52 protein-coding genes and 2 pseudogenes (2 of these 54 only partly in view) are annotated in these 56221 nt (G+C 62.1%); 16 read left to right on the top strand and 38 right to left on the bottom strand.

All coding sequences use genetic code 11. From position 1 onward, the window contains the following. A protein-coding gene (locus BLP99_RS06945) for a LysR family transcriptional regulator (protein ID WP_072392788.1) crosses the window boundary here: on the top strand, positions 1 to 655 show its 3' portion. The gene continues 224 nt to the left of window position 1, outside the view; only the last 655 of its 879 coding nucleotides appear in the window; the start codon falls outside the window, past its left edge; it ends in the stop codon at positions 653 to 655. Positions 656 to 707: 52 nt separating this feature from the next. On the opposite strand, the gene BLP99_RS06940 is transcribed toward BLP99_RS06945, so the two are convergent. Together BLP99_RS06940 and BLP99_RS06935 are read right to left on the bottom strand one after the other, a co-directional pair. Continuing rightward, positions 708 to 1184 (bottom strand): hemerythrin domain-containing protein, encoded by a 477-nt coding sequence (locus tag BLP99_RS06940; RefSeq protein ID WP_072430643.1) that lies wholly within the window; start codon positions 1182 to 1184, stop codon positions 708 to 710. A 236-nt stretch (positions 1185 to 1420) separates the two neighbouring features. Further along, the gene (locus BLP99_RS06935) at positions 1421 to 2530 is read right to left on the bottom strand and encodes an NAD(P)/FAD-dependent oxidoreductase (RefSeq protein ID WP_092180017.1); all 1110 of its coding nucleotides are present in this window, start codon (positions 2528 to 2530) and stop codon (positions 1421 to 1423) included. A gap of 233 nt (positions 2531 to 2763) precedes the next feature. Between BLP99_RS06935 and otnI the strand changes: the two genes are divergently transcribed. Then, entirely contained in the window at positions 2764 to 3546 is a 783-nt protein-coding gene (gene otnI / locus BLP99_RS06930) for a 2-oxo-tetronate isomerase (protein WP_072392798.1), read from the top strand. A 250-nt stretch (positions 3547 to 3796) separates the two neighbouring features. On the opposite strand, the gene nuoN is transcribed toward otnI, so the two are convergent. From nuoN to BLP99_RS06865, 13 genes are all read right to left on the bottom strand, one after another. Continuing rightward, on the bottom strand, positions 3797 to 5260 hold the full coding sequence (nuoN, locus tag BLP99_RS06925; RefSeq protein WP_072392801.1) for an NADH-quinone oxidoreductase subunit NuoN: 1464 nt from the start codon (positions 5258 to 5260) through the stop codon (positions 3797 to 3799). A gap of 7 nt (positions 5261 to 5267) precedes the next feature. Continuing rightward, on the bottom strand, positions 5268 to 6800 hold the full coding sequence (gene nuoM, locus BLP99_RS06920; RefSeq protein WP_072392804.1) for an NADH-quinone oxidoreductase subunit M: 1533 nt from the start codon (positions 6798 to 6800) through the stop codon (positions 5268 to 5270). A 39-nt stretch (positions 6801 to 6839) separates the two neighbouring features. Further along, the gene (gene nuoL / locus BLP99_RS06915) at positions 6840 to 8693 is read right to left on the bottom strand and encodes an NADH-quinone oxidoreductase subunit L (RefSeq protein WP_072392807.1); all 1854 of its coding nucleotides are present in this window, start codon (positions 8691 to 8693) and stop codon (positions 6840 to 6842) included. After that, on the bottom strand, positions 8690 to 8998 hold the full coding sequence (nuoK, locus tag BLP99_RS06910; RefSeq protein WP_072392810.1) for an NADH-quinone oxidoreductase subunit NuoK: 309 nt from the start codon (positions 8996 to 8998) through the stop codon (positions 8690 to 8692). Before nuoK ends, nuoL begins: the two co-directional genes overlap by 4 nt. A 4-nt stretch (positions 8999 to 9002) precedes the next feature. Beyond that, the gene (nuoJ, locus tag BLP99_RS06905; protein WP_072392813.1) at positions 9003 to 9503 is read right to left on the bottom strand and encodes an NADH-quinone oxidoreductase subunit J; all 501 of its coding nucleotides are present in this window, start codon (positions 9501 to 9503) and stop codon (positions 9003 to 9005) included. A gap of 9 nt (positions 9504 to 9512) precedes the next feature. Beyond that, complete coding sequence (nuoI, locus tag BLP99_RS06900) at positions 9513 to 10061, bottom strand: NADH-quinone oxidoreductase subunit NuoI (RefSeq protein WP_072392816.1); 549 nt, start codon at positions 10059 to 10061, stop codon at positions 9513 to 9515. A gap of 11 nt (positions 10062 to 10072) precedes the next feature. Then, positions 10073 to 11080: an NADH-quinone oxidoreductase subunit NuoH gene (gene nuoH, locus BLP99_RS06895; protein ID WP_072392820.1), complete on the bottom strand. Its 1008-nt coding sequence runs from the start codon at positions 11078 to 11080 to the stop codon at positions 10073 to 10075. Continuing rightward, on the bottom strand, positions 11077 to 13791 hold the full coding sequence (gene nuoG, locus BLP99_RS06890; protein WP_072430640.1) for an NADH-quinone oxidoreductase subunit NuoG: 2715 nt from the start codon (positions 13789 to 13791) through the stop codon (positions 11077 to 11079). The genes nuoH and nuoG overlap by 4 nt, the downstream gene beginning before the upstream one ends. 138 nt (positions 13792 to 13929) lie before the next feature. Continuing rightward, positions 13930 to 15288 (bottom strand): NADH-quinone oxidoreductase subunit NuoF, encoded by a 1359-nt coding sequence (gene nuoF, locus BLP99_RS06885; protein ID WP_072392826.1) that lies wholly within the window; start codon positions 15286 to 15288, stop codon positions 13930 to 13932. Next, complete coding sequence (gene nuoE, locus BLP99_RS06880; protein WP_072392829.1) at positions 15285 to 15782, bottom strand: NADH-quinone oxidoreductase subunit NuoE; 498 nt, start codon at positions 15780 to 15782, stop codon at positions 15285 to 15287. Before nuoE ends, nuoF begins: the two co-directional genes overlap by 4 nt. A gap of 2 nt (positions 15783 to 15784) precedes the next feature. Then, positions 15785 to 17569 (bottom strand): NADH-quinone oxidoreductase subunit C/D, encoded by a 1785-nt coding sequence (gene nuoC / locus BLP99_RS06875; RefSeq protein ID WP_072392832.1) that lies wholly within the window; start codon positions 17567 to 17569, stop codon positions 15785 to 15787. A gap of 72 nt (positions 17570 to 17641) precedes the next feature. Beyond that, positions 17642 to 18316, bottom strand: coding sequence for a NuoB/complex I 20 kDa subunit family protein (locus BLP99_RS06870; protein WP_072392835.1), 675 nt, complete (start codon positions 18314 to 18316; stop codon positions 17642 to 17644). Positions 18317 to 18326: 10 nt separating this feature from the next. Beyond that, on the bottom strand, positions 18327 to 18740 hold the full coding sequence (locus BLP99_RS06865; protein ID WP_030141323.1) for an NADH-quinone oxidoreductase subunit A: 414 nt from the start codon (positions 18738 to 18740) through the stop codon (positions 18327 to 18329). A gap of 875 nt (positions 18741 to 19615) precedes the next feature. Here BLP99_RS06865 and BLP99_RS26785 point away from each other — a divergent pair. Beyond that, positions 19616 to 20632 (top strand): annotated as a pseudogene (locus tag BLP99_RS26785) (methyl-accepting chemotaxis protein); the annotation flags it as partial. A gap of 369 nt (positions 20633 to 21001) precedes the next feature. Beyond that, positions 21002 to 21538: pseudogene (locus BLP99_RS26965) on the top strand (methyl-accepting chemotaxis protein); the annotation flags it as partial. 106 nt (positions 21539 to 21644) lie between these two features. Here the strand turns inward: BLP99_RS26965 and aceA are convergent. From aceA to BLP99_RS06815, 9 genes are all read right to left on the bottom strand, one after another. Continuing rightward, positions 21645 to 22970, bottom strand: coding sequence for an isocitrate lyase (gene aceA, locus BLP99_RS06855; RefSeq protein WP_072392842.1), 1326 nt, complete (start codon positions 22968 to 22970; stop codon positions 21645 to 21647). A gap of 493 nt (positions 22971 to 23463) precedes the next feature. Next, the gene (locus BLP99_RS06850) at positions 23464 to 24225 is read right to left on the bottom strand and encodes a secretin N-terminal domain-containing protein (RefSeq protein ID WP_072392845.1); all 762 of its coding nucleotides are present in this window, start codon (positions 24223 to 24225) and stop codon (positions 23464 to 23466) included. A 170-nt stretch (positions 24226 to 24395) separates the two neighbouring features. Beyond that, positions 24396 to 24821, bottom strand: a complete 426-nt coding sequence (locus BLP99_RS06845; protein ID WP_072458331.1) for a GNAT family N-acetyltransferase — start codon at positions 24819 to 24821, stop codon at positions 24396 to 24398. Continuing rightward, a complete protein-coding gene (locus BLP99_RS06840) occupies positions 24814 to 25980 on the bottom strand; it encodes a ribosomal protein uL16 3-hydroxylase (protein ID WP_072392851.1) in 1167 nt (388 codons plus the stop codon). Before BLP99_RS06840 ends, BLP99_RS06845 begins: the two co-directional genes overlap by 8 nt. A gap of 83 nt (positions 25981 to 26063) precedes the next feature. Beyond that, positions 26064 to 27434 (bottom strand): adenylosuccinate lyase, encoded by a 1371-nt coding sequence (gene purB, locus BLP99_RS06835; RefSeq protein ID WP_072392854.1) that lies wholly within the window; start codon positions 27432 to 27434, stop codon positions 26064 to 26066. Between the two features lie 124 nt (positions 27435 to 27558). Continuing rightward, positions 27559 to 28182: a high frequency lysogenization protein HflD gene (hflD, locus tag BLP99_RS06830; RefSeq protein WP_072392857.1), complete on the bottom strand. Its 624-nt coding sequence runs from the start codon at positions 28180 to 28182 to the stop codon at positions 27559 to 27561. Beyond that, positions 28179 to 29303, bottom strand: coding sequence for a tRNA 2-thiouridine(34) synthase MnmA (gene mnmA / locus BLP99_RS06825; RefSeq protein ID WP_072392860.1), 1125 nt, complete (start codon positions 29301 to 29303; stop codon positions 28179 to 28181). The genes hflD and mnmA overlap by 4 nt, the downstream gene beginning before the upstream one ends. Positions 29304 to 29362: 59 nt before the next feature. Then, positions 29363 to 29809, bottom strand: a complete 447-nt coding sequence (locus BLP99_RS06820; protein ID WP_072392863.1) for an NUDIX hydrolase — start codon at positions 29807 to 29809, stop codon at positions 29363 to 29365. Positions 29810 to 30023: 214 nt separating this feature from the next. Further along, positions 30024 to 32249, bottom strand: coding sequence for an NADP-dependent isocitrate dehydrogenase (locus tag BLP99_RS06815; RefSeq protein ID WP_072392866.1), 2226 nt, complete (start codon positions 32247 to 32249; stop codon positions 30024 to 30026). Between the two features lie 468 nt (positions 32250 to 32717). Here BLP99_RS06815 and icd point away from each other — a divergent pair, with 468 nt between their 5' ends. Next, positions 32718 to 33974 (top strand): NADP-dependent isocitrate dehydrogenase, encoded by a 1257-nt coding sequence (gene icd, locus BLP99_RS06805; RefSeq protein ID WP_024779303.1) that lies wholly within the window; start codon positions 32718 to 32720, stop codon positions 33972 to 33974. 70 nt (positions 33975 to 34044) lie between these two features. Here the strand turns inward: icd and cspD are convergent, their stop codons facing one another. Further along, positions 34045 to 34311: a cold shock domain-containing protein CspD gene (gene cspD, locus BLP99_RS06800; protein ID WP_072392869.1), complete on the bottom strand. Its 267-nt coding sequence runs from the start codon at positions 34309 to 34311 to the stop codon at positions 34045 to 34047. 226 nt (positions 34312 to 34537) lie between these two features. Between cspD and clpS the strand changes: the two genes are divergently transcribed. Both clpS and clpA read left to right on the top strand, forming a co-directional pair. Further along, entirely contained in the window at positions 34538 to 34900 is a 363-nt protein-coding gene (gene clpS / locus BLP99_RS06795) for an ATP-dependent Clp protease adapter ClpS (RefSeq protein WP_015094394.1), read from the top strand. A gap of 29 nt (positions 34901 to 34929) precedes the next feature. After that, positions 34930 to 37200 (top strand): ATP-dependent Clp protease ATP-binding subunit ClpA, encoded by a 2271-nt coding sequence (gene clpA / locus BLP99_RS06790; RefSeq protein ID WP_072392872.1) that lies wholly within the window; start codon positions 34930 to 34932, stop codon positions 37198 to 37200. Between the two features lie 227 nt (positions 37201 to 37427). Here clpA and infA read toward each other — a convergent pair whose 3' ends face one another. From infA to trxB, 4 genes are all read right to left on the bottom strand, one after another. After that, the gene (infA, locus tag BLP99_RS06785; RefSeq protein ID WP_002553999.1) at positions 37428 to 37646 is read right to left on the bottom strand and encodes a translation initiation factor IF-1; all 219 of its coding nucleotides are present in this window, start codon (positions 37644 to 37646) and stop codon (positions 37428 to 37430) included. A gap of 159 nt (positions 37647 to 37805) precedes the next feature. Continuing rightward, positions 37806 to 38513 carry an arginyltransferase gene (locus tag BLP99_RS06780; protein WP_072392875.1) on the bottom strand — a complete coding sequence of 236 codons (708 nt, stop codon included), beginning with the start codon at positions 38511 to 38513 and terminating at the stop codon, positions 37806 to 37808. Positions 38514 to 38580: 67 nt separating this feature from the next. Continuing rightward, complete coding sequence (gene aat / locus BLP99_RS06775; RefSeq protein ID WP_076406811.1) at positions 38581 to 39261, bottom strand: leucyl/phenylalanyl-tRNA--protein transferase; 681 nt, start codon at positions 39259 to 39261, stop codon at positions 38581 to 38583. A gap of 80 nt (positions 39262 to 39341) precedes the next feature. After that, on the bottom strand, positions 39342 to 40301 hold the full coding sequence (gene trxB, locus BLP99_RS06770; RefSeq protein WP_072392881.1) for a thioredoxin-disulfide reductase: 960 nt from the start codon (positions 40299 to 40301) through the stop codon (positions 39342 to 39344). Between the two features lie 321 nt (positions 40302 to 40622). Here trxB and BLP99_RS06765 point away from each other — a divergent pair, with 321 nt between their 5' ends. The 6 genes from BLP99_RS06765 to cysG all read left to right on the top strand — a co-directional run bounded on the left by BLP99_RS06765 (position 40623) and on the right by cysG (position 48285). Further along, the gene (locus BLP99_RS06765; protein ID WP_092180015.1) at positions 40623 to 43028 is read left to right on the top strand and encodes a DNA translocase FtsK; all 2406 of its coding nucleotides are present in this window, start codon (positions 40623 to 40625) and stop codon (positions 43026 to 43028) included. 63 nt (positions 43029 to 43091) lie between these two features. Beyond that, positions 43092 to 43715 (top strand): outer membrane lipoprotein periplasmic chaperone LolA, encoded by a 624-nt coding sequence (gene lolA / locus BLP99_RS06760; protein ID WP_072392887.1) that lies wholly within the window; start codon positions 43092 to 43094, stop codon positions 43713 to 43715. A 182-nt stretch (positions 43716 to 43897) separates the two neighbouring features. Beyond that, positions 43898 to 45223, top strand: coding sequence for a replication-associated recombination protein A (locus tag BLP99_RS06755; RefSeq protein WP_072392890.1), 1326 nt, complete (start codon positions 43898 to 43900; stop codon positions 45221 to 45223). Beyond that, entirely contained in the window at positions 45220 to 45594 is a 375-nt protein-coding gene (crcB, locus tag BLP99_RS06750) for a fluoride efflux transporter CrcB (protein ID WP_072392893.1), read from the top strand. Before BLP99_RS06755 ends, crcB begins: the two co-directional genes overlap by 4 nt. 15 nt (positions 45595 to 45609) lie before the next feature. Continuing rightward, positions 45610 to 46890, top strand: a complete 1281-nt coding sequence (gene serS / locus BLP99_RS06745) for a serine--tRNA ligase (RefSeq protein WP_072458335.1) — start codon at positions 45610 to 45612, stop codon at positions 46888 to 46890. Next, positions 46891 to 48285, top strand: coding sequence for a siroheme synthase CysG (gene cysG / locus BLP99_RS06740; RefSeq protein WP_072430638.1), 1395 nt, complete (start codon positions 46891 to 46893; stop codon positions 48283 to 48285). It begins immediately after the preceding gene. Between the two features lie 67 nt (positions 48286 to 48352). Here the strand turns inward: cysG and BLP99_RS06735 are convergent, their stop codons facing one another. The 7 genes from BLP99_RS06735 to BLP99_RS06705 form a co-directional block, all read right to left on the bottom strand. Next, positions 48353 to 49357, bottom strand: coding sequence for a glutathione S-transferase family protein (locus BLP99_RS06735; RefSeq protein WP_092180013.1), 1005 nt, complete (start codon positions 49355 to 49357; stop codon positions 48353 to 48355). A gap of 88 nt (positions 49358 to 49445) precedes the next feature. Continuing rightward, a complete protein-coding gene (locus BLP99_RS06730; protein WP_072392905.1) occupies positions 49446 to 50447 on the bottom strand; it encodes a glycosyl transferase family protein in 1002 nt (333 codons plus the stop codon). After that, entirely contained in the window at positions 50444 to 50779 is a 336-nt protein-coding gene (locus tag BLP99_RS06725; RefSeq protein WP_072392908.1) for a TusE/DsrC/DsvC family sulfur relay protein, read from the bottom strand. The genes BLP99_RS06730 and BLP99_RS06725 overlap by 4 nt, the downstream gene beginning before the upstream one ends. Next, positions 50776 to 51069, bottom strand: a complete 294-nt coding sequence (gene tusB, locus BLP99_RS06720) for a sulfurtransferase complex subunit TusB (RefSeq protein ID WP_072458337.1) — start codon at positions 51067 to 51069, stop codon at positions 50776 to 50778. The genes BLP99_RS06725 and tusB overlap by 4 nt, the downstream gene beginning before the upstream one ends. Further along, positions 51069 to 51431: a sulfurtransferase complex subunit TusC gene (tusC, locus tag BLP99_RS06715; RefSeq protein ID WP_076406814.1), complete on the bottom strand. Its 363-nt coding sequence runs from the start codon at positions 51429 to 51431 to the stop codon at positions 51069 to 51071. The genes tusB and tusC overlap by 1 nt, the downstream gene beginning before the upstream one ends. Then, a complete protein-coding gene (gene tusD / locus BLP99_RS06710) occupies positions 51431 to 51823 on the bottom strand; it encodes a sulfurtransferase complex subunit TusD (protein WP_072393073.1) in 393 nt (130 codons plus the stop codon). Before tusD ends, tusC begins: the two co-directional genes overlap by 1 nt. A 165-nt stretch (positions 51824 to 51988) precedes the next feature. Beyond that, entirely contained in the window at positions 51989 to 52318 is a 330-nt protein-coding gene (locus BLP99_RS06705; RefSeq protein ID WP_092180011.1) for a DUF6388 family protein, read from the bottom strand. A gap of 137 nt (positions 52319 to 52455) precedes the next feature. On the opposite strand from BLP99_RS06705, the gene BLP99_RS06700 reads away from it, so the two are divergent. Continuing rightward, positions 52456 to 52806 carry a hypothetical protein gene (locus BLP99_RS06700; RefSeq protein ID WP_072458339.1) on the top strand — a complete coding sequence of 117 codons (351 nt, stop codon included), beginning with the start codon at positions 52456 to 52458 and terminating at the stop codon, positions 52804 to 52806. Positions 52807 to 52961: 155 nt separating this feature from the next. Here BLP99_RS06700 and BLP99_RS06695 read toward each other — a convergent pair whose 3' ends face one another. After that, positions 52962 to 53396 (bottom strand): GNAT family N-acetyltransferase, encoded by a 435-nt coding sequence (locus BLP99_RS06695; protein WP_072392923.1) that lies wholly within the window; start codon positions 53394 to 53396, stop codon positions 52962 to 52964. 163 nt (positions 53397 to 53559) lie between these two features. On the opposite strand from BLP99_RS06695, the gene ggt reads away from it, so the two are divergent. Further along, positions 53560 to 55287, top strand: coding sequence for a gamma-glutamyltransferase (gene ggt / locus BLP99_RS06690; protein WP_076406816.1), 1728 nt, complete (start codon positions 53560 to 53562; stop codon positions 55285 to 55287). Between the two features lie 18 nt (positions 55288 to 55305). Next, positions 55306 to 55839: a cysteine hydrolase family protein gene (locus BLP99_RS06685; protein WP_072392929.1), complete on the top strand. Its 534-nt coding sequence runs from the start codon at positions 55306 to 55308 to the stop codon at positions 55837 to 55839. Positions 55840 to 55846: 7 nt separating this feature from the next. On the opposite strand, the gene BLP99_RS06680 is transcribed toward BLP99_RS06685, so the two are convergent. Then, positions 55847 to 56221, bottom strand: the final stretch of a protein-coding gene (locus BLP99_RS06680) for a CAP domain-containing protein (protein ID WP_072392932.1). The gene runs 486 nt beyond the window's last position; the window shows 375 of its 861 coding nt (coding positions 487-861); its start codon lies beyond the right edge, outside the window; the stop codon is at positions 55847 to 55849.

Raw genomic sequence — 56221 nt, 5'->3', positions numbered from 1 at the left:
AATCGAACAGGTGGAGCAGGGCATCAGCGGCCAGACCAGCGAGCCTCGCGGCACCCTGCGCCTGAGCGCGCCGCTGTCGTTCGCCGTGGCGCACCTGGGCAGCCTGCTGCCGCTGTTTCTGCAGCGTTACGGGGAAGTCAGCGTGGAGGTGGACCTGAGCGATCGTTCCGTGGACCTGTTAGGGGAGGGCTATGACCTCGCGCTGCGGATCGGAGAGCTGGAAGACTCGACCCTGATCGCGCGCCGCATCGCCACCATCGAACGGGTCTATTGCGCCAGCCCGGCGTACCTGGCCCGGCGCGGCACACCCACGCGACCCGAAGACCTGCGCGGGCATGACTGCCTGCCATATGGCCACAGCCGGCAGGTCCAGTGGCGATTCGCGGCGGGCGGCAAGCCGCAAGTGCTGGAGGTGGCTGGGCGCATGCGGGCCAATAACGGCGATCTGCTCAGGGACGCCGCTATCGCCGGCATGGGTATCACCTACCTGCCGACGTTCATTCTGGGGGATGCGCTGAAGGATGGACGATTGGTCCAGGTTCTCGAAGGCTTCGAGACCGCGCCCCTGGCGCTGTCGGCGGTGTATCCGCAACACCGGCAGAGCTCGCGCCCGGTGCAGGCGCTGGTGGACTTCCTGCGCGAATACATGCAGTGATCGAGCGAACGCGTTCAGCCGTCCAGGCGACGGCTGAAGCATTCGTGGCCGGTCAGGCAGCGAGGTTGGCGCTGCTCATTTCTTTCTTGTATTGCGCTTTCAGGGTTTCCATCTGCTCACCCAAGGCATCCAGCTTGGCTTTGCCCAGCAGTTTCTTGGCCTGAGGGAACATTTCCTTCTCTTCTTCTTCGATGTGGTGTTCAAGCAGTTCCTTGACCACTTTCACCCGTCCCGCGAATTCCGGCTTGGAAGGATCGGTGGCTTTCAGGTCCGGCAACACCAGGGAGTCGACGGTGCGGTGTTCCTCCTTGGCCTCGTAGTACATCTCCACCTCTTCCTTGCCCCCGGCCTGTTTGTAAGCGGGATACAGGATTTCTTCTTCCAGCCGGGTGTGGATGGTGATTTCCATCTCCAGCTTCGCCAACAGGTCGGTGCGCTTCTTGACGCCGCGTTCGGTGGACTCGCTCAGTTGGGCAAGAATGCCCTTGACGCGCTCATGGTCGGCTTTCAACAGATCGATGGCGTTCATATACAGCTCCTCGGCAATTCACGGTTGCGGGCCGACTTCAAGCGTCGACGCCGCGTTACAGGAGGATTGCATGGGGCGTGCCAGTCGTTGATCTCTTGAAAAGCCTTTAAAAACAGTGGGTTGAATTTGATCTGGATTTCAGCGTCGTGCAGCCTGCATGAAGCGGGGAAAAGCACCTTGCACTTTGCGCTGTCCGCCAATCGCTCCCTGCCTGATCGGATGGGTGGCCCGATTCGCTAAGGCGTTTCGAGCAGGTGCCGAACCTTGGCGGCAATGGCCAGGCAGGAAGTCAGCCCTGGCGATTCGATACCGAACAGGTTGATCAGGCCCGGTACCCCGTGCTCGGCCTCGCTGCTGATGAGGAAGTCCCGGGCAGGTTCGCCGGGAGCGGAAATTTTCGGGCGGATACCGCTATAGGCCGGTTGCAGGCTCTGGTCCGGCAGGCCTGGCCAGTAATCGCGAATCGCCAGATAAAAAACCTCGGCCCGGGCCGGATCGACCCGGTAGTCCTCGTGGTCGACCCATTCCACGTCAGGGCCGAAGCGGGCCTGGCCCGCCATGTCCAGGGTCATGTGGGTACCCAGGCCGGCGGCTTGCGGAGCCGGGTAGATCAAGTGGCGGAACGGCGCGCGCCCGGCAAGGCTGAAGTAGTTGCCCTTGCACAGGTAGTCATCGGGCACCGTCTGCGCTGGCAAGCCTTCCATGCGCCGGGCGAGGGCAGGCGCGTGCAAGCCGGTGGCATTGATCAGCAGGCGACAGGACAGGCTCATCTGTGCCGAGCCGCCCACCTCCAGGGTGAAATGCCCGGCTTCGATGCGAACCCCAAGTAGCGGTGAATGGAACGCAACGTCCGCCCCGGCCGCTTGGGCATCGCCCTGCAACGCCAGCATCAGGCCATGGGAATCCACGATGCCGGTGGAGGGCGAGTACAGCGCGGCGACACAGGCCAGCGCCGGTTCCAGGGCCAGTGCCTGCGTCCGGTCGAGCAGGCGCAAGTCGTCCACCCCATTGGCCAGCCCGCGTTCGAGCAGTGTCTGGAGGCCGGCCAATTGCGCCTGGTCTCTGGCGACGATCAATTTGCCGAGGCGTCGGGTGGCCACGCCATGGCTTTCACAATAAGCGTACAGCCGGTGTCGACCTTCGACACACAACTGCGCCTTGAGGCTGCCCGGCGGGTAGTAGATGCCGGCATGAATGACCTCGGAGTTTCGCGAGCTGATGCCCATGCCGACGGCGGCACCGGATTCGATCACCAGCACTTCATGGCCGGCGCGGGCCATCTCCCCCGCCACGGCCAGGCCGACGACCCCTGCGCCTGCCACTACGCATTGGATATCCACACGCAACCTCGATTCTCCTTCAATAGGGAAAGACCTGAGCGCGTTCAGGGTAGCCTCGCCCGGGGAAGGGGTGAAGCGTGGAGGTGACGAAAACATGGATGTGATTAAACTGGCCGGACTCAACGAGGCGTACGGGCTGCGCATTTGGGCCGCGCGTTCCCTACGTTGCCCGTACGTACCCTAGGCGATCGACTTGCCGATCGGGCCTTTTGTCTGACCTTGTCCACGGAGAATCCCCGATGCCTCGTTTTGCAGCCAACCTCAGCATGCTGTACCCGCAACATGATTTCCTGGAGCGTTTCGCGGCTGCGGCGGCCGATGGTTTTTCGGCTGTCGAGTACCTGTTCCCCTATGACCACACCCCTCAGGTGCTCAAGCAGAGGCTCGATGACAACGGCCTTGTCCAGGTGCTGTTCAACGCGCCACCCGGGGATTGGGCTGCGGGGGAGCGGGGGATCGTGTCGTTGCCGGGACGTGAGCAGGAATTTCGCGAGGGTTTCGAGCGTGCCCTGGATTATGCCGCGGTACTGGGCAACTCCAGGATTCATGTCATGGCCGGCGTGCTCCCGTCCGAAGCCGAGCGGGCGCGATATCACGCGGTGTATCTGGAGAACCTCGCCCATGCCACGGCCCAGGCCGCGAAAGCCGGGATCACTGTGCTGCTCGAACCGATCAATACCCGGGACATGCCTGGCTTTTTCCTGAATCGCCAGGACCAGGCCCAGGCCATCTGCCGGGAAGTGGGGGCCGACAACCTCAAGGTCCAGTTCGACTGCTACCACTGCCAGATTGTCGAAGGTGACCTGGCGAGCAAATTGCGGCGCGACTTCAACCGCATCGGCCATGTCCAGATTGCCGGCGTGCCGGACCGCCACGAGCCGGACCTTGGGGAAGTCAATTATCCCTTTGTGTTCGAGCTGCTGGATGAGTTGGGCTATGACGGCTGGGTCGGATGCGAATATCGGCCGCGCGGCGATACTTCAGTGGGTCTGCGGTGGCTGCGGGACTGGAAGGCACGCTGACGCTTGTGGAGCGTGCCTGCTCGCCATGGCGGACTGATGACCGATCACTGCGCCAGATCACACCTGGAGCAACCTTGGCGGTGGTAGCGGTCTGTGCCCGGTGACTGGAAGGGCAGGGCCCTGGTAGTGGTGCACTTGGCCGCGAAACCGCGGTAGGCGGACGAGGCGTAAAGCCGAACGACGCTTTTCTCGGGCATAAAAAAACCGTATCTCGCGATACGGTTTTTCTTCAAGCGAACAGCATTCGCGATCAGCCCGTCAGGCCCGCCTGCTGAACCAGGGTCAGCAATGGCTGTGGGTAGACGCCGAGGAAGAACGCCAATACGGCGATGGCCAGCAGCATCACGCCGCCTGCCTTCTGTTCCCAGTGCAACTCGGCATCGTGACGACGCAGGTTCGGTTCCATCAGGTACAGGGTGACCATGACGCGCAGGTAGTAGAACACGCCGATGGCACTGCCCAGCACCAGGGAGCCGACCAGCCACCATTGGTGAGCCTCGACGCCGGTGGCGATGATGTAGAACTTGCCAATGAAGCCGGCGGTCAGCGGGATACCGGCCAGGGACAGCATCATCACGGTGAGCACGGCGGTCAGGTACGGACGGCGCCAGAACAGGCCGCGGTATTCGTACAGGGCGTCGGCGTCGCGGCCGTTGTACGGCGAGGACATCAGGGTGATCACGCCGAACGCGCCAAGGCTGGTGATCACGTAGGTGACCAGGTACACGCCAATGGCTTCCACGGCCAGGCCCTTGCTGGCGATCAGGGCGATCAGCAGGTAGCCGAAGTGGGCGATGGACGAGTAACCCAGCAGACGCTTGAGGTTGCTCTGTGTCAGGGCCAGCAGGTTACCGAACAGGATCGAGGCGATGGCAATGATGGTCAGCACGTTGCTCATGACGCCACTGCTGGCCACCGGAGAGATCTGGAACAGACGCACCATCACGGCGAACACCGCCACCTTGGAAGCTGTGGCCAGAAACGCCGCCACCGGGGCCGGGGCGCCTTCGTAGACGTCCGGGGTCCAGAGGTGGAAGGGCACCAGCGACAGCTTGAACGCCAGGCCGATCAGCATCATGCCCAGGCCCAGTTGCGCGACCGGGCTGGGCAGGCCGGTGGCCGCCAGGGCCTGGCCGATACCGACGAAGCTCAAGGTGCCGGCTTCGGCGTAGAGCAGGGCCATGCCGAACAACAGGAACGCAGAGCCGGCCGCCGACAGCACCATGTACTTGATGCCGGCTTCCAGGGAGCGCTTGTTGAAGAAGGCATAGGCCACCAGGCCGTACACAGGCACCGACAGCAGCTCCAGGCCGATGAACAGGCTGGCCAGGTGCTGGGCGCTGACCAGGACCAGGCCACCGGCGGCGGCCATGAGGATCAGCAGGTACAGCTCTTCGCGATTGCCCGGGTAGCCCGAACCGCCATCGCCCAGGTAGGCGTGGGCGAGGGTGACACAGGCCAGGGTGGCGACCAGGATCAGCGCCATGTACAGGCAGGCGAAGCTGTCGATCTGCAACAGCGGGGTGACCGTCAGCGGGGCGACTTTCAGGGCCGGCAGGATCGACAGCAAGGCCAGGTTCAGCCCCGCCACCGACAGCAGGAAGGTCTGGGAGTGATTGCGGCGCCAGGCGATCGCCAGCATCACCACGAGGATCGTGGCGCTGGTGATCAACAGCGGCGCAAGCGCGATAAAGTGTTGAATCGTGAATTCCATAGCGCTCTTACCGGGCCGAAGCGAGTTGAGAGAAGGCGGTGCCGAGCCACTGCTGCACGCCATGCATCGTGGCGGCAGAGGTGTCGAGGAACGGTTGCGGGTAGACGCCGAGGTAAATCAGCAGCACCGCAAGGCCAAGCACCATGATCAGTTCGCGACCGTCCATGCCGCGCAGCACTTCGTCCGACCTGGACGGGCCGAAGTAGGCGCGGTGGATCATGATCAGCGAGTAGACCGAACCGAACACCAGGCCGGAGGTGGCGATGGCGATGATCCACGGCGAACTGACGAAGGTGCCGATCAGGATCAGGAACTCGCCGACGAAGTTGCCGGTACCCGGCAGGCCCAGGGAAGCGGCCGCGAAGAACAGGCTGATGGCCGGCAGGTAGGCGATGCGCGACCACAGGCCACCCATTTCACGCATATCCCGGGTGTGCAGGCGCTCGTACAACTGGCCGCTGAGGATAAACAGCGCCGCCGCGGACAGGCCGTGGGCCAGCATCTGGATCACCGCGCCCTGCAGGGCCAGCTGGCTGCCGGAATAGATACCGATCAGCACGAAGCCCATGTGCGAGACGCTGGAGAAGGCGATCAGGCGCTTGATGTCGGTCTGGGCGAAGGCCAGGAACGCACCGTAGAAGATCCCGATCAGGCCGAGGGTCATCGCGATCGGCGCGAACTCGGCCGAGGCGTTGGGGAACATCGGCAACGCGAAGCGCAGCAGACCATAGGCCGCCGTCTTGAGCAGGATACCCGCCAGGTCCACGGAACCTGCGGTCGGTGCCTGGGCGTGGGCATCCGGCAGCCAGGAGTGCAACGGTACCACCGGCAGCTTCACCGCGAAGGCGATGAAGAAGCCCAGCATCAGCACGTACTCGGTGGTGCGCGACATCTGCACTTTCAACAGGTCGGCGTAGTTGAAGGTGATCACGCCGGTGTTGTTGAAGTTGACCAGCACCAGACCGAGGATCGCCACCAGCATGATCAGGCCGGAAGCCTGGGTGAAGATGAAGAACTTGGTCGCCGCGTAGATCCGGGTTTTCTTGCCGTCCGCCGAGCTATGACCCCAGAGCGCGATGAGGAAGTACATCGGCACCAGCATCATTTCCCAGAAGAAGAAGAACATGAACAGGTCCAGCGCGAGGAACACGCCGACGACGCCGCCCAGGATCCACATCAGGTTCAGGTGGAAGAAGCCCACATGGCGCTGGATCTCTTTCCAGGAGCAGAGCACCGAGAGGATACCCAGCAGGCCGGTCAGCAGGATCATCAGCAGCGACAGGCCGTCGAGGGCCAGGTGCACGCTGATGCCGAAGCGCTCGATCCACAGGTGCTTGAATTCAAGCGCCCAGGTCGGATCGGCGCCGGGGGCCGGAGCGAATGAATAGTCGCCGGTCGCCCACAGCCAGAGGCCGAGCGCGAGTTCCAGGGACATGGTCAGCAGCGCGATCCAGCGCGGGAGGGTGGAGCTGGAACGCTCCGCCATCCAGCACAGCAGGCCGCCGATAAAAGGGATCAGGATTAGCCAGGGCAGAATCATGACGGGCTCGTTTCCTTTCGCAAGTTCGCAAGGTTCATATCAGACCGCTACCAGCACGATGGCGCCGATAACCAGCACGGCGCCAGCCGCCATGGAAGCCGCATACCAACGCAGTTGACCGGTCTCGGTACGGCTCAGGGCGGTGTGGCCGCCCTTGGCCATGCGCGGGATCAGGCCAATGGTCTGGTCGAGCGGGTCTTTGCGCAGAATGTGGCTGATCGCAAGGTATGGCTTGACGAACAGTTTGTCGTAGATCCAGTCGAAGCCCCAGGCAGCGAACCACCAGGCCGAAAGGACACGGCCGAGGCCGCTGTTGGCGATCGCGGTCACGAAGCGACGCTTGCCCAGGAACAAGAGGGCGGACAGCAGGATACCCGCCAGGGCGATGGCGCCCGAGGCGATTTCCAGGCTGTGCTTGGCTTCGCCGCCTGCATGGCCGACGCTTTGTGGCAGCACGCCGGCAAGCGGTGGGGTGATCAGGGCGCCGACGAAAGTCGACAGCACGATCAGTACCGACAGCGGCAGCCAGTGGGCGATGCCGTGGCCGGCGTGGGCTTCGGTCTTGGCTTCACCATGGAACGCGATGAAGATCAGGCGGAAGGTGTACAGCGAGGTCATGAACGCACCCACCAGGCCTGCGTAGAGCAGCCCCTGGTTGCCGCTGGCGAACGCTTCCCAGAGGATCTCGTCCTTGGAGTAGAAGCCGGCGGTCACCAGTGGCAGGGCCGCCAGGGCCGCGCCACCGACGATGAAGCTGGCGTAGGCCAGTGGCAGTTTTTTCCACAGGCCGCCCATCTTGAAGATGTTCTGCTCGTGGTGGCAGGCAACGATCACCGCACCGGAGGCCAGGAACAGCAGGGCCTTGAAGAACGCGTGGGTCATCAGGTGGAAGATCGCGCCTTCCCAGGCACCGACACCCAGGGCCAGGAACATGTAGCCGATCTGGCTCATGGTGGAGTAGGCGAGGATCCGCTTGATGTCGGTCTGCACCAGGGCGGCGAAACCGGCCAGCACCAGGGTCACGCCGCCGACGATGCCCACCAGGTGCAGGATGTCCGGCGCCAGGGCGAACAGGCCGTGGGTACGGGCGATCAGGTACACGCCCGCGGTCACCATGGTTGCCGCGTGGATCAGGGCCGAGACCGGGGTAGGGCCGGCCATCGCGTCCGCCAGCCAGGTCTGCAGCGGCAGCTGTGCGGATTTGCCGACGGCACCACCGAGCAGCATCAGGGTCGCCAGGACGATCCAGAAGTCGCCGGCCTTGAAGTGCTCGGGAGCACGGACCAGCAGTTCCTGGATGTTCAGCGTGCCCAGCTGCTGGAACAGGATGAACAGGCCGATGGCCATGAACACGTCGCCGATCCGGGTCACGATGAATGCCTTCAGCGCCGCGTTGCCGTTGTTGCGGTTGCTGTAGTAGAAACCGATCAACAGGTACGAGCACAGGCCCACGCCTTCCCAGCCGAAGTACACGAACAGCAGGTTATCGCCGAGCACCAGGAACAGCATGCTGGCGATGAACAGGTTGGTGTAGGCGAAGAAACGCGAGTAACCGGCTTCACCGCGCATGTACCAGGAAGCGAACAGGTGGATCAGGAAACCCACGCCGACCACCACGCCGAGCATGGTCACCGACAGGCCGTCCAGATACAGGGTGAAGCTTGGCGTGAAGCCTTCCACCGCCATCCACTGCCACAGCACCTGCGCGTACGCGCCACCTTGCGGCGGGGCGACGTTGAACTGCCAGATCACGTAGGCCGTGACGATGGCGGACAGGCCGATGGAACCGACGCCGATCAATGCCGAGAGGTTTTCCGAGAAGCGGCCCCGCGAGAACGACAGCAGCAGGAAGCCGATGAGGGGGAATACGAAAGTCAGGAAGAGTAGGTTCATCCGCGCATCTCGCTGGCAGCGTCGATATCGAGAGTGTGGAAGCGGCGATGCAGCTGCAACAGAATCGCCAGGCCGATACTGGCCTCGGCGGCTGCCAGGCTGATCACCAGGATGAACATGACTTGTCCATCCGGTTGCGCCCAGCGAGCGCCCGCGACGATGAAGGCCAGGGCGGAGGCATTCATCATGACCTCCAGGCTCATCAGCACGAACAGAATGTTGCGGCGGACCATCAGGCCGACCAGACCGAGACAGAACAGGATGCCGGCAACCGCCAGACCATGCTCGAGAGGGATAGCAGGCATGTGATTACTCCTTCGCCTCGTTACGGCCCAAATGGAACGCCGTGACGGCTGCGGCGAGCAGCAGCATCGAGGCGAGTTCGACCACCAGCAGGTACGGGCCGAACAGGCTGATGCCCACGGCCTTGGCGTCCACGGTGGTTTGGCCGATGGCCTGGCCGCTCTGGTGAGCGAACAGCACATACAGCAGTTCACCCAGCAGCAGGGCGGCGAGGATCACCGGCCCGGCCCAGATGCCCGGCTTGAGCCAGGAGCGCTCCTGCTGGACCGAGGCAGGGCCCAGGTTCAGCATCATCACCACGAACACGAAAAGCACCATGATGGCGCCGGCGTAGGCGATCACTTCCAGGGCACCGGCGAACGGTGCGCCGAGGCTGAAGAACGTCATGGCCACGGCGATGAGCGAAATGATCAGGTAGAGCAGGGCGTGCACGGGGTTGGTGTTGGTGACCACTCGAAGCGTGGACACCACCGCGATACCCGATGCGAAATAGAAAGCGAATTCCATCTTTCTTCCTTAAGGCAGCAAGCTCTTCACGTTGATCGGCTCGGCTTCGTTCTGCGCGGCACCTTTCGGCTTACCGGCAATGGCCATACCTGCAACACGATAGAAGTTGTAATCAGGGTTTTTACCGGGACCGGAAATCAGCAGGTCTTCTTTCTCGTACACCAGGTCCTGACGTTTGAAGTCGGCCATTTCGAAATCCGGCGTGAGCTGGATCGCGGTGGTCGGGCAGGCTTCTTCGCAAAGGCCGCAGAAGATGCAACGCGAGAAGTTGATGCGGAAGAAGTCCGGGTACCAGCGACCGTCTTCGGTCTCGGCTTTCTGCAGCGAGATGCAGCCTACCGGGCAAGCCACGGCGCACAGGTTGCAGGCCACGCAGCGTTCCTCGCCGTCGGGGTCGCGGGTCAGGACGATGCGGCCACGGTAGCGAGGTGCCAGGTAGACCGCTTCTTCGGGGTATTGCAGGGTGTCGCGCTTGCGGAAGCCATGGCCGAAGATCATGACCAGGCTCCGCAGTTGGGTACCGGTACCCTTAACGATGTCGCCAATATATTTGAACATGGGTCAAATCCTCACTGAACCGCGGCCGCAGGCGTGTTCAACAACACGATCGCAGCGGTCACCAGCAAATTGATCAGGGTCAGTGGCAGGCAGAATTTCCAGCTGAAGTCCATCACCTGGTCGTAGCGTGGGCGCGGGATCGAGGCGCGCAGCAGGACGAACAGCATGATGAAGAACGCGGTCTTCAGGGCGAACCACACGAAGGACAGTTGCGGCAGGATGCCGAACGGACCATGCCAGCCGCCGAAGAACAGCGTGACCAGCAGTGCCGAGATCAGGACGATGCCGATGTATTCACCGACGAAGAACATGCCCCATTTCATGCCGGCGTATTCGATGTGGTAACCATCGGCCAGTTCCTGTTCCGCTTCCGGCTGGTCGAAGGGGTGACGGTGAGTCACGGCCACGCCAGCGACGAAGAACGTACAGAAGCCGAAGAACTGCGGAATGATGAACCACAGGTTCTGCGCCTGGTACTCGACGATGTCGCGCATGTTGAACGAACCGGCCTGGACCACGACGCCCATCAGCGCCAGGCCCATGAACACTTCGTAGGACACGGTCTGGGCCGAAGCACGCAGGCTGCCCAGCAGGGCGAACTTGTTGTTGCTCGACCAACCGGCGAACAGCACCGCATACACCGAAAGGCCGGCCATGGCGAAGAAGAACAGCAGGCCGATGTTCAGGTCCGCCACGCCCCAGGTCGGGGTGATCGGGATGATCGCGAAGGCGATCAGCAAGGCGCTCATGGCCACCACCGGTGCCAGGGTGAAGATCACCTTGTCGGCGAACGGTGGCGTCCAGTCTTCCTTGAAGAACATTTTGACCATGTCGGCGGCGATCTGGAACATGCCGAACGGGCCGACGCGGTTCGGACCGTAGCGGTCCTGCCACCAGCCCAGCAGGCGACGTTCGACGAAGCTCAGCAGTGCCCCGCAGACCACCACGGCCAGCAGGATCACGATGGCCTTGAGGACTGTCAGGATCACTTCGATCACTTCAGGGGTGAACCAGCTCATTGCGCTGCCTCCTGCAGACCATCGACGGTCTTGCCGAACACCGCCGGTGGGATACCCGCCAGGCCGGCCGGCAGGGCCACCAGGCCGGCGCCCAGTTGCTCATTGATACGCAGCGGCAGGCGCAAGGTCTGGCCCGCGACGTTCAGGCTCAGCAGGGCGCCGTCGTTGACGCCCAGGCGATCGGCCTCCGATTTGGCCAGAGACACGTAGGCGGCCGGGATGCGTTCCTGTACCGGAGCGGCCTTGGAAGAGTTCTCTTCGCTGCCGAACAGGTGATGGAACGGTACGACCTGCCAGGTGCCCGGGGCCGGATTGAAAGCGCGCGGTACATTGGCGAACCAGCCCAGGCCATCGCCCTGGCTTTCGATCAGGCGAGTGCCCGGATCGCCGGCACGCAGGTGACCACCGACCTCGTCCTGGAACTTGTTCCAGGCCTGGGGCGAGTTCCAGCCCGGCGACCAGGCGAACGGCACTTGCGAGCGCGGTTCGGCCGAGCCCGAGTAACCTTCCATCGAGAAGGCGAACGCGGTGTCCTTGTCCTGCGGGGTGCGCGGTTCGTGGACGCTGATGTTGGCGCGCATCGCGGTGCGGCCGGAATAACGCAGCGGTTCACGGGCCAGCTTCAAGCCCTTGATGCGGAACGAGGCGGACGGTGCAGCGTCGACGATGCCGGCCAGTTGAGCGGAGCTCGATGCGACTGCAGCCGTGACGTGGTCCAGTTGGGTCCAGTCGATCGGCTGGTTCAGCAGGGTGGCGCGCAGGGCATGCAGCCAGCGCCAGCCCTCGTGGACCAGGATGCTGGCGTCCAGGTATTGCGGGTCGAAGACCTGGAAGAAACGCTGGGCGCGACCTTCCTGGCTGACCAGCGTCCCGTCGCCTTCGGCGAAGCTCGCCGCCGGCAGCACCAGGTGGGCGCGGTCGGTGGTGGCGGTTTTCTGATGGTCGGCGACGATCACCACTTTCGCGGCATTCAACGCGGCGTCCACCTTGGCCTTGTCGGTGCGGGTGAACAGGTCGTTCTCCAGCACCACGATGGCATCGGCGCTGCCGTCGATCACGGCTTGCAGCGCCGCGTCCACCGACTCGCCGCCGAGCATGGCCAGGCCGAGGCTGTTGGCTTCGGGCACCACCAGGCTGATGGAGCCGTTCTTTTCCCGCAGCTTGAGGGCCTTGGCGATGTTGGCGGCCGCTTCGATCAGGGCCTTGGAGCCCAGGGAGGTACCGGCGATGACCAGCGGACGCTTGGCCGCCAGCAGGGCGTCGGCGATGCGCTGTACCAATGCGCCTGCTTCGCTGTCCAGGCCTTCGACGGCCGGGGCGCTGGCGTCCAGGGCGTGGGCCACGGCGAAACCGATGCGCGCCAGGTCGTCCGGAGCTGCGTGGACGCATTCCTCGGCCACGTCATCGAGCTTGGTTTCGGCGAGGCTGGCGATGAACAGCGGGTTCAGCTCATGCTGGCCGATGTTCTTCACGGCAGCGTCGAGCCATGGCTGGACACGCATGGCGTCGGCCATCTCCTCGGCCTTGCCCTTGACCGACTGACGCAAGGCCAGGGCCATGCGGGCCGCGGTCTGGGTCAGGTCTTCACCGAGGACGAACACTGCGTCGTGGTCTTCGATGTCACGCATCGTCGGCACGGGCAGCGGGCTGTCCTTGAGCACTTGCAGCACCAGGCGGATGCGTTCCAGCTCGCCGGCTTCGATACCGCTGTAGAAGTGTTCGGTACCGACCAGCTCACGCAGCGCGTAGTTGCTTTCCAGGCTGGCCCGTGGCGAGCCGATGCCGACGATGTTGCGGCCGCGCAGCAGGTCGGCGGCCTTGTCCAGGGCTTCGTCCAGGCTCAGCTTGGTGCCGTCGGCCAGCAGCGGTTGGCGAGGGCGATCCTTGCGGTTGACGTAGCCGTAGCCGAAACGGCCGCGGTCGCACAGGAAGTACTGGTTCACCGAACCGTTGTAGCGGTTTTCGATGCGACGCAGTTCGCCGTAGCGTTCGCCCGGGCTGATGTTGCAACCACTGGAGCAGCCGTGGCAGATGCTTGGCGCGAACTGCATGTCCCACTTGCGGTTGTAGCGCTCGGAGTGGGTCTTGTCGGTGAACACACCGGTCGGGCAGACCTCGGTGAGGTTGCCGGAGAATTCGCTTTCCAGGGTGCCGTCTTCGACGCGACCGAAGTACACGTTATCGTGGGCGCCGAACACGCCCAGGTCGGTGCCGCCGGCGTAGTCCTTGTAGAAGCGCACGCAGCGGTAGCAGGCGATGCAACGGTTCATCTCATGGGAAATGAACGGGCCCAGCTGCTGGTTCTGGTGGGTGCGCTTCTTGAAGCGATAACGGCGCTCGTTGTGACCGGTCATCACGGTCATGTCCTGCAAGTGGCAGTGACCACCTTCCTCGCAGACCGGGCAGTCGTGCGGGTGGTTGGTCATCAGCCATTCGACGACACTGGCGCGGAACGCCTTGGATTCCTCATCGTCGATGGAGATCCAGGTGTTGTCGGTGGCAGGGGTCATGCAGGACATGACGATGCGACCGCGGGTGTCGTTCTCGTCGGTGTACTGCTTGACTGCGCACTGGCGGCAGGCCCCGACGCTACCAAGCGCGGGGTGCCAGCAGAAATAAGGGATGTCGAGGCCTAGCGACAGACATGCCTGTAACAGGTTGTCTGCCCCATCGACTTCGAGCGCTTTGCCGTCTACGTGGATAGTGGCCATGGTTCAAAGTTCTTCGTTGGCCCGGTGTCAGCGGGCGTGGCTAATGGAATCTTGTCGTTCGTCCGAGTCCAAACAGCCCAGGAGGCGTCATCGGACGAAAAGGCGAAGGGCACGGACCCTTCGCCTTCTTAAGCGTTGTTACGCGCCGACCATGGTCGGCGTGACCACCTGATTGAGATCGCCGGCGCGGGTTGGCGCGATGCCGGCCTCGAATTCAGGGCGGAAGTACTTGATCGCGCTGCCCAGCGGTTCCACGGCACCCGGTGCGTGGGCACAGAAGGTCTTGCCCGGGCCGAGGAAACCCACCAGGCCCAGCAGGGTCTCGATGTCGCCGGCCTGGCCTTCGCCGTTCTCGATGGCCCGCAACAACTTGACGCTCCATGGCAGGCCATCGCGGCAAGGGGTGCAGAAACCGCACGACTCACGAGCGAAGAACTCTTCCATGTTGCGCAGCAGCGAAACCATGCTGACGCTGTCGTCCACCGCCATGGCCAGGCCGGTACCCATGCGGGTCCCGACCTTGGCGATGCCGCCGGCATACATCTGCGCGTCCAGGTGTTCGGGCAGCAGGAAGCCGGTACCGGCACCGCCGGGCTGCCAGCACTTGAGCTTGTAGCCGTCGCGCATGCCGCCGGCGTAGTCCTCGAACAGCTCGCGGCCGGTGATGCCGAAGGGCAGCTCCCACAGGCCGGGGTTCTTGACCTTGCCGGAGAAGCCCATGAGCTTGGTGCCCATGTCTTCGCTGCCGTCGCGGGCCAGGGATTTGTACCAGTCCACGCCGTCGGCGATGATCGCCGGCACGTTGCACAGGGTCTCGACGTTGTTCACGCAGGTCGGCTTGCCCCACACGCCCACGGCGGCAGGGAAGGGAGGTTTGGAGCGCGGGTTGGCGCGGCGTCCTTCCAGGGAGTTGATCAGTGCGGTTTCTTCACCGCAGATATAACGCCCGGCGCCCGTGTGGACGAACAGCTCGAAATCGAAGCCGCTGCCCAGGATGTTCTTGCCCAGCAGGCCCGCGGCCTTGGCTTCTTCCACGGCACGGTTCAGGTGCCTGGCGGCGGTGGTGTATTCGCCGCGCAGGAAGATATAGCCGCGGTAGGTCTTCAGCGCCCGGGCGCTGATGAGCATGCCTTCGATCAGCAGATGGGGCAGTTGCTCCATCAGCATGCGGTCCTTCCAGGTGTTGGGCTCCATCTCATCCGCGTTGCACAGCAGGTAGCGGATATTGATGGATTCGTCCTTGGGCATCAGTCCCCACTTCACGCCGGTAGGGAAGCCCGCGCCGCCGCGGCCCTTGAGGCCCGAGTCCTTCACGGTCTGGACGATATCGTCCTGGCCCATGTCGGTGAAGGCCTTGCGCGCGGCGGCATAGCCGTTCTTGGCCTGGTATTCGTCCAGCCAGACCGGCTCGCCGTCGTCACGCAGGCGCCAGGTCAGGGGGTGGGTTTCAGCCGAACGCTGGATGCGGTTGGCGGGCCCGAAGGAAGTCAGGGTCATACGTAGCCCTCCAGCAGTTTGGCAACGCCGGCTGGCGTAACGTCACCGAAGGTGTCGTCGTCGATCATCAGTGCCGGGGCCTTGTCGCAGTTGCCCAGGCAGCACACCGGCAGCAGGGTGAAGCGGCCGTCGGCAGTGGTCTGGCCCAGGCCGATGCCCAGTTTGCTCTGCAGCTCGCCGACCACCGACTCGTGGCCGCCGATGTAGCAGACCATGCTGTCGCAGACGCGAATGATGTGGCGGCCCACCGGCTGGCGGAAGATCTGGCTGTAGAAGGTGGCCACGCCTTCGACGTCGCTGGCCGGAATGCCGAGGATCTCGCCGATGGCGTAGAGCGCGCCATCGGGTACCCAGCCACGTTCCTTCTGGACGATCTTGAGGGCTTCGATAGACGCCGCGCGCGGGTCTTCGTAGTGATGCAGCTCGTGCTCGATGGCCGAGCGCTCGGTTTCGCTCAGGGCGAAACGGTCTGTCTGGATAAGCGTGCTGTTCATGCTTAGCGGTCCACGTCGGCCATAACGAAGTCGATACTACCCAGGTACGCGATCAAGTCCGCGACCATGCTGCCTTTGATCACCGAAGGGATCTGCTGCAGGTGCGGATAGCTTGGAGTGCGGATCCGGGTGCGGTAGCTCATGGTGCCGCCATCGCTCGTCAGGTAATAACTGTTGATACCCTTGGTCGCTTCGATCATCTGGAAAGATTCGTTGGCCGGCATGACCGGGCCCCACGAAACCTGCAGGAAGTGCGTGATCAGGGTCTCGATGTGTTGCAGCGTGCGCTCCTTTGGCGGCGGCGTGGTCAGCGGGTGATCCGCCTTGTACGGGCCTTCCGGCATGTTGCGCATGCACTGGTCGATGATTTTGATGCTCTGGCGCATCTCCTCGACGCGAACCATGCAGCGGTCATAGGCATCGCCGTTGACGGCCAGTGGTACTTCGAATTCGAAGTTCTCGTAGCCGGAATAGGGGCGAGCCTTGCGCAGGTCGAAATCGCAGCCGGTGGAACGCAGGCCGGCACCGGTGACGCCCCATTCCAGGGCCTCTTTGGTGTTGTAGGCAGCGACCCCGATGGTACGACCTTTGAGAATGCTGTTCTGCAGGGCGGCCTTGGTGTATTCGTCCAGGCGCTTGGGCATCCACTCGACGAAATCCTTGACCAGCTTTTCCCAGCCCCGGGGCAGGTCGTGGGCGACGCCGCCGATGCGGTACCAGGCCGGGTGCAGGCGGAAGCCGGTGATGGCTTCGATCACCGTGTAGGCCCGCTGGCGGTCGGTGAACGTGAAGAACACCGGAGTCATGGCGCCGACGTCCTGGATATAGGTACCGAGGAACAGCAGGTGGCTGGTGATACGGAAGAACTCGGCCATCATGATGCGAATCACGTTGACCCGGTCCGGTACCGTGATACCGGCCAGTTTCTCGACCGAGAGCACGTACGGCAGGTTGTTCATCACGCCGCCGAGGTAGTCGATGCGGTCGGTGTACGGGATGTAGCTGTGCCAGGACTGGCGCTCGCCCATCTTCTCGGCGCCACGGTGGTGATAGCCGATGTCCGGGACGCAGTCGACGATCTCTTCGCCGTCCAGTTGCAGGATGATGCGGAACGCACCGTGGGCCGAAGGGTGGTTCGGGCCGAGGTTGAGGAACATGTAGTCCTCGTTCGCCCCGGAGCGCTTCATGCCCCAGTCTTCGGGTTTGAAGCGCGCGGCTTCTTCCTCTAGCTGCTGCTTGGCCAGGGACAGGCTGAACGGGTCGAACTCGGTGGCGCGGGCCGGGAAGTCCTTGCGCAGCGGGTGACCTTCCCAGGTCGGCGGCATCATGATGCGTGTCAGGTGCGGGTGACCGCGGAAGTCGATGCCGAACATGTCCCAGACTTCGCGCTCGTACCAGTTGGCGTTCGGCCAGATACCGGTCACGGAGGGCACGCTGAGGTCGTTTTCGGACAAGGCGACCTTGATCATTACGTCACTATTACGTTCCACCGACAGCAGGTGGTAGAACACGGTGAAGTCGACACCGCTCGGCAGCCCTTGGCGCTTGGTACGCAGGCGCTCGTCCACGCCGTGCAGGTCATAGAGCATGACGTAGGGCTTGGGCAGGTTGCGCAGGAAAGTCAGGACTTCGACGAGCTTCTCGCGGGCAACCCACAGCACCGGCATGCCGGTGCGGGTTGCCTGGGCGGTGAACGCCTCGGGGCCAAAACGGTTGTTCAGTTCGACGACCACATCCTGGTCGTCTGCCTTGTAAGGCGGGATGTACAGAGCACTGCCTGTAGTCATGGTTATTTATCGCTTTCGGTCAACGTAAAGAATGAAGCCAGTTTCTCGTTTCTTGTACGGAACAGAGCTGGATCAGACTTCGTCGGGGCTGCGCAGGTTGGTGACTGCGATTCGCTGTTCGCGGCGCTCGGCCTTTTGCGACGGCATGTCGGCGCGGTAGACGCCTTGATCGCCGACGACCCAGGAAAGCGGGCGACGTTCCTGTCCGATGGATTCCTGCAGCAGCATCAGGCCTTGCAGGAACGCTTCGGGACGAGGCGGGCAGCCGGGCACGTAGACATCCACCGGAAGGAACTTGTCGACTCCCTGAACCACGGAATAGATGTCATACATGCCACCGGAGTTGGCACAGGCGCCCATGGAAATGACCCACTTGGGTTCCAGCATCTGCTCATACAGGCGCTGGATGATGGGGGCCATCTTCAGGAACGGCGTACCGGCGATAACCATGAAGTCCGCCTGGCGCGGCGATGCCCGGATTACCTCGGCGCCAAAGCGCGCGATGTCGTGGGGCGCCGTGAAGGCGGTGGTCATTTCCACGTAGCAGCACGAAAGGCCGAAGTTGTACGGCCACAGGGAGTTCTTGCGACCCCAGTTGACCGTGCTGTTCAGCACGTCTTCGAGCTTGCCCATGAAGATATTCTTGTGGACTTGATCTTCTAACGGATCGGCGACGGTTTCCCGCTTGCCGATCGGATACTGCTCGTTAGGAGCATCGGGGTCGATCCTGGTGAGATTGTATTGCATTGCCAAAGCCTCATTGTTTCAGCTTCGCTTGCCGCTTGCGCCGAGCTTCCGGAGCCCAATCAAGTGCCCCCACCCGGTAAAGGTAGACAAGACCTGCCAACAGAATTGCTATGAAAACGAGAGCTTCGACGAATCCGGTCCAGCCGCTTTCGCGGACGGACACAGACCAGGCAAAGAGAAAGAGGGCTTCGATATCGAAGATCACGAAGAGCATCGCGACCAGATAGAATTTGGCTGAGAGCCGCAAGCGGGCGCCACCGGTAGGCAGCATGCCGGACTCGAACGGTTCATTTTTGCTGCGTCCCCAGGCTTTTGACCCGAGGAGGCTGGAGACGCCGAGCATGAAGGCGCACAGGCCGACGACACCCAGAAGGAAAATGGCAAAGCCCCAGTTGTGGGCCATGAGTCCTGTCGCTTCGGGCATGCTGGAAATCCTTAACAGAGAGCAAAGGTCTCTGAGCTTGAAAAGAAATAACGCAGTGACGATATGTCGCAGCAATCAATCGCGGTGATTTTATGGCTAAACACCGGGCAAGTAAAATTCAGATCACGAAATTATTTATTGGAATAAGGACATGGCGCACCTCCAGGGCCGCGCGGCCCCGGCCCGACGGGCATTGGCCGGCTATTGAACAATAATATTTCGTGCGGAATGCAACAATGATAACGACTTCCAAATGATAATTATTGTTATCTGTATTGCGCCCTCCATGTGCACTTAAAGTCGTGTCGAGGGGAGCTGTCTTAATCGTCGCTACTGCAATTGTCAGCGTCGGACGTTTTACTCCTTTTCCGACCGCCCAATACTGCGTTCGATCAATTTTTCTATCGTTGCGCTGAAGTTTCTGCTGAGGTTTCCGTAAAGGAGGGCCGCTGGCGCTCAAGGCTGCATGGGGCACTGCTCCTGTGAAGGCCAGGCTTGGCCGCGATGCCAGCAAATCAGTCCCGAGGCAGACTGTCTTGCGTCCAGCGCGGCCAAGCCTGGCTCCACAGGGGCAGGCTTGTTCCTAAGCGTAGGCCGCTTCCAGGAAAACGAGTGAAAAAAAGGAGCGACGGATCGATGTCCGGCAATCCAGTCCACCCTGGAGCCTGTGACCCGGGGAGGATGCGCATGAGCGATGCCGCTGCTCGAAAAAATCGGCAGGGGTCGGAGACGGAAGTCTTGAAGGAGTGATATCAAATGGCTATCTTTGCGGTTCATTCATCTAATCATCTATATCAATGCTGGTTAGACATGCCTCTTCATAGATAGCTGCGTCAGTTTTCATCGTTCGCGGCTGGGATTACTCAAGGAATGTCATGAAGTCTCCGATCGCGAATATGAGCGTTATGCTCAAGCTGGCTTTGGGTTTTGCCGTTGTGCTGTTTCTGACCGCCATCCTCGCCGCGACCGGCTGGTTCAGCTTGGGCAAGATGATCGAGCGTGCGGACCGGATGTCGAGCATTGCCGAGTTCGGCGACCGTCTGGACCATCTGCGCAGGGCTCGATTCCAATATCAGTTGGACAAGGGCGATGAGCAGAAAGGGGCATTGATCCAGGCGTCGCTGGAGCAGCTTGTGGCCAAGGAGAAAAGCCTGGCAAAAGAGCTGAGAAAACCGGAAAACCTGAAGAAGCTCGCCTTGATCGAGCAGGCCAGCGCGCAGTATCAGCGGGCACTGGATACCATGCGCGAGGCCTATCGCAATGACGCCGCCATGCGCAAGGAGATGGGGACCAACGCGGTCAAAGGCGCCGCGCTGATTGCCAAGGTCATCAGTGATGTGGAAGCCATGCCCGTCTCGGACGAGCGCCGCTTCGACCTGTACAGGGTGATCCTCAAGGTCAAGGAGGACGTGGCCCTGGTGCGTTATGAAGTGCGTGGCTATACCGGCAATCCCAACAGCGCCACCGAACAGGCCGCCACCCGCCAGCTTGAAAATGCGTTCAAGAGCATCGACACCCTCAACAGCGCTTTCGGCCCCGCCTATGCCGATACCATCAAGCAACTGGAAACCGCGCTGATCGCTTACCGCCAATCGGTGCAGAACTTCACCGCCAGCAACCAGGCCATTGGCAAGGCTGTGCAGGAAACCGTCGACCTGGGTGAAACCATCACCCGCCTGACGGATGAAATGTATGCCAGCCAGTTGGTTTACCTGGATGAAGAAAGCACCCGTTCGCGGATCCTGCAGTTGAGCTGTACTGCATTGGCGATACTGTTGGGGATTCTTGCGGCCGTGATCATCACGCGCCAGATTACCCGGCCGTTGCAGGACACGCTGGCAGTGGTTGATCGCATCGCGGCAGGTGACCTCACCCAAGACATGGTCGTGACCCGTGGTGATGAGCTGGGTGCCTTGCAGCAAGGTATCCAGCGCATGGGCGTTACGTTGCGCGACCTGATCGGCGGCATCCGGGATGGCGTCACCCAGATCGCCAGCGCCGCCGAAGAGCTGTCGGCTGTCACTGAGCAGACCAGTGCCGGGGTCAATAGCCAGAAGACCGAGACTGACCAGGTGGCCACTGCCATGCACGAAATGTCGGCGACGGTGCATGAAGTCGCGCGCAATGCCGAACAGGCTTGCGCAGCCGCGTCGGAGGCCGACGCACAGGCCCGTATCGGCGACGAGGTGGTCGCGCAAGCCATCGTCCAGATCGAGCGTTTGGCCGGCGAAGTCGGGCGCTCCGTCGAAGCCATGAACGAGTTGGAGCAGGAAAGCGGGCGCATCGGCAAGATCATGGACGTGATCAGGGCGGTGGCCGAGCAGACCAACCTGCTGGCCCTCAATGCGGCCATCGAGGCCGCTCGCGCCGGTGACGCCGGGCGTGGCTTTGCCGTGGTCGCCGACGAAGTGCGCGGGCTGGCCCAGCGTACCCAGCAGTCCACCGAAGAGATTGAAAGCCTGGTGGCGGGCATGCAGAACGGCACGCGCCAGGTCTCGAATATCATGCGAAACAGCCGTGAACTGACTGACAGCAGCGTGGAATTGGCCGGTAAGGCTGGCACCTCCCTGGGCAATATCACCCAGGCGGTTTCCGGCATCCAGGCCATGAACCAGCAGATTGCCGCCGCCGCGGTGCAACAGAGTTCGGTGGCCGAGGACATCAGTCGCAGTATCTTGAGCGTGCGCGATGTCTCCGAGCAGACCGCCTCGGCCAGCGAGGAAACCGCAGCCTCCAGCATCGAACTGGCGCGCCTGGGGAACCAGTTGCAGCAACTGGTGAGCCATTTCAAAGTGTGAAAACAGCGCAAAGCCGGCGAAAAAAAGCCCCGAACCAGTCGGGGCTTCAGATTGGCGGCCTTGCGGTTAGCTTTGACTCGGTCCGCAAGGGCCGTTTAACGATGGATCAGTGGAACTGTTCTTCTTCGGTGGAGCCGGTCAGTGCGGTTACCGACGAGGTGCCGCCCTGGATCACGGTGGTCATGTCGTCGAAGTAACCGGTGCCCACTTCCTGCTGGTGCGCCACGAAGGTGTAGCCCTTGGCGGCGTCGGCGAACTCCTGCTCCTGCAGTTTCACGTAGGCGGTCATGTCGTTGCGGGCGTAGTCGTGCGCCAGGTTGAACATGCTGTGCCACATGTTGTGAATGCCGGCCAGGGTGATGAACTGGTGCTTGTAGCCCATGGCGGACAGTTCGCGCTGGAACTTGGCGATGGTCGCGTCGTCCAGGTTTTTCTTCCAGTTGAAGGAAGGCGAGCAGTTGTACGACAGGATCTGGTCCGGGTATTCCTTCTTGATCGCTTCGGCGAAGCGACGCGCTTCTTCCAGGTCCGGCTTGGCGGTTTCACACCAGATCAGGTCGGCGTACGGCGCGTAGGCCAGGCCGCGGGCGATTGCCTGGTCCAGGCCGGCGCGGACTTTGTAGAAGCCTTCCTGGGTGCGGGTGCCGGTTACGAACGGCTGGTCGTACGGGTCGCAGTCGGAAGTCAGCAGGTCAGCGGCGTTGGCGTCGGTACGGGCCAGGATGATGGTCGGTACGCCAGCGACGTCGGCGGCCAGGCGGGCAGCGGTCAGCTTCTGTACGGCTTCCTGGGTCGGCACCAGTACCTTGCCGCCCATGTGGCCGCATTTCTTCACCGAGGCCAGCTGGTCTTCGAAGTGAACGCCGGCGGCGCCTGCTTCGATCATGCTCTTCATCAGCTCGTAGGCATTCAGTACGCCGCCGAAACCGGCTTCGGCGTCAGCCACGATTGGCGCGAAGTAGTCGATGTAGCCTTCGTCGCCTGGGTTCTTGCCGGCTTTCCACTGGATCTGGTCGGCGCGACGGAACGAGTTGTTGATGCGCTTGACCACGGTGGGAACCGAATCCACCGGGTACAGCGATTGGTCGGGGTACATCGATTCGGCGGAGTTGTTGTCGGCAGCCACTTGCCAGCCCGACAGGTAGATCGCCTGGATGCCGGCCTTGACTTGCTGTACGGCCTGGCCGCCGGTTAGGGCGCCCATGCAGTTGACGAAATCTTTCTCGGGACGGAAGGATGGCTTGGCGCCCTGGGTCACCAGGTTCCAGAGCTTCTCGGCGCCCATTTTCGCAAAGGTGTGCTCAGGTTGAACCGAGCCACGCAGACGGACGACGTCAGCAGCGGAATAATTGCGCTTCACGCCTTTCCAGCGTGGGTTCTCAGCCCAGTCTTTTTCAAGGGCTGCAATTTGCTGTTCGCGTGTCAGTGCCATGGAAATAAACCTCGTCGCATCGTCGGGTGTGGAAGATTCCTGCTCCTGCCGGTTTCACCAAACATTGGCGAAGAAGGCTGCTCGCTGGCCAGGGGGCCGGGCATACAAGTCGGTTCAGGCGAGGAGGCGACGGGATGAACGATGGGCTCGAGGGGAAAGTGAGCAGGTAGAGGCGAACTGCGGGCGCATTCGGGCGTCGTGGGCCTTCATGTGAACTCAGAGTGATGCCGGGTTACCTAGTTACGCTTCCGTCCCTCGGGACAACTTCGTTCCAGTCGCAACCTCGTCAAACACACCTTGTGGGCGGTACAGACACGAATCGGCTCGCGGGGTAGGTGCAAGCGACGACCCGAAGGCCCTTGCCAGGGCCCCTGATTAGCGGGAGCGAGGCCATCATGCCTTCGGTTTTTTTGCTCGTCAAACGTTTTGTAGTGCTTTTTTTCAGCCACTACATCTTTGGTCTAATACGACTCATCAGTCAGTTTTTGATGCTTCAGTTCAGGGTGTCGACCTTGACCCGCAGAATCATGTCGTCGCGACCTTGTGTCGAGTAGCTGCGGGTCAGGCCTTGTTTGTCGGCTTGTGTCTGGCGATTCACGCCCGCCAGGGTGATCCATTCCCCCAGGCGACCGCTGACTGTTGTGTCGGTACTCTGGACGTTCACTACATCGGGACGTTCCTGGCTCATACGGTCACGGTTGGTACTGATGCTCAGATGAACGGTCTCGCCGGTAACGCTGGCGGTGACATAGAAACCCTGGGTGACATTGCGGTATTCGGTCTGGCTCTGCATGCGGCCATAGGTGTCGGTCTGGGTGCTGGTGAAGGGCACGCTTTGTCCGACCTGGATCAGCGCCGGTTGGCCTTCGCTTGCCTGTACCTGCTGCACCCCACCGTCACGGCTGGCTGTGCTGCGGTTGATGATGCGGGTCTGGCTGGGGGCTGCACCGTTGATGGAGTAGCCTTGGTCGCCTTGCAGGTTGTTCTCGTTGGTGTCCACGGTGATCAGCAGGCGTTTGGGGGCGGTATCCAACTGGGCGAGGAATTGCCGGAGTTCTTCGATCTTGCCAGGTTCGGCGTTGACGATCAGTTGGTTGCCGTAGGCGCTGACCTGGCCGTCCTTGCCGATGAAGTTCTGCGCCACCGGCAGCAGGTCGGCGCTGGTGCGGTAGTTCAGCGGCACGATTTGTGTGTCGGCCATGGCCGACAGGCTGCAGCCGAGCAGCAGGGTGACCAGGAGGGTGCGTAGAGGCATGTCCATTTCTCCGCGAGACAAAGGCTTGATATTGCCAGTTTGTCGGCCCCGAGTGGGGCAAGTTGAATGGTAGACGGCAAAACGCCCCGGCATCGTGGGATGGCGGGGCGTTTTTCGGTAAGGCTTGAGGGCTTCATCGCGAGCAAGCTCGCGATGGCCGCGCTGCGGATTCAGGCCGAGTGCCGCACCATGTCCACATGAGGGATCCCGGCTTCCAGGAACTCCTCGCTGACCACGGCAAAGCCCAGGCGCTCATAGAACGGCGTGGCATGGACCTGGGCGCTGAGCATCTGCTGCTTGAGCCCGCGTCTCTCGGCTTCGGCGATCACGGCTTGCATCAGCGCATCGCCGACTTTCAGGCCGCGCCAGTCCTTGAGGACCGAGACGCGGCCGATATGACCCTCGGTCAGCAGGCGAGCGGTGCCAATGGGGAAATCGCCTTCGAAGGCCAGGAAATGCACTGCATCCTGGTCATCGCAATCCCATTCCAGCTCGGGTGGAACGGACTGTTCGGCAATGAACACGGTCTCACGAATGCGCCGGATCTCGGCGTTGTCCTTTTGCCAGTCTGCGACACGAACGTGAATTCTATTCATCGGCGAACCCCAGGCTGCCTTGCTTGACCAACTCGCAGAGCAGGCCGCGACCATCTTCGTCGGCCAGCCATGGGCCGAGGTTTTCGATATGCAGCGCATCCGCGGCGCAGATCATCTTCAGCAGCTCACGCAACTTGCCCGGCAGGTAGCGGCTCTGGCCGCTGGCGAACAGTAGCAGGTCGTCGTCGACTTCCGACCAGGCCAGGCGTGCGCTCGGGTTGCGAATGATCACCGCGCCTTGCTCCAGGCCGGCCAGCAGGTCGTCCTCTTCCAGCTCGGGCCCGACCACCAGTTCCGGGTAGCGTGGCTCGGTCATGAACTGGCCGAACCAGGTCAGCAGCAGGCGTTCGTCGCTCATGTGTTCGGCCAGCAGGCCCTTGAGGCGATCGAGGGCGTCGTGCTGGATCTGATGCGGGTCGCTCACCGGGCGCGCATCGGCGTCGGTGTAGCGTTCTTCGTCCGGCAGGAACTGGCTGAGGAAATCGGTGAAATGAGTCAGCACCTCGGCGGCGCTCGGCGCGCGGAAACCCACCGAATACGTCATGCAGTCATCCACGGCCACGCCGCAGTGGGCCAGGCGGGGCGGCAGGTAGAGCATGTCACCCGGTTCCAGGGTCCACTCGTCGTTCGCCTCGAAGTCGGCGAGGATGCGCAGGTCGGCGTGCTGCAGCAAGGGACTCTCGGAGTCGCACATCTGGCCGATCTTCCAGTTGCGCTTGCCATGCCCTTGCAGCAGGAATACGTCGTAGTTGTCGAAATGCGGGCCAACGCTGCCACCGGGGGCGGCGAAGCTGATCATCACATCGTCGATGCGCCAGCTGGGCAGGAAGCGGAAGTGCTCCAGCAATTCGGCGACTTCCGGTACGAATTGATCGACCGCCTGTACCAGCAGTGTCCATTCGCGCTCTGGCAGTTTGCTGAATTCGTCTTCGGCGAACGGGCCGCGACGCAATTCCCAGGGACGCTCGCCGTGCTCGATCACCAGGCGCGACTCGACTTCTTCTTCCAGGGCCAGGCCGGCCAGTTCGTCGGCGTCGATCGGGCTTTCGAAGTCAGGGATGGCCTGGCGGATCAGCAGCGGTTTCTTCTGCCAGTAGTCGCGCAGGAACTCCCGTGCCGTGATGCCGCCCAGGAGTTGCAGAGGAATATCAGGATTCATGTGTAACCTATTGAAAAAAATTACTTTTCAGACGCGAATAAAAACGCCCGGCGCGGCCGGGCGTCTCAGGGCAAGGCAATGGGTCAGATACGCTTGGCTTGTGCCGCCGCATTGCCGATGTAGCGGGCCGGCGTGAGCTTTTTCAGCTCGGTGCGCGCTTCGGCGGGCATGTCCAGGCCGTCGATGAAAGTCTGCAACGCTTCAGGGCTGATGCCCTTGCCACGGGTCAGTTCTTTCAGCTTCTCATACGGGTTTTCGATGTTGTAGCGGCGCATCACGGTCTGGATCGGCTCGGCCAGGACTTCCCAGCAGGCGTCGAGGTCGGCGGCGATCTTCTGCTCGTTCAGCTCCAGCTTGCCGATGCCCTTGAGGCTGGCTTCGTAGGCAATGACGCTATGGGCGAAACCCACGCCCAGGTTGCGCAGTACCGTGGAGTCGGTCAGGTCGCGCTGCCAGCGGGAAATCGGCAGCTTGCTCGCCAGGTGCTGGAACAGTGCATTGGCGATGCCCAGGTTGCCTTCGGAGTTCTCGAAGTCGATCGGGTTGACCTTGTGCGGCATGGTCGAGGAACCGATTTCGCCGGCGATGGTGCGCTGCTTGAAATAGCCCAGGGAGATGTAGCCCCAGATGTCGCGGTCGAAGTCGATCAGGATGGTGTTGAAGCGTGCGATCGCGTCGAACAGCTCGGCGATGTAGTCGTGCGGTTCGATCTGGGTGGTGTACGGGTTGAAGCTCAGGCCCAGCTCGTCTTCGATGAAGGCACGGGCATTGGCTTCCCAGTCGATGTCCGGGTAGGCCGACAGGTGCGCGTTGTAGTTGCCCACGGCGCCGTTGATCTTGCCCAGCAGGGGCACGGCGGCGACTTGAGCGATCTGGCGCTCCAGGCGGTAAACGACGTTCGCCAGTTCCTTGCCCAGGGTGGTCGGCGAAGCCGGCTGGCCGTGGGTGCGCGACAGCATCGGTACGTCGGCGAAACGGATCGCCAGTTCGCGAATGGCCTGGGCGATCTGGCGCATCAGCGGCAGCATCACGTCATCGCGGCCTTCGCGCAGCATCAGGGCGTGGGACAGGTTGTTGATGTCCTCGCTGGTGCAGGCAAAGTGGATGAATTCGCTGACCTTGGCCAGTTCCGGCAGCTGGGCCGCCTGCTCCTTGAGCAGGTATTCGATGGCCTTGACGTCGTGGTTGGTGGTGCGCTCGATCTCTTTGACGCGCTCGGCGTGCTCCAGGGCGAAGTTCTCGGCCAGGGCGTTCAGCACCGCATTGGCTTCGGCGGAGAACGCCGGGACTTCGCCGATGGCGGGGTGGGCGGCCAGGCGCTGGAGCCAGCGCACTTCAACCAGGACGCGGGCACGGATCAGGCCGTACTCGCTGAAAATCGGGCGCAGGGCCTGGGTTTTGCCGGCGTAGCGGCCGTCAACAGGGGAAACCGCAGTGAGCGAAGAGAGCTGCATGGGGTGTTCTCGGACAGTCGGGCAACGAAATGGGGCGCGTATCATACATGAAAACCATCGCCGGTCCGTCGCCAACTGACCGGCGTGTTACGCGTGACAAGGTACAAAAGTGGGTCGAGGCGACTTATTCGTTGCGCATCAACGGGTAAAGCTCTTTAAGCAATTTGCGTCGGCTGATCACCAACTGCCAGCGGTGGCCTCCCAACTGCCGCCACAGCCGCGCCGAGCGAATGCCGGCCAACAGCAGGGCACGGATCTTCGAGGCGTTGCTCGGCTGCTGCAGGTTGCGCATGTCGCCATGCACCTGGATGCGCTGGCGCAAGGTACTCAGGGTATCCTGGTAGAGCGCACCGCAGGCGGCGATCACGTTTTCGTGGGACGGACCGAAGTGTTCGACCTGGGACTGGATCTGCGGCAGGCGATTGCCGATGGTCTCCAACAGGTCGTCGCGCTTGGCCAACTGGCGCTCAAGGCCCAGCATCGACAGGGCATAGCGCAACGGCTCGCGTTGCAGGGCGCTGGGCTCGCGCTCCAGGGCGCCGATCAGGGCACGATAACCCTCGCGCAGGTTCAGGTCGTCGCCGCCGTAGACTTCGAGGGTGTCCTTGGGGTCGCGAACCAGCAGGCTGCCGAGCATGCAGCTCAGGCCGGCTTCGCTGGCCTGGCCGGTCTTGGCGATCCTGTCCACCAGTACGGCGGCGAGGAACACCCCGCCCAATGCCGTCAGTTGTTCCTGGATCGGACTCATGCCTTGCTACTCCACGGCTCTGCAACTTCGATCACGCCGCCGCCCAGGCAGACTTCACCGTCGTAGAACACCACGGACTGGCCGGGAGTCACCGCCCGCTGCGGATCATCGAAGGTGGCGCGATAGCCGGTGGCGGTTTTTTCCAGGGTGCAGGGCTGGTCGCTCTGGCGGTAGCGCACCTTGGCCGTCAGGCGACGAGGTTCGCTCAGGTCGATGGGATTGACCCAGTAGATGTCCGAGGCGAGCAGGGCGCGGGAGAACAGCCACGGATGGTCGTTGCCCTGGCCGACGATCAGTTCGTTGTGCTCCAGGTCCTTGACCAGCACGTACCACGGCTCTTCACCGGCGTCCTTCAGGCCGCCGATGCCCAGGCCCTGGCGCTGGCCGATGGTGTGGTACATCAGGCCATGGTGGCGGCCGATGACTTCGCCTTCGGTGGTCTTGATCTCGCCTGGCTGGGCCGGCAGGTATTGCTTGAGGAAGTCGCTGAAGCGCCGCTCGCCGATGAAGCAGATACCGGTGGAGTCCTTCTTCTTGGCAGTCGCCAGGGCATGCTTCTCGGCGATTGCGCGGACTTCGGGCTTCTCCAGCTCGCCTACCGGGAACAGGGTCTTGGCGATCTGCTCGCCACCCACGGCGTGCAGGAAATAGCTCTGGTCCTTGTTCGGGTCCAGGCCCTTGAGCAGTTCGGTGCGACCGTCGATGTCGCGGCGGCGCACATAGTGGCCGGTGGCGATCAGGTCGGCACCCAGCATCATGGCGTAGTCAAGGAACGCCTTGAACTTGATCTCGCGGTTGCAGAGGATGTCGGGGTTCGGCGTGCGGCCGGCCTTGTATTCGGCCAGGAAGTGCTCGAACACGTTGTCCCAGTACTCGGCGGCGAAGTTGGCAGTGTGCAGCTTGATGCCAATCTTGTCGCACACGGCCTGGGCGTCCGCCAGGTCGTCCATGGCGGTGCAGTATTCGGTTCCGTCGTCTTCTTCCCAGTTCTTCATGAACAGGCCTTCCACTTCATAGCCCTGCTCGATCAGCAGGAGAGCGGAAACGGAAGAGTCCACGCCGCCGGACATGCCGACAATGACGCGCTTCTTGGTGGTGTCAGAAGGAGCTGGATCACGCATAGGAATTCAATGAGTGTCTTGAAAAAGGACGCGATTCTATCAGGCCCGGGCGCGCAAGGCTAAAGGGAAGGGCGTATCAGTGCCAGGCTGTGGCGATGACCGGCCAGGTAATCGTCGATGCAGCGGATGATCAGCTCGCTGCGCCAGTGGTCGCGCTGTTCGAGCAGTTCGTCGCGGCTTAGCCATTTAGCGCCGAGGATGCCGTCATCCAGTGGAGAGTCGGGGTTATGGTTCAAGGCCCTGGCGGCGAAACAGACGCGCTGGTAAGTCACGCCGTTGCTGGGCGCGGTGTACAGGTAAATGCCCACCACGTCGGTGGGTTCGACGTCCCAGCCGGTTTCTTCCAGGGTTTCGCGTACAGCGGCTTCGATCAGTGTTTCGTTGGGGTCCAGGTGGCCGGCCGGCTGGTTGAGCACCGCGCGTCCACCCTTGGACTCTTCCACCATCAGGAAACGGCCATTGTCTTCGACGATGGTGGCGACGGTGATGTGGGGTTGCCAGTTCATGGACACTCCTCTGGTTCTCGGACTGGAATGCAGGCCACTGTGGGGGGAGCTTGCTCGCGATAGCGGTGGTGCAGTCAATATCAATGTTGAATGTTATATCGCTATCGCGAGCAAGCTCGCTCCCACAGGGAATATATCTTCAGGGGGAAATGTGTTGAGGTCGCAAACACAAACCCCGGCACAAGGCCGGGGTTTGTGATGTTCCCTTACAACCTTACACCAGCGCAGCGATCGCCGCGTTGAAGGTGGCGCTCGGGCGCATGGCCTTGCTGGTCAGTTCCGGATTGGCGAAGTAATAGCCGCCAATGTCCACTGGCTTGCCTTGGACGGCGTTGAGCTCGGCAACGATCTTCTCTTCGTTGTCGGTCAGGGTCTTGGCCAGGGGCGCGAACTGGGCCTTGAGGGCTGCGTCGTCGTCCTGGGCGGCCAGTGCCTGGGCCCAGAACAGGGTCAGGTAGAAATGGCTGCCGCGGTTGTCGATGCCGCCGACCTTGCGCGAAGGCGACTTGTTGCGGTCCAGGAACTCGCCAGTCGCCTGGTCGAGAGTCTTGGCCAGCACCAGCGCTTTCGGGTTGTTGTAGGTCACGCCCAGGTGTTCCAGGGAAGCGGCCAGGGCCAGGAACTCACCCAGGGAATCCCAGCGCAGGAAGTTCTCTTCCAGCAGCTGTTGAACGTGCTTGGGTGCCGAACCGCCGGCGCCGGTTTCGAACAGGCCGCCGCCATTCATCAGCGGCACGATGGACAGCATCTTGGCGCTGGTGCCCAGCTCCATGATCGGGAACAGGTCGGTGAGGTAGTCGCGCAGTACGTTGCCGGTCACCGAAATGGTGTCCTTGCCTTCGCGGGTGCGGGCCAGGGTGAACTTCATCGCATCGACCGGCGACATGATGCGGATATCCAGGCCCGCGGTGTCGTGATCCTTCAGGTAGGCCTGGACTTTCTCGATCACCACGCCGTCGTGGGCGCGCATCGGGTCCAGCCAGAAGATGGCCGGGGTATTGCTGGCGCGGGCACGGTTGACCGCCAGCTTGACCCAGTCCTGGATCGGTGCGTCCTTGGTCTGGCACATGCGGAAGATGTCGCCGGCTTCCACGTTCTGTTCCAGCAGGGTGCGACCGTTGCTGTCGCTGACGCGGACCACGCCGTCGACCTTGATCTGGAAGGTCTTGTCGTGGGAGCCGTACTCTTCGGCTTTCTTGGCCATCAGGCCGACGTTCGGCACGCTGCCCATGGTGGTCGGGTCGAAGGCGCCGTGCTGCTTGCAGTCTTCGATCACTGCCTGGTAGATGGTGGCGTAGCAACGATCCGGGATCACGGCCTTGGTGTCGTGCAGCTGGCCGTCGGTGCCCCACATCTTGCCGGAGTCACGGATCATGGCTGGCATCGAGGCGTCGACGATGACGTCGCTCGGCACGTGCAGGTTGGTGATGCCCTTGTCGGAGTTGACCATTGCCAGGGATGGGCGCGCCGCGTAGACCGCCTGGATGTCGGCTTCGATCTGGGCCTGCTGTTCGGCCGGCAGGGCCTTGATACGAGCGTACAGATCGCCGATGCCGTTGTTCAGGTTGAAGCCGATCTGTTCCAGTACGTCGGCGTGCTTGGCCAGGGCGTCCTTGTAGAACTCGGCCACGATCTGGCCGAACATGATCGGGTCGGAGACCTTCATCATGGTGGCCTTGAGGTGCACCGACAACAGGACGCCTTTGTGCTTGGCGTCTTCGATTTCGGCGGCGATGAAGTCGCGCAGGGCCTTTTTGCTCATCACGGCGCAGTCGAGGATCTCACCGGCTTGTACGGTGGTCTTTTCCTTCAGGACGGTGGCGGTGCCATCCTGGGCGATCAGCTCGATTTTCACACTGCCGGCGGCGTCGATCAGGGCGGCTTTTTCGCTGCCGTAGAAATCGCCGTTGCTCATGTGGGCCACATGGGACTTGGAGTCGGCGGTCCAGGCACCCATCTTGTGCGGGTGCTTGCGAGCGTAGTTCTTGACCGACAGCGGCGCGCGGCGGTCGGAGTTGCCTTCGCGCAGGACCGGGTTCACGGCGCTGCCCTTGACCTTGTCGTAACGGGCGCGAGCATCTTTCTCGGCCTCGGTGGTCACGGTTTCCGGGTAGTCCGGCAGTGCGTAGCCCTGGGCCTGCAATTCCTTGATCGCGGCCTGCAGTTGCGGCACCGAGGCGCTGATGTTCGGCAGCTTGATGATGTTGGCTTCAGGCGTGACGGCCAGTTCGCCCAGTTCGGCGAGGTGGTCGGCTACGGCTTTGTCACCCAGTTGCTCGGGGAAGCTGGCCAGGATACGCCCTGCGAGGGAGATATCGCGGGTTTCCACAGCGATATCGGCCGAAGCGGTGAAGGCTTCGACGATCGGCAGCAGCGAATAGGTGGCGAGGGCGGGGGCTTCGTCGGTGAAGGTATAGATGATCTTCGAGCGGGTGGGCATATTCGGATTAACTCTCTTCTTTGCTAAAGCATGCGCAGAAACTCGAGGGCGCCGGGTAAGCGCGTTCGTTCAAAGTCATCCGTGAGCCGAATGTCGAGGTTTCTTCGCGGTGATGTTGGGTGCATCAGTCGAGCGTCAAGCGGTCGGGCCGCGGTAACGGACCGGCTTTTAACGGGCGGAAAGTCCTGTCGCAGAGCAGTCAGCCGTCGTGACCCTGTGGTCAGCGGCGGCATTATACATAGGTAGCTGGCGATCTGCCGATGGTTCATAGACCTTCGTACTCGTCCATTGGTCTAAACGTCGCAGGGACGTGAAGGCGTCTATGCTCATGTTTGGCGCTTTTCCCTTGGTTTTCAGGGTTGTACGCGGCGAACTGTATCTCTTTGGTCTTGGTAGGGTTTGCGCGCCGATTCAACTGGGGTACGCTCGAACGCAGCCAGATGTTCAATCCAAGCAATGGAGTTCAGCATGGGGTATCAAAAGATTCAGGTTCCGGCCGTCGGTGACAAAATTACCGTCAATGCAGACCATTCTCTTAATGTTCCTGACAATCCGATCATCCCCTTCATTGAAGGTGACGGCATTGGCGTCGACATCAGCCCGGTCATGATCAAGGTCGTGGACGCCGCGGTGCAGAAGGCCTACGGCGGCAAGCGCAAGATTTCCTGGATGGAAGTCTATGCCGGTGAGAAAGCGACCCAGGTCTACGACCAGGACACCTGGCTGCCCCAGGAAACCCTGGATGCGGTCAAGGACTACGTGGTTTCCATCAAGGGCCCCCTGACCACGCCGGTCGGTGGCGGTATCCGCTCGCTGAACGTGGCCCTGCGTCAACAGCTGGACCTGTACGTCTGCCTGCGTCCGGTGCGCTGGTTCGAAGGCGTGCCGAGCCCGGTCAAGAAGCCCGGCGACGTGGACATGACGATTTTCCGTGAGAACTCCGAAGACATCTATGCCGGTATCGAGTGGAAAGCCGGGTCGGCCGAAGCCACCAAGGTGATCAAGTTCCTCAAGGAAGAAATGGGCGTGACCAAGATCCGTTTCGACGAGGACTGCGGTATCGGCGTCAAGCCGGTGTCCAAGCAGGGGACCAAGCGTCTGGCGCGCAAGGCTTTGCAATACGTGGTCGACAACGACCGCGATTCGCTGACCATCGTGCACAAAGGCAACATCATGAAGTTCACCGAAGGTGCCTTCAAGGAGTGGGCCTACGAAGTGGCCGCCGAGGAGTTCGGCGCGACCCTGCTCGATGGCGGCCCTTGGATGCAGTTCAAGAACCCCAAGACTGGCAAGAACGTCGTGGTCAAGGACGCCATCGCCGATGCCATGCTCCAGCAGATCCTGCTGCGTCCGGCCGAATATGACGTGATCGCCACCCTGAACCTCAACGGCGACTATCTCTCCGACGCCCTGGCGGCGGAAGTGGGGGGTATCGGTATCGCGCCGGGGGCCAACCTGTCCGACACCGTGGCCATGTTCGAAGCCACCCACGGCACCGCACCCAAGTATGCGGGCAAGGACCAGGTCAACCCGGGTTCGTTGATCCTGTCGGCGGAAATGATGCTGCGCCACATGGGTTGGACCGAAGCGGCCGACCTGATCATCAAGGGTACCAACGGTGCGATTTCGGCCAAGACCGTGACCTATGACTTCGAGCGCCTGATGGAGGGCGCCAAGCTGGTGTCCTCCTCGGGCTTCGGTGATGCACTGATTTCCCACATGTAAGAAATTGTCATAAAAAAGCCCGGCTCGATCTCTCGAGCCGGGCTTTTTCGTGCCCGGAAGCTACTGCAGGTCAATGGGTCTCGGTGACCTTGGCTTTGGCGGGAGTGGGGGCGTTTTCGATTTCCTGCAGCGTGATATTGACTGCGTGCAACCCCTTGGGGCCCTGGATGACATTAAATGTAACATCTTGCCCCGCTTTCAAGGTCTTGTAGCCATCCATATTGATTGCCGAGTAGTGCGCGAAAAGGTCTTCTTCCCTGCCAGCCGCGAGAATGAATCCGTAGCCTTTGGCATTGTTGAACCATTTCACCTTGCCACTCATCTTAACGACCGACATAAACCATATCCCTCTGCAACGCACTCCATCACTGGAGTATCATCCGGTTCATCCGCAGTCTAATCTTGTTGTCAGGATCAATGCCGCGGACCTTTTTAACCCGCGATGGGCTCTATTGGTTGTAACACCGTTTTGCCGATAGTCAAGGTGACCCGGCGGTGGCGGTTGAAAACGCCAGCGGGTGCCCCCATTACTGTAAATGCCAACTAAACGAACCTTTCTTTCCATGCATGCAATCAGCCAGATTCGACTAACATTCAATCAGGATCGCCCGGATCTCCACGACGACGATTCCGCAGGCATTGCTGTCCAGGAAGCGAAGCCCGCGTTACAGGCGCCACCGATGTACAAGGTGGTTTTGTTCAACGATGACTACACACCGATGGATTTCGTCGTCGAAGTGCTCGAGGTGTTTTTCAACCTTAATCGCGAGCTGGCGACAAAGGTCATGCTGGCCGTTCATACAGAGGGACGGGCAGTATGCGGAGTGTTTACCCGCGACATCGCCGAGACAAAGGCCATGCAGGTCAACCAGTACGCCCGGGAAAGCCAGCATCCGCTACTCTGTGAAATCGAGAAGGACGGTTAACGCCGACCACTTGGGTATGAGGTGAAGCCATGTTAAACCGCGAGCTCGAAGTCACCCTCAATCTTGCCTTCAAGGAGGCTCGTTCGAAGCGTCATGAATTCATGACCGTCGAGCACCTGCTGTTGGCCCTATTGGATAACGAGGCTGCCGCCACCGTTTTGCGTGCCTGCGGCGCAAACCTCGATAAACTCAAGCATGATCTGCAGGAGTTCATCGACTCCACCACGCCTTTGATCCCCGTCCACGACGAGGATCGCGAAACCCAGCCAACCCTGGGCTTCCAGCGTGTCCTGCAGCGTGCTGTCTTTCATGTACAGAGCTCGGGCAAGCGTGAAGTCACCGGCGCAAACGTGCTGGTTGCCATCTTCAGTGAGCAGGAAAGCCAGGCGGTTTTCCTGCTCAAGCAGCAGAGCGTTGCGCGTATCGATGTCGTCAACTACATCGCCCATGGCATTTCCAAGGTGCCGGGGCATGGCGATCATTCCGAAGGTGAGCAGGATATGCAGGACGACGAGGGCGGTGAGTCTTCTTCCTCGGGCAATCCGCTGGATGCCTATGCCAGCAACCTGAACGAACTGGCGCGCCAGGGGCGGATCGATCCGCTGGTGGGGCGCGAGGCCGAAGTCGAGCGCGTCGCCCAGATCCTGGCCCGGCGCCGCAAGAACAACCCATTGTTGGTGGGCGAGGCGGGCGTGGGCAAGACCGCCATCGCCGAAGGCCTGGCCAAGCGCATCGTCGACAGTCAGGTGCCGGACCTGCTGGCCAACAGCGTGGTCTATTCCCTCGACCTGGGTGCCTTGCTGGCCGGCACCAAGTACCGCGGTGATTTCGAGAAGCGCTTCAAGGCTTTGCTGGGCGAGCTGAAAAAACGTCCCCAGGCGATCCTGTTCATCGATGAGATCCACACCATCATCGGTGCCGGGGCTGCCTCCGGTGGCGTCATGGACGCTTCGAACCTGCTCAAGCCGCTGCTCTCGTCGGGCGACATCCGCTGCATCGGCTCGACCACCTTCCAGGAGTTCCGCGGGATCTTCGAGAAGGATCGTGCCCTGGCGCGGCGTTTCCAGAAGGTCGACGTGTCGGAACCCTCGGTGGAAGACACCATCGGTATCCTGCGCGGCCTGAAAGGGCGTTTCGAGCTGCACCACAGCATCGAATACAGCGATGATGCCTTGCGCGCCGCCGCCGAACTGGCTTCGCGCTACATCAATGACCGGCACATGCCGGACAAGGCCATCGACGTCATCGACGAGGCCGGTGCCTATCAGCGCCTGCAGCCTGCCGAGAGCCGCGTCAAGCGTATCGAGGTGCCACAGGTCGAGGATATCGTGGCGAAGATCGCGCGCATTCCGCCCAAGCACGTCACCAGTTCCGACAAGGAACTGCTGCGCAATCTGGAGCGTGACCTGAAGCTGACAGTGTTCGGCCAGGATGCAGCCATCGATTCGCTGTCCACGGCTATCAAACTGTCCCGTGCCGGGCTGAAGTCGCCGGACAAGCCGGTAGGTTCGTTCCTGTTCGCCGGGCCGACCGGCGTGGGCAAGACCGAGGCGGCGCGGCAACTGGCCAAGGCGCTGGGGATCGAGCTGGTTCGCTTCGACATGTCCGAATACATGGAGCGTCATACCGTCTCGCGGCTGATCGGTGCGCCTCCGGGGTATGTCGGTTTCGACCAGGGTGGCTTGCTGACCGAAGCCATTACCAAGCAGCCTCACTGCGTGTTGCTGCTCGATGAGATCGAGAAGGCGCATCCGGAAGTCTTCAACCTGCTGCTGCAGGTGATGGACCACGGTACGCTGACCGACAACAACGGGCGCAAGGCGGATTTCCGCAACGTGATCATCATCATGACCACGAACGCCGGTGCCGAGACCGCGGCTCGCGCTTCGATCGGTTTCACCCATCAGGACCATTCGTCCGATGCGATGGAAGTGATCAAGAAGAGCTTCACGCCTGAGTTCCGCAACCGCCTGGACACCATCATCCAGTTTGGTCGCCTCAGTCATGAAGTCATCAAGAGCGTGGTGGATAAGTTCCTTACCGAACTTCAGGCGCAGCTCGAAGACAAGCGTGTACTGCTGGAAGTCACCGATGCGGCTCGCAGCTGGCTGGCGGAGGGTGGTTACGATGTGACGATGGGGGCCCGGCCGATGGCTCGCCTGATCCAGGACAAGATCAAGCGTCCGCTGGCGGAGGAGATTCTCTTTGGCGAACTGGCCGAGCATGGCGGTGTGGTTCACATCGACATCAAGGACGGCGAGCTGACCTTCGACTTCGAAACCACGGCCGAAATGGCATGATCGCCACCCGTAACAAGCAAAAAGGCGCCGAAAGGCGCCTTTTTGCTGGCTTCAGGAATACGCCGACCTCCTGTGGGAGCGAGCTTGCTCGCGATGGCGGCGGCACGCCCGGCATCCATGCAAGCTGATCCTCTGCTATCGCGAGCAAGCTCGCTCCCACAAGGGGGTATCAAATCCCAGGCAAACAAAAACGCCCGGCATCTAGCCGGGCGTCCTGTATTGACTTGTTAGCGAGCGCGGTAAGTGATGCGCCCTTTGCTCAAGTCATAGGGCGTCAGCTCGACGCGCACTTTGTCACCGGTCAGAATACGAATGTAGTTCTTGCGCATCTTGCCGGAGATATGCGCGGTAACGACGTGCCCATTTTCCAACTCCACGCGAAACATGGTGTTGGGCAGGGTGTCGACGACAGTGCCTTCCATTTCGAAGCTGTCTTCTTTCGACATGCAGTAAAGCCCTCGGTATCCAGTGAATGGCCCGGTGCAACTGCGCCAGGCAAAAGCGGCGTGCATTGTGCCCGAAAAAGGGGGGGCAAGCCAAGGGGTTCTTGGGGGCGTTCTCTGTTGGTTCTTTATCGCGGTGGGGAAGCCCATCGAGAGCGTCCTCTAGTTGAGAACCACCCAACGCTGGTTGATCAGCAATTCGATAGGCCGATATTGGGTCTTGTAGTTCATTTTTTTGCAGTTCTTGATCCAGTAGCCCAGGTATACCGCTTCCAGGCCCAGGCGCCGGGCTTCGGCGATCTGCCAGAGAATGGCAAACCGTCCCAGGCTGCGCCGCTCCTCGTTGGGCTCGTAGAAGGTGTACACGGCGGAAAGGCCGTTGGGCAGCAGGTCCGTCACGGCAATGGCCACCAGTCGTCCTTCGAGGCGGAACTCATAAAAACGGGAGAAGGGCAGGTCGCGAACCAGGAAGGTGGAGAACTGATCGCGGCTGGGCGGGTACATGTCGCCGTCGGCATGGCGCTGCTCTATATAGCGTTGGTACAGGTCGAAATATTCTTCGCTGAACTGTGGTTTGGCCGGCCGCACCTGGATGTCGGCGTTGCGTTTGAAGATGCGCTTCTGCTGGCGATTGGGCGTGAACCGCGCTACGGGTATGCGGGCGGGCACACAGGCGTTGCAATGCTGGCAATGAGGCCTGTAGAGGTGGTCGCCGCTGCGACGGAAACCCATTTCCGACAGGTCAGCGTAGACATGCACGTCCATGGGCTGGCTAGGGTCGAGGAACAGCGTCGTGGCCTGCTCCTCCGGCAGATAACTGCAAGAGTGGGGCTGAGTGGCATAGAACTTCAAACGCGCCAACTCGGTCATGATCAACCCTCGGGCATAAGACGAAAACAAACTCTGGTTAAGTGTAAGCCACCAGCGCCAATGTCGCTCAGCAAACCCAGGTCGCCTGGTTGGGGCGGTCCAGATGGGCCTTGAGATAGCTGGCGAACGCGGTGCGTGGGATCGATCGGGCGCCCAGGCTGTGCAGGTGCTCGGTAGGCATCTGGCAGTCTATCAGCACGAAACCGGCCGTCTTGAGGTGCTGGACCAGGGTCGCGAAGCCGAATTTAGAGGCATTGTCGGCCCGGCTGAACATGGACTCGCCAAAAAACAGCTGCCCCATGGCCAGGCCGTACAGGCCGCCCACCAGCTGGCCCTGGTCCCAGACTTCCACCGAATGGGCGAAGCCGCGTCGATGCAGTTCCAGATAGGCGGTTTGCATGGCCTCGGTGATCCAGGTCCCGTCGGCATAGGCGCGGGGCTCGGCGCAGGCCTTGATTACAGCAGCGAAGTCCTTGTCGAACGTCACTTCATAGCGTTGCTTGCGCAGAAGCTTGCCCAGGCTGCGCGAGACATGCAGTTCGTCGGGAAACAGAACGGTGCGTGGATCGGGTGACCACCACAGGATTGGCTGACCCTCGGAAAACCACGGGAAGCAGCCATGGCGGTAGGCCTGGATCAGCCGGTCGGCGGACAGGTCGCCACCAGCGGCCAGCAGCCCGTTGGGGTCGCGCATGGCTTTTTCCAGTGGTGGAAAATCGAGGGTGTTGCGTTGTAACCAAGTCAGCATGGGTGTCCGGGCTTGCAGAAGGGGAGGGGGCGGGCGCGTTCACATTCTGTTCGGATCGGCGCCCGCCCAAAGGTTAACCGTCAAACGGCAGGAATGTCATCGAGATACTTCTCGGCGTCGAGGGCGGCCATGCAGCCGGCACCGGCCGAGGTAATGGCCTGGCGATACACGTGGTCGGCCACGTCGCCGGCTGCGAACACGCCTTCGATATCGGTGGCGGTGGCATTGCCCTCGCTGCCACCGCGCACCAACAGATAGCCGTCCCGCATGTTCAACTGGCCCTGGAACAGGTCGGTATTGGGCTTGTGGCCGATGGCGATGAACACGCCGGCCAGTTGCAAGGTGCTGGTTTCGCCGCTCTGGCTGTTGCGCAGGCGAGCGCCGGTCACGCCGCTGGCGTCGCCCAGCACTTCGTCCAGGTTCTCGTTCCAGTGCAGGCGGATATTGCCGTTGGCGGCCTTTTCGAAGAGTTTGTCCTGGAGTATTTTTTCCGCGCGCAGCTTGTCCCGGCGGTGGATCAGGTGCACCTCCCTGGCGATATTGGACAGATACAGGGCTTCCTCCACGGCGGTGTTGCCGCCGCCGACGACGGCCACCACCTGGTTGCGGTAGAAGAATCCGTCGCAGGTGGCACAGGCGGAAACGCCCTTGCCGGCGAAAGTTTCCTCTGAGGGCAGGCCCAGGTACTGGGCCGAGGCGCCAGTGGCGATAATCAGCGCGTCGCAGGTATAAGTGCCGCTGTCGCCGATGAGTTCGAACGGACGCTGCTGCAACTTGGCGGTGTGGATATGGTCGTAGACGATCTGTGTGTCGAAGCGCTCGGCGTGTCGTTGCATGCGCTCCATCAGCACCGGTCCGGTCAGGCCTTCGACATCGCCGGGCCAGTTGTCGACTTCCACCGTGGTGGTGAGCTGGCCACCGGCCTGCAGGCCGGTGATGACAACGGGTTTGAGGTTGGCGCGGGCGGCATAGACAGCAGCGCTGTAGCCGGCGGGGCCAGATCCGAGAATGATCAGGCGCGAATGCTTCACTTCGTTCATAAAAACACCTCATAAGCCTTTGTCACAAAAGAGAATGCGTGCTCAAATTGGCGCTGGTGCCACTTTTTCTGGCTATGCTCCAACCACGCGGGCGGGCAATGCCTCCGGGCTGCTAAACCCGTACAATGCTTGTGTTTTGAACGCCGGACGAGCAAAAGGTCAAATCTTGGGCAACACCTGCGGTTTTCCGGATGCACGTCTCAGTGGTAAAAGTAGTACCGGTTGAGCACTTTCACTTTTTTACCGGCTCCTGCGGGCCGTTTTTTACACGTTCAGTCATTCAACAGAGGAACGCGCCGTCGGCGCAGGAAAAGAAGCGTTTTGAAGAAATCCACCGCAGCACCCAAGACAGTCGTTCCGCTCTGGCGCCAGCAATTGCACTACCGGCTCAAGGAAGGTGCATTGATCGCCATCGGGGCCTTGTGCCTGTTCCTGATGATGGCCTTGCTGACCTACGGCAAGGATGATCCGGGCTGGAGCCACAACAGCAAGATCGACGACGTGCAGAACTTTGGCGGTCCGGCCGGCTCCTACAGCGCCGACATCCTGTTCATGGTGCTGGGCTATTTCGCCTATATTTTCCCGCTGCTGCTGGCGATCAAGGCCTACCAGATCTTTCGCCAGCGCCACGAGCCGTGGCAGTGGAGCGGCTGGTTGTTCTCCTGGCGGCTGATCGGCCTGGTGTTCCTGGTGCTGTCGGGCGCCGCGCTGGCCCATATCCATTTTCATGCGCCCACCGGCCTGCCGGCCGGAGCCGGCGGTGCGCTGGGGGAAAGCCTTGGCGACCTGGCCAGGAATGCCCTGAACATCCAGGGCAGCACATTGCTGTTCATTGCCCTGTTTCTCTTTGGCCTGACCGTATTCACCGATCTTTCCTGGTTCAAGGTCATGGACATCACCGGCAAGATCACCCTCGACCTGATCGAGCTGATCCAGGGGGCGGTGAATCGCTGGTGGGCGGCGCGCACCGAGCGCAAGCATCTGGTGGCGCAACTGCGTGAGGTCGACGACCGCGTCCACGACGTGGTGGCGCCGACCGTCCCCGACAAGCGCGAGCAGGCCAAGGTCAAGGAGCGCCTGATCGAGCGTGAGCAGGCCTTGAGCAAGCACATGTCCGAGCGCGAGAAACAGGTGCCGCCGGTCATCACCATGGCCCCGGCCAAGGCGCCGGAGCCGAGCAAGCGCGTGCAGAAGGAAAAACAGGTGCCCCTGTTCGTCGACAGCGCGGTGGAAGGCACCTTGCCGCCGATTTCAATCCTCGATCCGGCCGAGAAGAAACAGCTCAACTATTCCCCCGAGTCCCTGGCGGCCGTCGGTCATCTGCTGGAGATCAAGCTCAAGGAGTTCGGGGTCGAGGTTTCGGTGGATTCGATCCACCCGGGGCCGGTCATCACCCGTTACGAAATCCAGCCGGCCGCCGGCGTGAAGGTCAGCCGCATCGCCAACCTCGCGAAGGACCTGGCGCGTTCGCTGGCCGTCACCAGCGTACGGGTGGTGGAAGTGATTCCGGGCAAGACCACCGTGGGTATCGAGATTCCCAACGAAGATCGCCAGATCGTGCGTTTCTCCGAGGTGCTCTCGACTCCCGAGTACGACAACCACAAGTCGCCGGTCACCCTGGCCCTGGGCCACGACATCGGCGGCAAGCCGGTCATCACCGACCTGGCGAAGATGCCCCACCTGCTGGTGGCCGGTACCACCGGTTCGGGTAAGTCGGTGGGTGTGAACGCGATGATCCTGTCGATCCTGTTCAAGTCCGGCCCGGAAGACGCCAAGCTGATCATGATCGACCCGAAGATGCTCGAACTGTCGATCTACGAAGGCATTCCGCACCTGCTGTGCCCGGTGGTGACCGACATGAAGGACGCCGCCAACGCCCTGCGCTGGAGCGTTGCCGAGATGGAGCGTCGCTACAAGCTGATGGCCAAGCTGGGCGTGCGCAACCTGTCGGGCTTCAACGCCAAGGTCAAGGAGGCCGAGGAGGCGGGCACGCCGTTGACCGACCCGCTGTACCACCGCGAAAGCATCCACGACGAGGCGCCGCTGCTGCACAAGCTGCCGACCATCGTGGTGGTGGTGGACGAATTCGCCGACATGATGATGATCGTCGGCAAGAAGGTCGAAGAACTGATCGCCCGGATCGCCCAGAAGGCCCGTGCGGCCGGTATCCACCTGATCCTCGCTACCCAGCGACCATCCGTGGACGTGATCACCGGCCTGATCAAGGCCAACATCCCGACTCGCATGGCGTTCCAGGTGTCGAGCAAGATCGACTCGCGCACCATCATCGACCAGGGGGGCGCCGAACAACTGCTGGGCCATGGTGACATGTTGTACATGCCACCGGGGACCAGCCTGCCAATCCGGGTGCACGGTGCGTTCGTTTCCGACGACGAAGTGCACCGGGTGGTGGAGGCGTGGAAACTGCGCGGCGCCCCCGAATACAACGACGACATCCTCAACGGCGTCGAAGAGGCTGGCAGCGGCTTCGAAGGCGGTGGTGGCGGTGGCGACGAAGACGCGGAAACCGATGCGCTCTATGACGAAGCGGTGCAGTTCGTCCTGGAAAGCCGTCGGGCGTCGATTTCCGCCGTCCAGCGCAAGCTCAAGATCGGCTATAACCGCGCCGCCCGCATGATCGAGGCCATGGAAATGGCCGGGGTCGTGACGGCCATGAACACCAACGGCTCGCGTGAAGTGCTGGCGCCGGGCCCGATGCGCGACTGACAACGACCTGGGTGGCCTGTCGGTGACACGCCGCCCATCCCCCACGAATTCATGAGGACTCCCATGCGCCTGATTCGCATGTTGCTGTTACCCGTACTGGCCCTGACCACGTTGTCGGCCCATGCCGATGAAAAGGACGTGGCGCGCCTGACCCAGTTGCTGGAGCGCTCCCAGACCCTGACCGCACGCTTTTCCCAGCTGACCCTCGATGGCAGCGGCACCCAACTGCAGGAAACCGCCGGTGAAATGGCCCTGCAGCGTCCTGGCCTGTTCTACTGGCACACCGATGCGCCGGCCGAACAGCTGATGGTGTCCGATGGCAAGAAAGTCTCCCTGTGGGACCCGGACCTGGAGCAGGTCACTATCAAGACCCTCGACCAGCGCCTGACCCAGACCCCGGCCTTGCTGCTGTCCGGCGATATCTCCAAGATCAGCCAGAGCTTCGACATCAGTGCGAAGGAAGCCGGTGGCGTGATCGACTTCACCCTCAAGCCCAAGACCAAGGACAGCCTGTTCGATAGCCTGCGCCTGTCGTTCCGCAATGGCCTGGTCAATGACATGCAACTGATCGACAGCGTCGGCCAGCGCACCAACATCCTGTTCACCGGTGTGAAGGCCAACGAGCCGATCGCCGCGTCCAAGTTCAAGTTCGACATCCCCAAGGGTGCCGATGTGATCCAGGAGTAACCCCGTAGCCGCTGTGGGAGCGAGCTTGCTCGCGATAGCGTCGGATCAGTGGGAGTTGCGGTGACTGGCACACCGCTATCGTCGGATCGCCGCCCGGAGCAAGCTCGCTCCCGCAATCGATTGTGGTGTTCAATTGTTTAACTGATCGGCAACAGGACCCAGCGGAGGTTTAGTAAGTAATCATGGACCTGTTTCGAAGTGCCCCGATCGCCCAGCCACTGGCTGCCCGCCTGCGTGCGACCAACCTGGACGAGTACGTCGGCCAGGAGCATGTGCTCGCTCGCGGCAAGCCTTTGCGCGAAGCCCTGGAGCAGGGTGCGTTGCACTCGATGATTTTCTGGGGGCCGCCGGGGGTGGGCAAGACCACCCTGGCGCGGCTGCTGGCGGAAGTCTCGGACGCGCATTTCGAAACAGTCTCGGCGGTGCTGGCCGGGGTCAAGGAGATCCGCCAGGCGGTGGAAGTGGCCAAGCAGCAGGCTGGCCAGTACGGCAAGCGCACCATCCTGTTCGTGGACGAAGTGCACCGCTTCAACAAGTCGCAGCAGGATGCGTTCCTGCCCTACGTCGAGGACGGCACGCTGATCTTCATCGGCGCGACCACCGAAAACCCCTCGTTCGAACTCAACAACGCCTTGCTGTCCCGGGCGCGGGTCTATGTGCTCAAGAGCCTCGACGAGGCCGCGATGCGCAAGCTGGTGCAACGCGCATTGACCGAAGAACGAGGCCTGGGCAAGCGCAGGCTGAGCCTCAGCGATGAAGGTTTCCAGATGCTGGTGTCCGCCGCCGATGGCGATGGTCGCCGCCTGCTCAATCTGTTGGAGAACGCGTCGGACCTGGCCGAGGATGACAGCGAGATCGGCGTCGAGCTGCTGCAAAGCCTGCTGGGCGATACCCGGCGGCGTTTCGACAAGGGCGGCGAGGCGTTCTATGACCAGATCTCGGCGCTGCACAAATCCATCCGCGGTTCCAATCCCGATGCGGCCCTGTACTGGTTCGCGCGGATGATCGATGGTGGTTGCGATCCGCTGTACCTGGCGCGGCGGGTGGTACGCATGGCCAGCGAAGACATCGGCAATGCCGACCCGCGGGCCCTGAGCCTGTGCCTGGCGGCCTGGGACGTTCAGGAACGCCTCGGCAGCCCCGAAGGCGAGCTCGCCGTGGCCCAGGCCATTACCTACCTGGCCTGCGCGCCGAAAAGCAACGCGGTGTACATGGGCTTCAAGGCAGCGATGCGCAGCGCCACCGAGCACGGTTCCCTCGAAGTGCCACTGCACCTGCGCAACGCACCGACAAAGCTCATGAAGCAATTGGGCTATGGCGAAGAATACCGTTACGCCCACGATGAGCCGGATGCCTATGCCGCCGGCGAAGACTATTTTCCCGAAGAGCTCGAACCCCAGTCGTTCTATCAGCCGGTGCCCCGTGGCCTCGAGTTGAAGATCGGTGAGAAGCTCAATCACCTGGCGCAACTGGACCGCTCGAGTCCACGGCAGCGGAGAAAACCTTGATTCCCCTGATCCTCGCAGTCTCCGCCGGCGGCATTGTCGGCACCTTGTTGCGTTTCGCCACGGGCAACTGGATCAATGCAAATTGGCCCCGACACTTCTATACCGCGACGCTGGCCGTTAATATCGTGGGCTGTCTGCTGATCGGCGTTCTATACGGTCTGTTTTTGATTCGCCCGGAAGTGCCCATCGAGGTGCGTGCGGGGCTGATGGTCGGCTTTCTTGGCGGCCTGACGACTTTTTCATCCTTTTCACTGGATACGGTGCGCCTGCTGGAAAGCGGGCAGGTGCCGCTGGCCCTGGGCTATGCGGCCATCAGCGTATTCGGCGGGCTGCTCGCCACCTGGGCCGGCCTGTCCCTGACCAAACTTTGATAACGAGAGACCGACATGCTCGATTCCAAACTGTTACGTAGCAACCTTCAGGACGTAGCGGATCGCCTGGCCTCCCGCGGCTTCGTCCTGGATGTCGCGCGCATCGAAACGCTGGAAGAACAGCGCAAGAGCGTCCAGACCCAGACCGAAAAACTGCAGGCCGAGCGTAACGCCATCTCCAAGAGTATTGGCCAGGCCAAGCAGCGCGGCGAAGATATCGCGCCGTTGATGGCGAACGTCGAGAGCATGGGAACCGAGCTCGCCAACGGCAAGATCGCCCTGGACAAGATCCAGACCGAGCTGGATTCGATCCTGCTGGGCATCCCGAACCTGCCCCACGAGTCGGTACCGATCGGCGAAGACGAAGAGGGCAATGTCGAGGTGCGTCGCTGGGGCACGCCAAAGAACTTCGATTTCCCGGTGCAGGACCACGTGGCCCTGGGCGAGAAATTCGGCTGGCTGGATTTCGAGACCGCCGCCAAGCTGTCCGGCGCCCGTTTTGCCCTGTTGCGCGGGCCGATCGCCCGTCTGCACCGGGCCCTGGCACAGTTCATGATCAACCTGCACGTCACCGAGCACGGTTACGAGGAAGCCTACACCCCGTACCTGGTCCAGGCGCCGGCCCTGCAAGGCACCGGCCAACTGCCCAAGTTCGAGGAAGACCTGTTCAAGATCGGTCGTGAAGGCGAAGCCGATCTGTACCTGATCCCCACCGCCGAAGTGTCGCTGACCAACATCGTCGCCGGCGAAATCGTCGATGCTAAGCAACTGCCGATCAAATTCGTGGCCCATACGCCATGCTTCCGCAGCGAAGCCGGCGCATCGGGTCGCGATACCCGTGGCATGATCCGCCAGCATCAGTTCGACAAGGTGGAGATGGTGCAGATCGTCGAGCCTTCGAAATCCATGGACGCGCTGGAGAGCCTCACTGCCAACGCCGAGAAGGTCCTGCAGTTGCTGGAGCTGCCGTATCGCACCCTGGCCCTGTGCACGGGTGACATGGGCTTCAGCGCGGTCAAGACCTACGACCTGGAAGTGTGGATCCCGAGCCAGGACAAGTACCGCGAGATTTCCTCGTGCTCCAACTGCGGCGACTTCCAGGCCCGTCGCATGCAGGCCCGTTACCGCAACCCTGAAACCGGCAAGCCGGAACTGGTCCACACCCTCAATGGCTCGGGCCTGGCGGTGGGCCGTACCCTGGTGGCCGTACTGGAGAACTACCAGCAGGCCGACGGTTCGATCCGCGTGCCTGAGGTGTTGAAGCCCTACATGGGCGGCATCGAGGTCATCGGTTAAATGGATTATCTGCCACTGTTCCATAACCTGCGCGGTAACCGCGTGCTGGTGGTGGGCGGCGGGGAAATTGCCTTGCGCAAATCCCGGCTGCTGGCCGATGCCGGCGCGTTGCTGCGGGTAGTCGCACCCGACATCGAACCGCAGTTGCGGGAACTGGTCAGTGGCAGCGGCGGCGAGTGTGTCCAGCGCGGTTACCTGGAGTCGGATCTGGACGGTTGCGGGCTGATCATTGCCGCCACCGACGACGAACCACTCAATGCCCAAGTCTCGGCCGACGCCCACAAGCGTTGCGTTCCGGTCAACGTGGTGGACGCGCCGGCCCTGTGCAGCGTGATCTTCCCGGCGATCGTCGACCGCTCGCCCTTGGTGATCGCGGTGTCCAGTGGCGGCGACGCGCCAGTGCTGGCGCGGCTGATCCGGGCCAAGCTGGAAACCTGGATTCCCTCGACCTATGGGCAGTTGGCCGGGCTGGCGGCGCGTTTTCGCAATCAGGTCAAGCAACTGTTTCCTGATGTCCAGCAGCGCCGGGCGTTCTGGGAAGAGGTGTTCCAAGGCCCTATCGCCGACCGTCAACTGGCCGGGCAAGGCGGCGAAGCCGAGCGCTTGCTGCGGGAAAAGATCGACGGCCAGGCGCCGAACGCGCCGGGCGAAGTCTATCTGGTGGGTGCCGGGCCGGGTGATCCGGACCTGTTGACCTTCCGCGCCTTGCGCTTGATGCAGCAGGCGGACGTGGTGCTGTACGACCGCCTGGTGGCGCCGGCAATCCTCGAACTGTGCCGGCGCGACGCCGAGCGCATCTACGTTGGCAAGCGCCGCGCCGAACACGCCGTGCCTCAGGATCAGATCAACCAGCAATTGGTCGACCTGGCCCGTCAGGGCAAGCGCGTGGTGCGGTTGAAGGGTGGCGATCCGTTCATCTTCGGCCGTGGTGGCGAGGAGATCGAAGAGCTGGCGGCCCATGGCATCCCGTTCCAGGTCGTCCCCGGCATCACCGCCGCCAGTGGTTGCGCGGCCTACGCCGGGATCCCGCTGACCCATCGCGACTACGCCCAATCGGTGCGTTTCATCACGGGCCATCTCAAGGACGGCACCAGCGACCTGCCATGGGCCGACCTGGTTTCACCGGCCCAGACCCTGGTGTTCTACATGGGCTTGGTCGGCCTGCCGATGATCTGCAACGAGCTGATCAAGCACGGTCGCGCGGCGGATACGCCGGCGGCGTTGATCCAGCAAGGCACCACGTCCAACCAGCGGGTCTTTACCGGCACTTTGGCGGACTTGCCACGGCTGGTGGCCGAGCACGAAGTGCATGCGCCGACCCTGGTGATCGTCGGGGAAGTGGTGCAACTGCGCGAGAAGCTGGCCTGGTTCGAAGGGGCTCAGGGGCAGGTCTAGAAGGGCCGAGCTGCCTGCAATCGCGAGCCTGCTCGCGATTGGCCTTCAGAGGCAATAAAATCCTGGATCAATCCTCAGTCCCACGCCAAATCCCTTTCCCACTCAACCTTCCCCGATCATGGGCAACCCTGAAATCCTGCTGCGGCCCCTTGGGTACGATCCCGTTGGGGTTGATGGTCTTGTGGCTGCCATAGTAATGACGCTGGATGTGGGTGAAGTCCACGGTGTCGGCGATGCCCGGCCACTGGTACAGCTCCCGCAGCCAGTTCGACAGGTTCGGGTAGTCGGCAATGCGGCGCAGGTTGCATTTGAAATGGCCGAAATACACCGCGTCGAAACGGATCATGGTGGTAAACAGGCGGATATCCGCTTCGGTGAGGTATTCGCCGGTCAAGTAGCGTTGCAGGCCCAACAGCGCCTCCAGTCGGTCCAGTTCGGCGAACAGCTGGTCGAATGCCTGCTCATAGGCTTGCTGGGTGGTGGCGAAGCCGGCGCGATAGACCCCGTTGTTTACCGCCGGATAGATGCGCTCGTTCAGCGCGTCGATATCGCTGCGCAAGTGTTCGGGGTAGAGGTCCAGGGTATTGCCGGTCAAGCCATCGAACGCACTGTTGAACATGCGGATGATCTCCGCCGATTCGTTGCTGACGATACGTTGCCGTTGTTTGTCCCACAGAGCTGGAACGGTGACGCGGCCGGTATAGTCCGGCGTATCGGCGGTATAGCGCTGGTGCAGGAAACTCAGGTTGTCGAGTTTGTCGCCGGTCGAGCCGTGGGCCTTGTCGAAGGTCCAGCCGTTCTCCAGCATCAGGTAGCTGACCACCGAGACGTCGATCAGCTCTTGCAGGCCCTTGAGCTTGCGCAAGATCAGCGTGCGATGAGCCCAGGGACAGGCCAGGGACACATACAGATGGTAGCGCCCCGGTTCGGCGGCAAATCCACTATCACCCGTGGGACCGGCGCTGCCGTCGGCGGTGATCCAGTGACGGCGTTGCGCCTGTTCGCGCTGGAACGTGCCGTCCTTGCTTTCATACCACTGATCCTGCCAGCGGCCTTCGACTAACAAACCCATCTCGATCTCCTCGGCCAATACACATTGGAGACGAGTCTATTCCGATAGGTTCGAACAAAAAGCGCAAAGGTTGGGCGTTGATGATCGATTAAATCGATCGATCTCGCGCTTCCCAATAGTGCCGGGCCTTCTCGAACGCTTCTTCGCGAGCCTGGCCCAGGCCGCGCAAGGCCAGGGCCATGGTGGCGATCAACGCGAGTCGGGGGTAGCTGTCTTCCACTTCGCCGCGCCAGACCGCCTTGAGGTGTTCGGGGTCGAGGCTTTCAGGCTTGACGTGGCGCTGCTCGGACAGCCGTGGCCATTCCTCATCCCAGCTCGTGCCGCCAGTGGTGCCATACAGATGATTGTCGGCGTCCGGGTTGATCTCGATCTCGCCGCCGTCGCCCTTGATGACGATGGCCGTGTCTCCCAGCAGGCCACTGGCCTGGCGATGCACCGCCTGGTAACCGGGATGGAAGATGCTCTGCAGCCCGCAACGGGCGCCCAGCGGGTTGAGAAGGCGGGCCAGGGAATGGATCGGCGAGCGCAGGCCCAGGGTATTGCGCAGGTCGATCATATGCTGCATCCGGGGTGCCCAGTCCACCAACGGCATGAAGGCCAGGCCACCGTTGTCCAGCGCGGCACCGACCTGTGGCCAGTCGCGGCACAGTGGAATCTGCAGCGATTGCAGCAACTGTTCGGTGTAAAGCCGGCCCGCCGTATGGGCGCCGCCGCCATGCATGAAGATCCGCACCCCGTTCTGTCCCAGGCATTTGGCCGCCAGCAGGTACCACGGCAGGTGACGTTTCTTGCCGGCGTAGGTCGGCCAGTCCAGGTCCACGGCCAGGGCCGGTACCGCCAGGCGCTCGCGCAAGGCTTCGGTGAAGCCGGCCAGTTCCTCGGCGCTTTCTTCCTTGTGTCGCAACAGCATCAGGAAGGCGCCCAGCTGGGTATCCTCGACCGTTTCGTCCAGCACCATGCCCATGGCTTCCCGGGCTTCTTCGCGGGTCAGGTTGCGGGCACCGCGCTTGCCTTTGCCGAGGATGCGCACGAACTGGGCGAATGGGTGTTCGGCCGGGGTCTGGAGGGTCAGCGATGGGAAGTCGGTCATAGGCAGTTCGTCGGTTTGGGCAGGCCCGCCAGCCTGGCGGCGAGTTTGGCGGGCGTGCCTTTGAACAAGCGGTTCAGGTGCAGGCTGTTGCCTTTTTCCGTCCCCAATTTCAGCGCGGTGTACTTGATCAGCGGCCGGGTGGCGGGAGAGAGCTGGAACTCATCGTAGAAGCTGCGCAACAGCTCGAGGATTTCCCAGTGTTCGGGGCCCAGCTCCATGCCTTCGGCAGCCGCCAGGGCAGCGGCCACGTCGGCCGACCAATCGTTGCGGTCGGCCAGGTAGCCGTCCTTGTCCAGCGCGATGGCGCGATCGCCCACGTTCAGCACATTCATAGCCAGGTATTGACCTTGTCATGCCGGACCGACAGTTCGACGAAGGCCGGGTAATCGATGGCCACGATCCAGTCCGCAATCGCCAGGCCACGCGCCTGGGCATCTTCCAGAAGCACGAAGCGCTGCTGATGGAGGGCTTGCAGGGCCTGGAACGGCTGGGTGCCGGGCTGCAACGCATAAGTCGCGTCGCCACACAGCAGCAGCGCATCCTGGCTCCCCAGGATCCGCAGGCAACTGCCGAAGCGCTCGTCGCCGAAAGGCGAATGGGATAACACATGCAAAGTCGACATCAGAGCGTGATCACCTGGTCGTAACGGTCAATGAGAGCGGTGATGTCTTGGGCGGTCAGCACCTTCATGTCGTCCAGCGCCAGGGCCGCGGTGTCGATACCGCGCCGGGCGGCACTGTCGGCGCAGACGAAGAGCGCTTCCACGCCGAACATCGGCAAAGCCTGCAGGTTCGCGCTGAGGTCTTTCTGCTGGACGGCCCTGGCATCCTGGCCGGCGAGCAGCTGGAGCACACCGTCATCGAGAAAGAGCAGGCCAATGGGCAGGTCGAACGCACCACCGGCCAGCACGATATCCAGGGCTTCCCGGGCACCGGGACCCGACCACGGGGACTGGCGGCTGATGAGCAGCAGGGACTTGGCCATCACGCGCCTCCAAAGCAGATCAAACGGTCGGCATCCTGGATCGCATCGTGCAACTGGCCCAACCCGGACAAGGCCCAAGGCGCCTCGACGCTGACCGCCGAACGCTGGTAGCGCCGGGCTTCGTCTTCGTCCAGCACGCCACGGCGCAATGCCGCGGCGATGCACACCACGCCGTCGAGTCGGTTATCGCTGACGAAGGCGCGCCATTGCCGGGGCAAGTCCTGTTCGTCCTGTGGCGTGACCACGCCGCTGTCGGCGTTATGGACGCCGTCCTGATAGAAAAACAGCCGCACGATCTCGTGCCCGCCGGCCAGCGCGGCCTGGGCGAACAGCAAGGCGCGGCGCGAGGAGGGGGCGTGGGCGGCGGAAAACAGCGCGATGGCGAACTTCATGACAGACCCGATGAGCAAAACTGCGGCCATGATAAAGCTTTATGGGCGCAGCGGCGATTGCCAGGCGATTCAACACAAGGGACGTGGTTTGAAGGCTGTGTGGCGAGGGAGTTTAGCGAAACGTCGCGCCACCCCGCGCCAGAGATGATACCCAGTCCATTCGGGCTACTGCTCGAGGCCATGCAGCTCGCAATATTCTTCCCAGTCCATTCCTGCCATTTCCGCCACTTCCTTATGCACTTCCAGGCGCTGCACCTGGTAGTCCTGGGGTGAGGCGGCGGTCAGTTGCAGGGTCAGTTCCCAAGCGAACAGGCCCAGGCGCTCGGCCTCGGCTTCGAACGCTTCATGCAGCCGCTCGGCACGGTACTGCGCCGGTGTCTCGCCCTTGGCCTGGGCCAGCAGCGGGTTGAGGTTATCCAGTTCCAGACGCAGTTCGGGACGCTCATCGAGGAATCTGTCCAAGGCCCGTTCATGTTGCTCTTCGCTTGCCGCCATGGTCACTCCTTTGGGATTGCGAGAAGTCTCACAGGTTGCGCGAATCGTTGCCCTCTGTCCCGTATAAATTTGAGTAAAGCAGCACGAAGGCGAGTGTCGCAGTGCTACAGTCCGCTTTTTTTCGATGAGTGAACGCAATGCGAATGTTGACGGTGGCCCTGGCCGCGACCCTGCTGGCCGGCTGCGCAGGCTCGGCGATGAACCAGGCCAGGACGCAAGCCCCTTACAAGACCATGACGTCCGACAAGCCGGAACAGGTCGTGGCCCAGTGCGTGCAGTTTTCCTGGCAGGATGAAGCGGTGTTCGGCGAGGACGCCGGCGCCTACCTGCAACCGGGCAAGAAAGGTGGCTCGACGGTGTATACCCGTTCCGCCGAATCCTTTGTCGACCTGCAGACCGACGCCACCGGCACGACATTGAACTATTACGCCCGGCACGACGATTTCGTGGCCAAGCGCCGGTTGGCGGCGCTGGCGACCTGCTTGTAGAGCGCTCGCACCAACGCTGCGGATTCTGCGCAGAGCCCTCAAACGCTGGCCCGTTTCAGCGAATGATCCGAGTCCTGTCATCGCCAGGGCTCAGGATCATTGGCTCGAACAAAAGCAATGCCCGCTCCGCAGCCCGCTTCCATCCGCATCGCGTATCAATCGGCGGGAAGCAGGCGTTTCTGGAAAAAGAAACGCGTGTGACCCGGTGGGTAGTCGTCGATCTGTCCGCAGGCGGTGAAACCGAGCTTGCGATAGAACGTCGGCGCCTGGAAATCGAAGGTGTCCAGCCAGATACCGATGCAATCCTGCTCCCTCGCCAGGGTTTCGGCCAACTGCATCAGTTCACTGCCCAGGCCTTGTCCCCGAGCCTCTTGCGGCACCGACAACAATTCGATGAACAGCCAGCGATAGAACAGGCGCCCGTAGAGGCCGCCCAGGATCTCATCGCTTTGCTCGTCCCGCACCAGCCATGCCACCAGTTGCGATGCGCCGTCGCCGGCCTGGGAGACGTTGTAGCTGCGCAGCGGCGCCAGGATGGCCTCGCGTTCTTCAGCGGTGGGGGTGTCCGTACGTTCGATTCGCAGCGTCATCGGCGATGTCCTTGGGCATGGGGTGGCAAGCCGTACGAGCCTATCCCAAAGGCTTGCGTGACGTCACCCGGTCGACGGCGCACGGGCGGATTTCGTAAACCGGGCCATACTGCCTGATGCCCTTGATGCGATCCTGACCCTTAAAACAAGAAGAGACCGACTCATGAAGTTCCAATCCTTTGCCCGGATCCTTGTCGCCACCTCCCTGACTTTGAGCGGCTTGCCTGCGCAATCCGCGTCCCAGGCCCCCGTCGCCGCCGAAAATGGCATGGTGGTCACCGCCCAGCACCTGGCGACCCATGTCGGCGTCGATGTGCTCAAGAAAGGTGGCAATGCCGTGGATGCGGCGGTGGCGGTGGGGTATGCCCTGGCGGTGGTGTATCCGGCGGCCGGTAACCTGGGCGGCGGTGGGTTCATGACCCTGCAACTGGCCGATGGGCGCAAGACGTTCCTGGATTTTCGCGAGAAAGCCCCGTTGGCCGCCACCGCCGACATGTACCTGGACAAGGACGGTAACGTCATCCCCGAACTCAGCACCCGCGGGCACCTGGCGGTGGGTGTGCCCGGCACGGTTTCCGGCATGGAACTGGCCCTGCAGAAATACGGCAGCATGTCTCGGGCGGAGCTGATGGCGCCGGCCATCCGTCTGGCCGATGAAGGTTTCACCCTGGAGCAGGGCGATGTGGAACTGCTGGAGACCGCCACCGATCTGTTCAGGAAGGACATGCGCGACTCCGGCGCGATCTTCCTGCATAACGGCGAGCCGATGCAGGTCGGCCAGAAGCTGGTGCAAAAGGACCTCGCCAGGACCCTGCGGGAAATCTCGGCCAAGGGCGCCGACGGCTTCTATAAAGGCTGGGTCGCCGACGCCCTCGTGACGTCCAGCCAGGCCAACAAAGGCATCATCACCCAGGCCGACCTGGACAAGTACAAGACCCGAGAACTGGCCCCGGTGGAGTGTGACTATCGCGGCTACCACATCATCTCGGCGCCACCGCCCAGTTCCGGCGGCGTGGTGCTGTGCCAGATCATGAACATCCTCGATGGCTATCCCATGAAGGAGCTGGGCTTCCATTCGGCCCAGGGCATGCATTACCAGATCGAAGCCATGCGTCACGCCTACGTGGACCGCAACAGCTACCTGGGCGACCCGGACTTCGTGCAGAACCCCATCGACCATCTGCTGGACAAGAACTACGCCGCCAAGCTGCGGGCCGCCATCGAACCGCAGAAGGCCGGTGACTCACAGAAGATCAAGCCCGGCGTGGCGCCCCACGAAGGCAGTAACACCACCCACTATTCGATCGTCGATCGGTGGGGCAACGCGGTTTCGGTCACCTATACCCTCAACGACTGGTTCGGTGCCGGAGTCATGGCGAGCAAGACCGGGGTGATCCTCAACGATGAGATGGATGACTTCACCGCCAAGGTCGGGGTACCCAACATGTACGGCCTGGTGCAGGGAGAAGCCAACGCCATCGCACCGGGCAAGGCTCCGCTGTCGTCCATGAGCCCGACCATCGTCACCAAGGACGGCAAGACTGTCATGGTGGTGGGCACGCCCGGTGGCAGCCGTATCATCACCGCGACCTTGCTGACGATCCTCAATGTCATCGACTACGGCATGAATCTGCAGGAAGCGGTGGATGCGCCGCGCTTCCATCAACAGTGGATGCCGGAAGAAACCAACCTGGAAACCTTCGCCGCCAGCCCCGACACGCAGAAGATCCTCGAAAGCTGGGGGCACAAGTTCGCAGGGCCCCAGGACCCGAACCATATCGCCGCGATCCTGGTGGGCGCCCCGTCGCTGGGAGGCAAGCCGGTGGGCAAGAATCGTTTCTACGGCGCCAACGATCCACGCCGCAATACAGGGCTGTCCCTGGGCTATTGACCATTGGAAGAGCAAGACATGAACACGGCATTGCTGATCATCGACGTCCAGAGCGGGTTGTGTGCCGGCCAAGAAGAGTGCTTCGGCAGTGAACGCCTGGTCCGGACCATCAACGAGCTCAGTGCCAGGGCCCGGGCCCTCGGCTTGCCGGTGATCCTGGTCCAGCATGAAGAACTGGACGGCTCACTGACCTACGGCAGTGCCGCCTGGCAACTGGCCGATGGGCTGGTCACCGGCGCGGACGACCTGCGGGTGCGCAAGACCGCTGCGGATGCGTTCTACCAGACCGATCTGCTGGCCCTGTTGCAGGCCCGGGGCATCGATCGCGTGGTGATTTGCGGGCTGCAGACCGACTACTGCATCAATGCCACGGTGCGCCAGGCGCATGCCCTGGGATACGAGGTGGTCCTGGCCGCCGACGCCCATTCGACGGTGGATAACGGCAGCATGGCGGCCGAACAGATCATCGCCGACCACAACCATCGGCTGGGGCGGCTAAGCAGCGCGGTATCGCGGATCGACGTAGTACCGGTCGCTGAGGTGCGCCTGTAGCAGGCCGTCAGGGCGCGCCGAAGACCATGGTCCAGTAGACCCCCGCATCGCTGCGCGAGTTGCTGGCGGAGGCCGCGCCGACCTGGGTGAACATAGGGTTCATCAAGTTGGCGCAATGCCCGGGGCTGGCGAGCCAGTCGCGCATGGCCTGGCTCGGCGTGCGTTGGCCGGCGGCGATGTTCTCGCCGAGTTTGCGCCCACGAAAGCCGGCGCTCTTGGCCCGGTCGGAGGTGGAGCGGCCATCGGGGTCGCGGTGGGAGAAGTAGTTGCCACGCGCCATGGCCCGGCTGTGACCTTCGGCAGCGGTGCCCAGCGCGGCATTCCAGCTCAACGGTCGAGCCGCCGCGAAGCGCTGGCGACCGCACATCCGGGGCTTGGCCCT

Source organism: Pseudomonas sp. NFACC32-1 (genome assembly GCF_900101215.1).
Taxonomy (GTDB): Bacteria; Pseudomonadota; Gammaproteobacteria; order Pseudomonadales; family Pseudomonadaceae; genus Aquipseudomonas.
This window is presented reverse-complemented; position numbering and strand designations above follow the sequence as displayed.

Bases quoted from the DNA above. Each gene is read 5' to 3' on its own strand.
- nuoF (WP_072392826.1), bottom strand. From the start codon at position 15,288: ATGACCCTGACTTCCTTCGGGCCCGCCAACCGCATCCAGCGTTCGGCT.
- BLP99_RS06845 (WP_072458331.1), bottom strand. From the start codon at position 24,821: ATGAATAGAATTCACGTTCGTGTCGCAGACTGGCAAAAGGACAACGCC.
- aceA (WP_072392842.1), bottom strand. From the start codon at position 22,970: ATGGCACTGACACGCGAACAGCAAATTGCAGCCCTTGAAAAAGACTGG.
- nuoI (WP_072392816.1), bottom strand. From the start codon at position 10,061: ATGTTCAAATATATTGGCGACATCGTTAAGGGTACCGGTACCCAACTG.
- clpS (WP_015094394.1), top strand. From the start codon at position 34,538: ATGCATGCAATCAGCCAGATTCGACTAACATTCAATCAGGATCGCCCG.
- BLP99_RS06705 (WP_092180011.1), bottom strand. From the start codon at position 52,318: ATGGCGGCAAGCGAAGAGCAACATGAACGGGCCTTGGACAGATTCCTC.
- BLP99_RS06820 (WP_072392863.1), bottom strand. From the start codon at position 29,809: ATGAACTGGCAACCCCACATCACCGTCGCCACCATCGTCGAAGACAAT.
- BLP99_RS06725 (WP_072392908.1), bottom strand. From the start codon at position 50,779: ATGAATGTGCTGAACGTGGGCGATCGCGCCATCGCGCTGGACAAGGAC.
- aat (WP_076406811.1), bottom strand. From the start codon at position 39,261: ATGCTGACTTGGTTACAACGCAACACCCTCGATTTTCCACCACTGGAA.
- nuoG (WP_072430640.1), bottom strand. From the start codon at position 13,791: ATGGCCACTATCCACGTAGACGGCAAAGCGCTCGAAGTCGATGGGGCA.
- icd (WP_024779303.1), top strand. From the start codon at position 32,718: ATGGGGTATCAAAAGATTCAGGTTCCGGCCGTCGGTGACAAAATTACC.
- BLP99_RS06700 (WP_072458339.1), top strand. From the start codon at position 52,456: ATGCGAATGTTGACGGTGGCCCTGGCCGCGACCCTGCTGGCCGGCTGC.
- serS (WP_072458335.1), top strand. From the start codon at position 45,610: ATGCTCGATTCCAAACTGTTACGTAGCAACCTTCAGGACGTAGCGGAT.
- nuoH (WP_072392820.1), bottom strand. From the start codon at position 11,080: ATGAGCTGGTTCACCCCTGAAGTGATCGAAGTGATCCTGACAGTCCTC.
- BLP99_RS06780 (WP_072392875.1), bottom strand. From the start codon at position 38,513: ATGACCGAGTTGGCGCGTTTGAAGTTCTATGCCACTCAGCCCCACTCT.
- BLP99_RS06850 (WP_072392845.1), bottom strand. From the start codon at position 24,225: ATGCCTCTACGCACCCTCCTGGTCACCCTGCTGCTCGGCTGCAGCCTG.
- ggt (WP_076406816.1), top strand. From the start codon at position 53,560: ATGAAGTTCCAATCCTTTGCCCGGATCCTTGTCGCCACCTCCCTGACT.
- tusB (WP_072458337.1), bottom strand. From the start codon at position 51,069: ATGTCGACTTTGCATGTGTTATCCCATTCGCCTTTCGGCGACGAGCGC.
- BLP99_RS06940 (WP_072430643.1), bottom strand. From the start codon at position 1,184: ATGAACGCCATCGATCTGTTGAAAGCCGACCATGAGCGCGTCAAGGGC.
- BLP99_RS06730 (WP_072392905.1), bottom strand. From the start codon at position 50,447: ATGACCGACTTCCCATCGCTGACCCTCCAGACCCCGGCCGAACACCCA.
- trxB (WP_072392881.1), bottom strand. From the start codon at position 40,301: ATGAACGAAGTGAAGCATTCGCGCCTGATCATTCTCGGATCTGGCCCC.
- clpA (WP_072392872.1), top strand. From the start codon at position 34,930: ATGTTAAACCGCGAGCTCGAAGTCACCCTCAATCTTGCCTTCAAGGAG.
- BLP99_RS06815 (WP_072392866.1), bottom strand. From the start codon at position 32,249: ATGCCCACCCGCTCGAAGATCATCTATACCTTCACCGACGAAGCCCCC.
- nuoC (WP_072392832.1), bottom strand. From the start codon at position 17,569: ATGACTACAGGCAGTGCTCTGTACATCCCGCCTTACAAGGCAGACGAC.
- nuoL (WP_072392807.1), bottom strand. From the start codon at position 8,693: ATGAACCTACTCTTCCTGACTTTCGTATTCCCCCTCATCGGCTTCCTG.
- tusD (WP_072393073.1), bottom strand. From the start codon at position 51,823: ATGAAGTTCGCCATCGCGCTGTTTTCCGCCGCCCACGCCCCCTCCTCG.
- BLP99_RS06865 (WP_030141323.1), bottom strand. From the start codon at position 18,740: ATGCCCGAAGCGACAGGACTCATGGCCCACAACTGGGGCTTTGCCATT.
- mnmA (WP_072392860.1), bottom strand. From the start codon at position 29,303: ATGCGTGATCCAGCTCCTTCTGACACCACCAAGAAGCGCGTCATTGTC.
- hflD (WP_072392857.1), bottom strand. From the start codon at position 28,182: ATGAGTCCGATCCAGGAACAACTGACGGCATTGGGCGGGGTGTTCCTC.
- otnI (WP_072392798.1), top strand. From the start codon at position 2,764: ATGCCTCGTTTTGCAGCCAACCTCAGCATGCTGTACCCGCAACATGAT.
- BLP99_RS06695 (WP_072392923.1), bottom strand. From the start codon at position 53,396: ATGACGCTGCGAATCGAACGTACGGACACCCCCACCGCTGAAGAACGC.
- lolA (WP_072392887.1), top strand. From the start codon at position 43,092: ATGCGCCTGATTCGCATGTTGCTGTTACCCGTACTGGCCCTGACCACG.
- BLP99_RS06870 (WP_072392835.1), bottom strand. From the start codon at position 18,316: ATGCAATACAATCTCACCAGGATCGACCCCGATGCTCCTAACGAGCAG.
- nuoM (WP_072392804.1), bottom strand. From the start codon at position 6,800: ATGATTCTGCCCTGGCTAATCCTGATCCCTTTTATCGGCGGCCTGCTG.
- nuoE (WP_072392829.1), bottom strand. From the start codon at position 15,782: ATGAACAGCACGCTTATCCAGACAGACCGTTTCGCCCTGAGCGAAACC.
- cysG (WP_072430638.1), top strand. From the start codon at position 46,891: ATGGATTATCTGCCACTGTTCCATAACCTGCGCGGTAACCGCGTGCTG.
- BLP99_RS06685 (WP_072392929.1), top strand. From the start codon at position 55,306: ATGAACACGGCATTGCTGATCATCGACGTCCAGAGCGGGTTGTGTGCC.
- tusC (WP_076406814.1), bottom strand. From the start codon at position 51,431: ATGGCCAAGTCCCTGCTGCTCATCAGCCGCCAGTCCCCGTGGTCGGGT.
- nuoJ (WP_072392813.1), bottom strand. From the start codon at position 9,503: ATGGAATTCGCTTTCTATTTCGCATCGGGTATCGCGGTGGTGTCCACG.
- infA (WP_002553999.1), bottom strand. From the start codon at position 37,646: ATGTCGAAAGAAGACAGCTTCGAAATGGAAGGCACTGTCGTCGACACC.
- cspD (WP_072392869.1), bottom strand. From the start codon at position 34,311: ATGTCGGTCGTTAAGATGAGTGGCAAGGTGAAATGGTTCAACAATGCC.
- BLP99_RS06735 (WP_092180013.1), bottom strand. From the start codon at position 49,357: ATGGGTTTGTTAGTCGAAGGCCGCTGGCAGGATCAGTGGTATGAAAGC.
- nuoK (WP_072392810.1), bottom strand. From the start codon at position 8,998: ATGCCTGCTATCCCTCTCGAGCATGGTCTGGCGGTTGCCGGCATCCTG.
- purB (WP_072392854.1), bottom strand. From the start codon at position 27,434: ATGCAGCTCTCTTCGCTCACTGCGGTTTCCCCTGTTGACGGCCGCTAC.
- BLP99_RS06755 (WP_072392890.1), top strand. From the start codon at position 43,898: ATGGACCTGTTTCGAAGTGCCCCGATCGCCCAGCCACTGGCTGCCCGC.
- nuoN (WP_072392801.1), bottom strand. From the start codon at position 5,260: ATGGAATTCACGATTCAACACTTTATCGCGCTTGCGCCGCTGTTGATC.
- BLP99_RS06840 (WP_072392851.1), bottom strand. From the start codon at position 25,980: ATGAATCCTGATATTCCTCTGCAACTCCTGGGCGGCATCACGGCACGG.